Source organism: Nostoc sp., assembly GCF_036917355.1.
GTDB lineage: Bacteria > Cyanobacteriota > Cyanobacteriia > Cyanobacteriales > Nostocaceae > Nostoc.
This window is the reverse complement of record NZ_JBALDP010000015.1, coordinates 57,672-115,342: the sequence shown is the minus strand read 5'-3', so window position 1 is coordinate 115,342 and position 57,671 is coordinate 57,672. Positions and strand designations below refer to the sequence as shown.

Below are 57,671 nucleotides of genomic sequence, written 5' to 3'. Positions count from 1 at the left end.
GGTATCCACACGCGCTTTCCTTGGGACATCTGCAAAAACAATGGCCTGCCCAGTGGCATAATCTGATTTATCAGGGAAAGGCGCTCGATCTAGTTCGTCGTCCAACAGGAGGTAGAGCTGTTCTCCACCAAGGAGACTTAAGCTACACCCTGATTACCTCAGCTAGTAGTGGAAAAAGCTGGGGTACTTATGAAAAAATCTGTAACTTTTTAATCCAAGGCTGGCAAATCTTAGATATTGAGTTAAATTATGGTTCTGCTGGACGGGGTTACATTCATAATCCCAGTTGTTTCAACACAGCAACAGCAGCTGACTTAGTTACTACCGATGGAAGTAAATTTATTGGTAGTGCCCAACGCAAGGGAAGAAATACCATTCTTCAACACGGCTCGATGATTTTGTCTACAGACAAAGTTTTATTTCAGGAAATCTTTGAACAACCTGCTCCGTGGAATACCTCACTTTGCAATACACAGGAAGAGGATGGCTGGATTGCAAAAATTGTAGATACATTGACAGAGACGGCAAAACAGTACTTTGGCATAGAACTAATTACCCAACCATTTACCGATCTCGAATGGCAAGATATCCTCAAATTGCGATCGCTTTATGAAGTGCGTTAATGTAGCTCACCGCAGGTATCGCCTATTCCAAAACTTCAGGTTCTGTAATAAATACGTAGAAAACCAAAGTTTGTTGTAAGTAAAATCGCTGTACGGTGTAGTTTTGCAGTGTAAATAAAAAGTTGACATTTTAATTTACATCATTTAATGTAAACATATTAAAGTGTAATTTATATTATACATAGTCATGTACTTTGAGGACGTGCGTGAGTGGCAGGGAACTGCGGAGGCTCTGACAAAAGAGCTAAAACGCCAGATTAAACAACTTGAACTGTCTATAGAATCACCTGCCCTGCGTACCATTCGGTCGTGGAGAGCGAAACAACTTTTATCACAACCCAAAGGACAAGAATTTGCATTTCGGCAGATTTTGGAGGGTTTGGCAACTGCTCTCTTATTGAAGAAGGGTTGGACACTTGCGGCGATCGCTCAAGTTTTACCTTCCTTTGGTGAAGATGCTTTAGAGAGGCAAATTATTGCAGAGGCTCAAGGACACGATCCAACATGGCTACCTACAGTTTCAGCAACTTCTTTGCCTCTACCTACAGGACACCGCCCAGTGAGGGATTTGGCTGAAGATGCTGTGATGTTACTTGCTCAGGGAATTCTTCGCCAATACGATCGAGTTCTCCCAGGTCGAGAAATTGTGCGCCAAGAGGATAGTACGCTGCCACCAGAACTCTATCAAGCAATGTGCAAATTAGGTCGTCTATATATTGAAGAAGGATTAAGCGATCGCGCTGCCTGTGTGCATACTGTTTTAGATAATGCTCGATACTCTCTTGGTTGCGATCGCTGGCAGTTAGGGGTTTTTAACCAATCAGACTTTCGCTTTTCTAGCGTTACCTTAATCGATCCAGATTTACGAGTACCTACTTCAGATTGTGCAGAGATTGCCAATTTGAGCGGGGGTTTTGGCGAAGATAATGTGATTGAGCATCGGTTATATACTCAATTATGTGAAGCAACTGAACGATTGGGTGGTCGTCGTCAACACAAAGCTTACACCGCGCTACGACAGTTATTTGGTAGGTACTCTCTGATAGGAGAACGGCAACTATTAGATTACTTGGTTGAAAATGACTTGACCCCTTTACAGCGAATGATCGTTGAAAATTTCTTCAACTTAGTGCCAGATATCTGGCTAGTTGATGGACTAGCACATCGCTGCGCCCGCTGTGGCACACTGATGCGATCGCATCCCAACAAAAAACTTTTTTCACAAGGGCGGTGTCCAATTCGCCAGTGCATTGGGCACAACTCACCAAAAGTATCTGAAAAACTAGATCCCAAAGACATTTTACTAATTGCCGAGCCACGAATTCTTACTTACTGGACAGGCCCAGCAATTGACGAATTAGCCATTTTTGATACAGCTAGACAAAATAAGCTCAATGCTGAACTTTACCCGGAGTCTGATTTATGCGATGTGGCGATTAACGAACGGGCAATTGGAATTGATGCCAAGTCTTATACAAGTCCGGTAACTCTGGCTTTGCGTCTTAATCGTAGTATTGGCGGACTGATTCACTATCGCCGCCGGATTCTTGCTGTGAGCGATCGCTTAATCGAAGACAACCCAAACTACATTTCTACCCTCATCTCCACACTAGATAAAAAGGGCGATCCCGCCAGTTTAGAAATTATGTCGGTTTCCTCTGTAATTGATTTTTTAAAGAAGATGCCTTATGCGAACCAAACCTGATTTTTGGAAAGGTGCAGACCGAATTTGCTGGTTTTGCGTCTTGATGAAGGAGTTTATTAATACTGATTCACTAGAGTACGCGCCACTAGTGATGTCAGGCATGGCCAGCATTTTGAATGCACCTGCATTAGAGCCTGCCCGTCAAGCCATTTTCAATATGCGTCAGATGTCGCTGACTTTTGTTACACAGCAATCAGTTAAACACGCAATTGCTCTCTATAACAATCATCATTACTGCAACCACACTAAAGGGACGTATGAGATTGATATCGAAACACTTCAATTTAAAAGAACAGACCCTTTAGAAGATTCTTTAATTACACAAGCGCGTCAAATTCTTAGTACCCCTCTGCCATACGACTCCTATGGTTTTACATTTGCCGATCCTCGTCAGCCGATGGCGGTTGCGTTAGGTGAAGAGTCAACAGCAGTAAGGATGCCGATCGCTCCGATTACCGCCCCGATTGCTGCACGTCGTACACATTCCCTTAACCGCCAACCAAGAGGAAAAATTCGCATTCCCCTAAGTGAACTGCGCGATCTGGCTATTGAGATGGACGAGCGTGAAAAGCAAGATCCTGAGCGACGAGCAGGTAGTTGGGCAGATCGTTTTAAACGCTTTGACCTCATGGTATCGGAGGCTGGAAAGGGGCTGCGGAAAGAAGAAGATGTTCTGGAATTAGAAGATATCAAGCACTTAATTGGTTTGCCAGGGTCAGGTAAAACAACCATCCTTGTGTTGATAGCTATGTGGCTGGGACTAAATGACTATAAAGCCATGTTTGTGTTTCCCTCCATTGAAGTTGCTAGACAGTACATGGCTGAACTAGCATTTCATCAAGTTAAGGTGGGAATGCTTGTCGGACAAAGTGATGAAACTCGCCGTCGTCATGCAGACAATATTGCTGAAGCGATCGCAACACGAGGTAATGGTGGCTTTGCTTACACCTTAGAACAGGCAGAAGTTTTTGGGATGAACTGCGTCTTACCAGCCTTTTCAACTGCTGATATGTCCCTGTGGGGCTTTGGTTACGCACCTTGCAACGAGATATTGCAAGGCGGAGGGAAACAGGGAAAGATGAAGAAATGCCTGTGTCCTTTATGGACAATGTGCGGTCGAAACAAAGCACCGCGAGATTTGCTGGATGCTAATATTTGGGTTGGTCATGTGCGATCGCTCGATACTCAAATATCACCTCATGCGATTCAGGAACAAGTACGATATTTTGAATTAATTGCTCGTACCTTCGATGTAGTTGTTTGCGACGAAGGTGATATGGTGCAGACAGTGTTAGATGGTTATGGGGCAGCAACCTTAAGTATTTCAGGCTCAGAGCGATCCATTCATCGGGTAATTTTAGAACAAATCCATAACCGCTTTGCTGGCAGCGAGAGCCATCGATTATTCGATCGAGATGTAGAACTCTACAGCCGTGACTCGGCAGAATTTGGTAGCTATAATACTTCCTTAATTACCACCCTTCAGAATATGTCTAAGTCGCGGGTGGGGGAACGCTACGAAAATCAATTGCTGACTGTATTACGAATTGTTAGCGAATTATTGAATACTTTAAAGAAATCCTCTCAGCAGAATGACCTTGATGAACAAGAAGCCCAACTAGGCTTTAGTAAAAGTCGGGCACTGACTGAATTTTGGGAAGCGGCAGCATATAACGCCTTCTACGATCGCACAGGTGTTGAGAACCCTCAAGACTTTAAAGCAGATTTGTGGCCTCGGATTTTAGGCTATAACCGTGAAACCCTTGAAAAGCAATGGAAAACTCTCATTAGTCATTTCCGCCGTTACCTGGCTGAAAATCTGATTAAGCGACGGGATGCGATCGTTGAAGAAATTGCTGAATTATTTCTCAAGCTCTGTTTTCCAGATCATTTATCAACAATAGAAGCAGAAGATTTAGCTAAATTACTTATAACTGTTACTTTCGTAATTGTGGGCTACCAGCGAATTGTACCAGGAACTAGAACGATGGTTGCAGAAGGATTCATTCGTGAACCAATTGTGGAATCAACTGCATCACCAGAACTCCGAAAATTTATTCCAGAAAGCATTTTAGGTTCATTTTCTGGAGTGCGATACAGTTTTTCCAAAGCACAAACAACACGTACCGCCGCCAGAAATGTGCAATTGTCCTACATTACATTTGTTGGTGCGCCCCGAATGTTAATGCACCGTTTTCATCGGTTGTTAGAGGCAGATGATGGACATCCAAGCCCAGCCGTTTTAATTACCTCGGCAACTTCATTTTTAGAAGCTAGTCCCGCCTACCACATTAACGCTGGCCCGCATTATTTACTAAAACCGCGTCAGTCAGAAAATAAAGCAGAGCAGAGCGTTTATCGTTTCAAATGGTTTCCAGATAGTGAACGTGGTGATGAACCCCTCAAATATAGCGGTGCTGGCGACCTTCAAAAGCGTAATCTTCTGCGAATGGTGAATGCTCTTGTAGGAGGAAGTAAACCTGAAATTTACAAGTCTATGGATAGATTTGATGTAAAGTCTGGTATTCGTCGCAAAGCCGCTTTAGTTGTCAATAGTTATGAACAGGCTCGTTCTATCAAGAAATATATCAATGACTATCATCCTGAAGTTGGTAGACATACAAAAGCAATTGTTCAATCCCTCAGAGATGGAGAACAACCGGCAGATTTTATTACCTCTGCTCAGTGTGAGGCATTAGGAGATGATGAAAACTGTGATATTTTAATTTTTCCCATGTTGGCAATTGGTCGAGGTGTGAACATCGTTTTCACCAAAGGAGAAAGAAAGCTAGATGCGGCAATTGGCTCGATTTACTTCCTGACTCGTCCTCATCCTACCAAGGATGATATGCAGCTTTTGTATAGCTTGGCAGGACGGGCAACACAAGAATTTGATAGTCGAGTTTTTAGTGAAACAGAAGATTTAAATGCGATCGCAACAGCTTGGCAGCAATCTAGAAAAGACCTTTGGAAAACTGCCAATAGATTGTTACGTGAACCCTTAATGGCTAGCCGTTTAGGCCCTGAACTTTTCAAATCGTTTACAGCTAATCAAATGGTTGCGATTTTGCAAACAATTGGGCGAGGTATGCGGAATGGATGCCCGGTATCAGTTTACTTTGTGGATGCAGCTTGGGCTAAAAAATCAGCAGAAGGTAAACCCGACTCTGGGCGAGACAGTATGCTGGTTCAGATGCGAATCATTTTAGAAGAATGTGTCAACCATGAAGACCCCGTAATTCGGGAAATTTATCAAGAACTTTATGGCGCATTTCTAAAACCTTTACAGCACATTCAAGGAGTAATTTATCCCGATGAACTAAATTCTTTAGAAGAATCTACGGATGAAGATGAAGTTTTTGATGAGTTTTCAACACTATTGGAGATGTAAAAATGATTAATAATTTTGATGATGAAATTGAATTGGAAGAAGATTTATTGTCAGAAGAGGAAGACGAAGAAACTGAAGGTAGTTTAGTTTCGGATAAGTTTTACATTCAGCAAGGTGCAATTAAATTAATTAAAGAATTTCCTTTAGCTTTCACCGTACCAGATAATCTTGCTCCAATCATAGTAGAAGGTTTTAATCTTACGTGGACAAAAGCAGGTTTGCAATGTCTTGACGAGATTCAACAAGGAGCTAATGTCAAAAATCTTCCTTATGGCTCATTGCGAAATTTCCTACAAGTAGTATTGAAAGATGCAACACGAATTGAACCAGAGGTAGGTCTTAGCAAATATGCCTTGAATTATGCTAAAGGCGATCGTATGCTAGAACCTTTTGTTTACCTTACTGGTGGCGATGAAGAAGAAATAAATAAAGTGCTTCGCCCAATTATTAATGATTGGTTCACAAATTCTCTCAAACCATTTGCTGAAAAGGAGGATATATCAATAAAGATTATTGACCGCTTGGAAGAAAAGAAATTATTGTAATTACAATCGTCCGTAAACAAAAGGGTCGTGTTCGCGTTACCTTACGTCAACCAGAAGATAATCCTGATGATCTAGCGGCTCTTGTGGAGTCACTGCGCTATGGCTTTGGTCACTACAGCGATTGGACAGGTTTGCCTGCTCCCCTATTTTTTGAGCGTGTTGTACGGGACTACATCAGTGATTTTGCGATCGCAGATGAGGACATTGAATCAGAGCAAGATTAAATATCCTGCCAGTGTAGAAAGAGGCTACTAATTTATTTACAATCAAACTCGCACAAAGATGACTGTTAGAATGCATCCCGACGCATTGGCATTGCAAGGAAACGCATTAACAATGCGGCCGATGTATTATACCAATTGGAAAAAAGAATGCGACAAATAGACCATTTGTAGAGACGCGATTCATCGCGTCTTTACCCAAGGATGTGTTGTGTTGCAATCATTAATTGAATTGGTATTAGCATTGCAAAGGGATGCATTGGCATTGCAAGGTATTGCCAAATTTAATTCGCTACGAATTAATGAAATGCTGCACTTAACAAGCCAAGGTTAAGACTGCAACCTAAAACTTGAGTTTATTGAGCTTAGTGAAACCCCAGAACAAGCCCGAAAGCTGGCAAAAATAGTGTGATTGACATAGAGATATCAAGCAGCAATTGGGAAAGGAAACTACTACCTTGAATTGGGTATAACCCGTATGCTCTATGGCTTCAAGTCACTTTTCTAGATTTTACAATATAAGTAAGACTTAAAAATAACGCTTCAATTATATGAAAATACTCTCATCAGAACTAGTCCATTTGGGATTTGGCAAATATGTGCGTTCTGACCAAGTAACAGCAGTTATACCAATAGAAGAGGAGCGAGGCCCAGGGCGACGAACCTTTGTTCACGTTCAAGGGCAAAGCGATCCAATTATCGCCTCTCGCGCTGAAGATACCATCATACGTGATTTGGTACAGGAACCACGCGAAGTTACCCAAGCCCGTCAACAGCAGGAAATTCTTCAAGATTTATTGGTTAATTTAGCTAATGTTAATTCAACTGTGCGTCGAATTAACCGTGATGAAGGCAGTTTGGATCTTGATTTGTTAGAACGACGAATTAAACAAGTCCTGGAAAATTAATTGCAAAAGTCAGCAAACTAAATAACGGAGAAAGATATTGCTGAATACCATTACAGACCAAGTTTCAGTATCAGAGACACAAACAAGATCGCCAAGGTTGTGGATACCTGAACGGGTACTGTTTACACCTGCTGCCCTAGATGAAGTTTGGGGGCAGCAGATTCTTGCGCGCGTGCAGTCACTCAACTTACCAATAGAAGAATTATCACAAAACCGCCTGAAGGGACTGCGCGGTGAATCTGAGCGAGATACTTACAATATCGCCAAGCGTACCTTAGCGGTGGTTACTGCACCACCTAGTTCTTTTAAACTAAGTCCCATCCCACCTTCTGCGGATTGGCAATTTCACCTTGCCGAAGGTTGTCCGGCTCACTGTCAATACTGCTACCTAGCGGGTAGCTTGTCAGGGCCACCTGTCATCCGCGCTTTTGCCAACTTACCGCAGATATTAGAGAACTTAGCTAACTACGAGCAACAGGGGAAAACCACGAGTTTTGAAGTTAGTTGTTATACAGATCCATTGGGTATTGAGCATTTAACTGGAAGCCTTGCTGAATGTATCCGTTACTTTGGCACTCGTAGCAATGCACATCTACGTTGGGTATCGAAGTTTGATGCTGTGGATGGATTACTCGACTTACCACACAATCGGCATACTCGCTGTCGGATGAGTGTTAATGCCGCACCGATTTCTGGTAAGTTTGAAGGTGGCACGGCATCCGTAGCATCCAGACTTAATGCATTGCGACGGTTGGCGTTACCACAAGAGCGTGGCGGTGGCGGTTATCCAGTAGGCTTGGTTATCGCGCCAATTATGCCGATAGACGATTGGCAGATGCACTATAGTCGTTTGTTTGAGCAGATAAACGAAGCACTGGATTTTGATTGTAACCTTACCTTTGAGTTAATCTCGCATCGGTTCACACCTGGGTCAAAAGAAGTGTTACAAACTTGGTATCCGCAATCCAAATTAGAGATGGATGAGGCAAAACGCAGTGTCAAGCGTAATAAGTTTGGCGGGACGAAGTACGTTTATGAGAAGGACACAATGAAGGCGTTGCGTAAATTTTTTGAGAGTGAGATTAGTAGGCGCTTTCCAAATGCTGACATTCTTTATTGGACTTAGAAAAATACTTTGCTCATATAGAGTTTCAGCAAATTAATTATTTGGTAAGGGAGCGATTGATATATTATGCGATCGCTTTCTTTTCCGGTTGCTCAGGTACTTAGGCTAAAGCCGTAATATCATATCCAGTTAAAGACTTATCATTAAGACCGCAGAGGGGCAGAGGTGCAGAGGGGAGGAGTTTTTGGCTTTCTGCATAGATTTGGAAATTATAACTAATTAGCCAAAAATTCAAGACTAAAGTCCTTACTACGAACTTTTTTACCCCTCGCCTGGGTTTGGCTATGACCACTCAAAGCGAGATAATTTGGGCAGAGGACAGGCGACGTTATAAATTAATAGTGTATCTGCAATACCGGACTTGTTCTGGGTTAGTCTCAATAGCAAAGGTTTGGAGATGTTTACTTTATCAGAAACTTCTATCCTGGCGGCAATCCTACTGGTAGCTTTAGGCATTTTGGGCTGGGGCTTTTATCGCGCCAGACCTTTTGGTAAGCTGGGAATCTTAGCCTGGTTACAGTCGGTGGTGTTGATGACTCCCTGGCTCCTGTTTTTTGGATTGTTTGCCGCAGGGATTTACATCAATATAGCGGGTATATTGTTCTTGGTGGTGACATCCGCCGGATTGTACGTTTATTTGGGCAGACAGTTACGCGCAGCTGGGCAAGATGCCATCCTCAAACAACGCGCAACCGAAAGACTCGCTGCTGCTTCCTCACTTGCAGCAAATTCCCCACAATTAGCAGTCGCAGAACTGAAAGCGGAGATCCCGCCAATACCGGAAGATGACTTGAATACAATTAAAGGCATTTTTGGTATCGATACATTTTTTGCCACAGAAACCATCGCCTACCAAGATGGAGCCATTTTCAAAGGCAATTTGCGGGGAGAACCAGAAGAGACTCACAACCGTCTAACTGCAAGTTTACGGCAACGCCTTGGCGATAAATATCGTCTGTTTTTAGTGGAAAATACAGACGGTAGACCCGTGATGATTGTCCTACCGAGCCGCAACGATCCCCGGCCGATGTTGTTATCGCAAAAAGCTTTTGCAGGTATTCTGTTAATAGCGACCATTGCCACAAGTTTAGAAGCTGCGGGATTACTGCTGAATTTTGATTTTTTTGGCAATCCAGGGCGGTTTCAAGAAGCTTTGCCCATAGGCGCTGGAATATTTTCGATTTTAGTAGCTCACGAAATTGGTCATTGGTTACTTGCACAGCGTCACCAAATTCGCCTTAGCTGGCCCTTTTTTCTACCCGCAGTGCAAATTGGCTCCTTTGGTGCAATTACCCGCTTTGAGTCTTTGTTGCCCAACCGCAAGGTATTATTTGATATTGCCTTGGCAGGGCCAGCCGCAGGTGGTATTGTCTCTTTGTTAATGTTGGTGACGGGCTTGCTGCTTTCCCACCCAGGTAGTTTATTTCAATTGCCCAATCAGTTTTTCCAAGGGTCGATTTTGGTGGGAAGTTTGGCGCGAGTTGTCCTTGGTTCGGCATTGCAGTCACCCTTGGTAAGCGTTCATCCCCTAGTAGTTATTGGTTGGCTGGGGTTAGTAATTACCGCTTTGAACTTAATGCCCGCAGGACAACTAGATGGTGGGCGGATTGTGCAGGCGATTTATGGACGCAAAACCGCAGGACGAGCAACGATCGCAACTTTAATTTTACTGGCGCTCGTGTCTCTCGGTAATATGATTGCCATGTACTGGGCGATCGTAATTTTCTTTTTGCAACGGGATCAAGAACGCCCCAGTTTGAATGAAGTCACTGAACCCGATGATGCTAGAGCCGCTTTGGGGCTTTTAGCTCTATTCTTGATGATTACCACGCTTCTACCCCTAACTCCCGCCTTGGCTGGGCGTTTGGGAATAGGATAGAGAGTGCTGAGTTAGGAGCTTGAAGAACTCTGCCTATCTCCCTACTCCCCACATTTCTACGGTTTCCAACCTGCTAGCAAATTCGGGTAAGCCGTTGGTGTGGGGAAAATTTTCTGGAAGGCAGTTTGACGCTCTTGAGGCTTTTCTTTACTCATGTTCCAGAGGGTTTCATAGAAAAAGAAAGAGACTCCGGCAAAATTGCGATCGCGTACTTTTTGCACTTGTGTCTGAATCTGCTGCATTGGTATAGATCGGTTTTTTAACCCAGCCAAAATGCCCACACTCACTGGAATATGACTCTTAGCCGCTTTTACTTCTGGATACTCTAATTCGCTGATAAAGACATTCAAATCATCCCGATATATCTGCAAAACTAAGTCTTCAATAATTCCCATCCGTTCCCACTTGTGCCAGTCTGCTAAAAAGAAATCGTAGGAAAAACGTTGAGGATTAGGAGCAACGGAAACTAGGCAATTTTTTTTAGTAGCTTTAATTGCTGTAAATACCCGTTTCATAAACTCGGTAATTTTGTTAGCTCTCCAACGCACCCATTCTGGATCTTTGGAGTCTTTGGAGGGAGCTTTTCCCTGATGTTCTTTTTTATAAAGTGCCACTGTATAAGCATCGTATCCTAATTCTGATGGTAAGCCAAAATGGTCATCAAATTGAATACCATCGATATTGTAGTTTCTAACAATTTCAACGATTAAATCTTGAATAAATTGTTGTACTTCTGGACGAAAAGGATTTAGCCAAACTCGATTATGTGTCCCTTCTTTAACAATCCGAGTCCCATCGCTGCGAGTAGTGAGCCATTGGGGACGATTTTTAGCTAATAGTGAATCTGCTGGTGCCATGAAGCCAAATTCAAACCAGGGAATTACCGTTAACCCTTTTTGATGTCCCACATCGACAATTTCTTTCAGGATATCTCGCCCTTTGAGTCCGGGTGTGGGATCGAGCGATCGCCCGATAACTTTTAGTGCAACTTTGCTAGGATACAATGTATATCCCCAATTCCAAACCGCCGGATATATAGTGTTAAAATTGAGTTCATCAAGGCGTTGCAAAGATCCCTTGAGGCGATCGCGCTCAAATAACACATCACTATCAATATTTGTTAACCACACCCCCCTTAACTCAGATGCTGGCGTTCGGGGCAAATTAATTTGAGCGTTCAAGGGGAACGATAATATCATCGTAGCGATCGCGCTTAAGGTCAGCATAACGATAAACAAAAGAGACTTTCTACTTTGGCGAATATTCCACCAAGAAGAAAACTCAACACACCACTTTACAAACCTTTTCATCATTATTTAAAATGTCTGTGTCATTGAAGGAAACATCGGCATGATAACTAATATTAATGCTTAACCTTTGTTTCCTGCTCTAAAAACAGATTGCCAATATCAAATAAAAGCTGCATAGTACCTCGGTAGCCAACCTTGGTGAACTGACCACTATCTAAACGGTCAAAAATGGGAATTCCTTGACGATAGAGAGGAATTTTTAAGCGTTGAGCGATCGCCACTCCATGAGAGTTGGTAATTAGTAAATCAGACCCAACTGCCAGTTGCTCAAAGTCTTCCAAATCGCCGATAGTAACGCTCTTGATCGGCAGTTTTTCTAACAGAGGAAAGCGTGTTGTTGTCACTGCTGCGTGAATCTCAACTCCTAGCGATCGCAAAAAAGAAACTGTTGACCAAAGCAAATCTGGTTCCAGCGCTAAAGACACTCGCTTGCAACCAAAGTAAAAGTGATTTTCCAACATCACATATTGTAACTGACGGCGTTCACGGCGGTATTTATCCGGTACGCTAACACCACTGATATCCGCCAAAGCTTGTAGAAATTTATCTACTGCTGTTAGTCCCGTCAATTCACCAAATACCTCATAGGGTATATTGAATCTCTGCTCCAAAATTTGCGCTGCGCCCCGCATACTATCACCCAGTGCCAAAGTGAATACAGAACTACCAATTGAGCGCAACTGTGCTGCATTTGTGCCATTAGCTGTAATGGCACTACAAGAATCTTCTATATGACCATCTAGTGAGCCAGAAAGGTCAGGTACAAGAATAGGTACAAGTCCAAAAGAGGTGACAATCTCTTTGATTTCTTGGACATCCCCTGGTGTGAAGGCAGAACTCGCCAAAATAGTGATTTGTGTGGGACAAGGGTCTTGCTTGGAGCCTTTTTGGGGAATTTCCCTAACTATACTCTCAACTGCACCAGCAAAGCCATCCTGTAATGTACCTTTGAAATCCGGTGTAGAGACAAGCACAATTGGTAAATAATCCAGTTCTGGATGACGGTGGCGAATCTCCTTGACAAAGCGTCCCATATCATCACCTCTGGTTTCCACCAGTCCAGTGCTACAAAGACCGATAATTTCTGGTTTGGATCTCTGCACCAAAGTCAAGATTGCTTGTTCAACTCTTTCCTCGCCCCCCAAAATAGTTGCAACTTCTGTCATCGCCGTACTGGAAAGGGGAATCGCCTGACGGAAATGTTGTACTAATACCGCCTTAGTCAAAGCAGTGCAGCCTTGAGAACCGTGTAATAAAGGCATGATTCCCTTCAATCCTAAAAAGGCTAAAACTGCACCCACAGTTTGGCTTTGCTTCAGGGGATTAACTGCAACTGATGTACTCGTAACGCTAATAATCGCCATCAAATTTCCTCCTGTTGAGAATTTCCTGCTGACTCTACTCCTACTTCCCACGGGGCTAGCTGGCATACTTGTTCCCATACAGGATTGTAAAAAGCAGCATACAATTCTCGTGCTACCCCTAAAATTCCTATATAGCCTGCATAAGCATGGTTGCGTTCTTGATTAATATCTAGAAATGGAATCTTAGCTGTAAGAGAAGTGTCTTGATAGCGTTTATCAGCAATTAACATATCAGCTTGATTTGCGTTAATTATCTGTAAAATTTCTTCAGGACTATTTTGTTCTAGAATTATGCCATCTTGCCCCAGCAAACTTTTGACTCTAATTCGATCCTCATCAGTATTATTCTTAGTCAGAATAACAATAACTTCCATCCTCAATTTCTTAGCAGCAAAGATAATCAACCAACTTTTGAAACTTCCAATAGAAAGGATAATGCGCTTACCTTGTAATCGGGTAATATACAGAGCAAGTTTTTCATCTATTGCAGCAGTTTCTTCTACAATTAACTTTTCTGTACGTTCCTGCAAATCAGAGTTACCCAACTTGGTAGCAATATTCCTTAAACATTGGTTGATTGACTCAATACCATAGATAGACTCTTCAATATAGGGAATACCATATTTTTTCTCCATGCTTTTTGCCATGTTAATTAGTGCTTTAGAGGAGAGCAGCACGTTAAGTTTGGCACGATGGGCATAGCAAACTTCTTTATAGATAGCATCACCTGTAATTTTTGCCAAAACTCTGATACCTAATTTCTCCAATAACGGTAGAACATTCCATATTGCACCTGCGATATTATGTTCACCAATTAAGTTGATGTCATAAGGTGTACTAGCCTCTGGTTCGGCTGTTCCAATAACGTGTTCTAGCAACGCTTCACCAGCAACACGGTTGCCCAAATTTTGGTTCCCAATAAATCCAGGGCAATGTACAGGGATAGTAGGTATTCCTGTTTTTTCGGTAGCATCTTTGCAAACTCCCTCGATATCATCTCCAATCAGGGCTGTAATGCAAGTCGAGTAAACAAATACCGCCGTCGGTTTGTAGCGTCTTGCTAATTCTAAAATGCCTTTGTACAGTTTTTTGGCTCCACCGAAGATGATATCGTTCTCATCGATGTCGCTGGTAAAACGTATTTTGTACAGCATTGAACCAGAAGAGAGACTGCTGTAACTTCCCCAAATACTGGCAGCACAGCCACTTGGCCCGTGAACTACATGAGCAGCATCGGTGATTGGTACTAAGGTAATCATCGCACTATCAAAAGCACAACTCCCTTGAGTAGTTCCAGGTTGTGGTAATTGTGTGGAGGACTTTTTTTTATGCAGTTTCTGCTGTTGACGAGTATCTTCGGAATTTGACTCACTGAATGAATCGTTGATTTTTTCTGGGGTAGGATTCATTTGTTTGGTGACAATAGGTAGAAGTTATTAGATATTAAGTGAATTCCAAAAGGCTTTGATATGATTTTCATCGATTAACCGTGTATCTAAAGCATGGAATAAAAGGGAATGAGAAAAATAGTTTCCCATCCCCTAAAACATAAACACCAACTACGTTAGAGAAGGAGAAAACAAAAACACGAAATAGACTATTAAAGTATTAATTTTGCCGTGTACACCTTGGTAGATTAGTGTTAACACAGTGATTCAAATGCAGAGAGTTAAGATTGGCTATTCCACTACCTCCATTTTAAAGGATTGGTCAGAGAGTGGGCCAAAATAGCCCACCTAATATTTACTCTGTATTTAGCACCGGGGTCTGAATAAGAACCTTACTTTTTCTCGCTACCAGAAACTATTTCTACATTGCCTTTTTTCAGTGCTTCTAGTACTTCACCTTCAGCATCTTCTTGCTTCTTAGCAGCATCTGCTTGGCTAATTAGTTTCGCAGCATTTTCTTCACTTTCAAGAATACCGAATTCAATCAACAAATCTTCTAACTCATCCATTTCGATGGGTGTGGGAACGGCGAGATTTGTATTATTGATAATCTTGTCTGCTAGTGTGCGATATTCATTAGCTTGGTTGCTATCGGGTGCGTACTCGTTTACAGTCATCCGACGCAATTCGGCGTGTTGCACGATATTGTCACGGGGGACGAAGTGAATCATCTGAGTACTTAATCTCGCTGCAAGGGTACTAATCAGTTCATCTTCTCGGTCAGTTTTCCGGCTGTTACAAATCAGTCCACCCAAACGTACACCACCAGTGTGAGCATATTTGAGAACCCCACGAGCAATGTTGTTAGCTGCAAACATCGCCATCATTTCACCGGAGGTAACGATGTAGATTTCTTGGGCTTTACCTTCACGAATTGGCATCGCGAAACCACCACACACAACGTCGCCCAATACGTCGTAAGATACGAAATCTACATCTGAATAAGCGCCGTTTTCTTCAAGGAAGTTAATGGCGGTGATGATACCCCGACCGGCGCAACCTACACCAGGTTCTGGCCCGCCTGATTCTACGCATCTGATATTGCGGAAACCCGTGATTACCACCTCTTCAAGTTCAATATCTTCCACAGCGCCCCGTTCAGCAGCTAAATGCAGCACGGTAGTTTGAGCTTTACAGTGTAAAATCAAACGAGTGGAGTCAGCTTTCGGGTCACATCCGACAATCAAGATGCGTTTACCCACTTCTGCCATCGCAGCAAGGGTGTTTTGGGAAGTGGTAGATTTACCAATACCACCTTTACCGTAAAAAGCAATCTGTCTAATTCTTTCGTCGGACATGATAATTTATCCTGCAATTGTTTGTTTGTTGGGTGTGTCGGTTTATGAGGCGTTGGCACAAAGTGCCTACCGGAGGTACTCGCTCTGTAAAATTACAGCAGTGATCTTATGTAGAACGTCATTGGAGGTGCTCGTTCTACAGCAGAAAGAGTCCGAATAAAGAACATACTCAAGTTTTGGTCAGTTTTCGTTGACTTAGAGTCATTACTCAAGGAATATTGCAAGTATTACCATCCGCTCACTTAAATGATTTCTCTAGCGGTAGCAATACCAATGGGAAAAAAGAAACCCACAAATAGACCATTTGTAGAGACGCGATTCATCGCGTCTACAGATTCCAAGCCGGAAACTCAAATTGAAATCCGAATTCCGAATTGAGCATCATCAGTTGTTGTAATTAGAAAGAAGGTTGCTCATACCTCAAGAGTGGTTGCAGCAGGAATTTCAATCTACGCCAAGTATTCCTTTAAGCACACAACCAACCATTGCAATCCACTCTAAACAGTCGCTACAACTTCCCCAATTTTGCTGATATCGTAACCGCCGAGAATTTCAAATTGTGAGTGAACCATTCGATGTCCCAAAGTACTGAGCAACTGCTGTACAGGTGCAACTTCTAGATATTCCTTGAGAATCACCAAATCATATCGTGACTGATGTAAAGGGATAAATCCCAGCCCAAAGGCGGTAGCTATAGATGCCGTGCTAATAGCTGCATCGGCAACTCCTCCTACTACAGCTTGGGCAACATCTTGGTGGCTTTTGAATATATTATCAAACCCCTGAACAGCATCGAATGGTATCTGCTCTTTTTGGAGTGTTTGTTCCAAAAGCATCCGACTACCAGAACCGATTTCGCGGTTAACAATAGTCGCTCCCCCTGCCACTAAGTCGCTAACTGTTCTAATTCCCATTGGGTTCCCAGACTTCAACAAAAGTCCCTCCTCCCAGACACCAAGGGTAATCAGAACTGCTTCCCTTCCAGCCAGAACATCTCGAACAAAGGGAGTATTATACTCACCAGTTTCAGGATCGTACAGATGCATCCCCGCGATGTGCGCCTCACCTCTGCATAAACTGTGCAATGCAGCCATGCTATTGGCGAAGTTATATTGGACTCGCAGTTGAGGATGCCAGCGTTCGGTGGCTCTTGCCCATAGTGAAATCACAGGGGCACAACCAGCAATCACAACGGTGTTGTGGAGTGTTTCGAGATTATCGTCTAAAAGACGGACTCGAACTTTATTTGTACCTGTGCAAGTCTCACCCTCACCGTCAGCCGGAATCATATCTTGGCGAAAAGCATCCTTACCAATCAAGGGATAAGCTATCCATTGTCCTCCTACACGAGCCATGCTAACTCGCAATTGCTGACCATTAGGAACGGGTTTGGCAAGGACTGCTTCAATTTCAGGTAAATCCCGCTCTAACCAGAATAGATCCTCAACTTGACAGCCAAGCGCTTTGGCCAAGCGAAGTGTTATGGCTACTGAGGGAGCATATAGTCCCGACTCTACACCACTAATTGTCTGACGAGTCACATTAGCGATGTTAGCCAAATCTTGTTGGCTCATGCCTAAGCGAGTTCTAATCGACTTCAAGTTATTACGGAGGTCACTATCCTGCTTCATTGGCTTTGTCTCTTAGTTTCAAAAAGCCGTAGCGGATTTAAATATTGCATCTGCCAAGGCGAAAGTCTGGTCTTTGAGTTTATATCATTTCTCTTTGAAGACTTTTTGTGCTTTCGCTGTCTTGATTCCCCATATAAAAAGACTATCACAGAAATAGCCAATTTGCTTGCGAAGCGCAAATTATTTTTGCGGGTGGTTGTTTTTTACCTGCTATTTTGGCTCAAAAGCGCCAAATTCCGATAAACAGAGCATTTATTTTGCAGTAAATTTTTACCAACTAAATTGGTGGATAGTAGCGTCTAATACAGTTTTAGAGATTAGTTTCAGCTTTGATGCTTGATAGGCGAGTAATACCAACAGTAGAAAACATACCAAACAATTTCGCTTTTTGGGGTAAATTTGCCCTGACGAAAAATTACCTATTTGACTAAAGTGAATATGCACATAGCATCAGCAAATAATTGCTGTTTTAAGTTTTTGCACAATCAATTAGGTATTTACCAAAGTATGCAACAGATGGCAACAAAGCAATGGAGAGAGTAATGATTACCGAAGAAGATTTAGCCCAGCAATTTAACGTAATTATTGAACACACTCACCCACGTGTATGGAAACTGTTAAGCCAATGTTATGTGAAGATAATCACTCCTCATCCTCACTTAACAAGAGTGAATATAAAAATATGCATCCGCCATACAAAATACATTGCTATTTATTGCCCTGACAGACTAATGAGTGCTGTAGTAGAACAAAAAAACCTACTCAAAGAAGTAGCAGAATACTTAGGGCTAGTTGAAGTTGTTTGCTTGAATGCCAATAACTTAATGCGCGATCCCCTCTCAAACCTCAAGCAAGTTTATCCCCAGTTGTGGTTAGAATTACTGTGGATTATCACTCAAAAACAATAATCTAGTAAACCTGATTTTTCTGCAATATTCAATCTGCAAAAAATCAAAAGTACCAATCTTCACCGCAGCTTCGTTACTTTTGAAGCTTGCTAAAAACTTATGAATCAACCATGCCTACATCCAGATGATTTGCCTTCACCTCAAACAATTAAGCTGAGTGAAATACTATTTCGACAGCTTGAAGAAGCAACTAAAAAAAGCTTTTTCCTAGCCTGCGATCGCATGACACGGATTTTGTTATCGAGTTGTCATTGGTATTTCCAAATCAATAGTGGCGTTTTGACGTTGATCCTAATTTGTAATAACATGGAAAGTTATCGCAATATCATGAAAACTGTTCCCCAATTTGCCGATCGCTTAAAACAGTTTGCCAATAGAGCTAAAATTACTGTCAGTTCTCCAATTGACAAAGGTATACCGTGGGTACTCAGCATCGATAATATCTTACCTGAAGGGGACTTACCCAGTACCTGATAGATAAACCAAAAAAATCGCGATCGCCCTTCCGCAGAAATATTGGCGATCGCGCCGAAATCCCAAACCACGGCAAGGTATTTAAGTGTTTTATATATGCTTATTTACCTGATTGGAAGGATAGGGAAAGGAACTTACGAGCGTTTGTGAAAATACTTGTGGGGAATGGGGTTGCGGGTAAAGGTATGGAGTTTTCCCTTACCCTTTAACCTTTTCCCTTTCCCCAACATCTTGGCATTTGTTACTTTTGCAAGATGTCTATTCATTGGTATCTAATCCTTGCAGTTCCGGTTGGGAGATGTTGGGGAAATATTTGGGGTAAAACTGAGGTAATGTAAAAGGGTCAAGATGTTTACAAAGCAGCCGTGTTAAACAAAAATTATGTCGTCCGATCGAAGTAGATTTTATCCCAAGACGACAATGGTCTTCTAAATAAGCATTAGCTTCTATAATTGCTATTTGACACACGGGTGTAGATCCGTTTAACGGATTTTGCGCTCCTTTATACCCTATATTGTCAAGTTAGGCGCTTATATCTCGCATATAGATAACTTTTACCCTCACGACTGGAGAGCAAAATCTTGGGCATAGAATTACGCAGTTTCGTATTTCTCGACAACCTGCAACCTCAACATGCAGCATATATGGGAACAGTAGCCCAAGGCTTCTTACCATTACCAGGAGATACATCACTGTGGATTGAAATCTCTCCTGGTATCGAAATTAATAAGATTACGGATATAGCCCTGAAATCTGCCTCTGTTCGTCCGGGAGTACAGGTAGTTGAACGACTATACGGACTATTGGAAGTTCATTCTAGCTCCCAAGGCGAAACCAGAGCTGCTGGTCAAGCAATTTTGGCGTTCCTGGGAGTCAAAAGAGAGGAATGTCTGAAACCGCGTGTTATTTCTAGTCAGATTATCCGCAACATCGATGCTTATCAAACACAACTGATTAATCGCACGCGCCGAGGACAGCTACTACTAGCAGGTCAAACGCTGTATGTATTAGAAGTGGAGCCTGCTGCTTACGCCGCACTAGCTGCCAATGAAGCGGAAAAAGCAGCGAGGATTAACATTCTAGAAGTTCAAGCTGTAGGTAGTTTTGGACGGCTTTACTTAGGTGGACAAGAACAGGATATTCTAGCAGGAGCAGCGGGAGCATTAACAGCTATTGAAAGTGTCGCTGGTCGGGTAAATTCTCTGGGTGGGCGTCAGGAGTAAAGGAGAGAAAATGGCAAATCGAGAGCATCTAACTTTACTCAAAGCAGGTGCGGTTAAATGGATTGAGTGGAGAAAGAAAAATCCCCAGATTGAACCAGACCTGAGCGCCGCGAATTTGCAAGGCGATAACCTCAGAGGCGCAAACCTCCAGGGGGTAAACTTGAGAAGAGTCAATTTGGATAACGCTTTACTTGTGCGAGCAAACCTCAGTGGTGCTGACCTCAGTAGTGCCAACCTCTACAAAGCCTTCCTGAATGAAGCTAACCTGAGTGCGGCTAACTTCAGTGTTGCTAACTTGAGTGGCGCTATACTTACGCAGGCAGATTTGAGTTATGCCAATTTAATTGGAGCTGACTTGAGTCAGGTGGATCTTAGAGGTGCTGCGATCGCATACGCTAATCTAATTGGCACTGACTTAAAAGGTGCTAACTTAAGAGATGCCGATTTAGGTGCAGCAAAGTTGATGCGGGCTAACCTCTCTTTTGCCAACCTCATTGAAGCTAACTTGATTGCGGCTGACCTCAGCGAGGCGAGTTTGTACGAAGCAGAAGTTTTAGGGGCTTATCTTTACAAAGCTGACCTATACAAAGCTAATCTGACCAAGGCTCACCTAAGTGGTGCATACTTATTGCGGGCTAACCTAAGTGAAGCTGATTTGAGTCAAGCTGACTTGAGTTGGACTAACCTGAGAGACGCGAATTTGGCAGGGGCAAATCTCAGAGGAACTAACCTTAGAGGAGCCGACATTCGGGGAGCTAACCTCAGTGGTGTAAATCTTCAAGAAACAATTATGCCTAACCCTTCAACAAAATATTAGTTTACAAGAACAAGGAATTGACGTTTAGATTCATTTTTTGGGGTATCTCTTCCCACAAAAAGTATATAAAATTTATGTAAAGCTTAGTTTTTAGGCTTAATTAAGTAACAGCAAATTCAGTATACTGCCTGACATCGACTGGTTGGAAGGCGAGAACAATTTGATTTTTAGGAATACCAGCGTTAACAAGTTCGTTTGCTATACCGTATTCTATACCGTCTCTTTGAATCCAGATTTTATCGTTGATAATGTCAATATGGACTAAACAACCATGCACCCGTTGATTATTTTCCCAGCCTAGTGTTAGTAGTAGGTAATGATTGGCGGTTTGGTCTATAATTAGCTGTCTTTCTAGTTCTCCGTAAGCGTAGGGGAGTTGGGCGTATTCGTTTAATATTTTTTGAATGATTTGGCGATAATTATCTAAGGTATCCATTGCAGTATCACCTCTCGTTTTGAGTCGAAGACAAGTAAACAAAGGCGTTAATTTTCTAATAAAATTTTACCAATTAGAAAATAAATATAAATAATTTATTCAATTCATTTAGCTTTACAAGCTTACTTCCTTCCATTCTTTAATCAAAACTGTCTTAACTCCAGCAGATGAAACTATAAATAAAAAATTATTTTTAAAATCAATTTTATCTTTGAGAGGTAAAATATAATCTTCGTTGCTACAATCTACTATGTTAACAGATCCATTAATATCAACTATAACAGCAGGAAATAAATTTTCTTTCTCTCTCAAATAAAGCATTCTTTCATGTATCCATATCCAATCTATGTTTTTATAGTCAGAAAAATTACTAGAAATTTGATTGTCGTGGGTAACTGGAATAATAAGCCTATCGAGCAAATACATTAATTTAGTATGATAAAGATTCAAATGTTTATTGGTGGGAATATTCTCAATTAAGGTAAATATTTTCTCTAGTTTGATTTGATTAATATTCTTTTCTAGATAATTATTGGATAAATCATTCATTATATCCTTAACTTCTTCATCTGGTAAATACAAATCTTTTGAAAAACAAGCTTTTGCTATATTTTTAAGTAAATAAGTAGAGGTGTTGCAAACATTTTCTTCTAAATCTTTTTTTTGTTCATCAGAAAGTATACAAGTAAGATAAGAATCTAATAGAGGATGACATTGTAAACCTAACTGAAGACAAATACTATGTATTTTATTTTTTTCACTCAAGAAATGAGTATACATCCAATCTACAAAAGATTGAATGCTTGATAAAGCATCTTCAAAATTTTCTTTTGTCGTAACCTTAATTGCTGGAGGAGGAACAGTAAGACTATTTGACTCTCCATATCTTATTGCCACTTCTAATAAAGTTGCTTGAATATCTAACATATACCAAGTTATAGAAGCAGGTAGCTGTTTAAGCCTTCCATCTTCATTATGAATAGCTGTATTATATAGTGTTAATAATGTACCTAAAGACACACCAAGATGAAACAACACTTTACAAGTAAAGCCTCTACTGTCTAATTTATTAACTCCCGAAATGCTATCTAAAATTGGTATTCCAATAAATGGATCTTCACAGCTAATTATTCTATTAGAAATTTTAGATAAAATATATTTTTTTACTCCAGGATGAGAAATAAATTCTCTAGCAAAATCACCTAAACTTCCCCAAAGTTCGATGCTTAATGGTAGGGAACGATGACGCATTGTTAGTAATACAGAATTAATTTCGTAAGGTTTTGCTCTTTCGGTATCCCAAGAAGATAATCCCTCTATATCAACTCTATAATACTGCTTCAAGTATGTAATACCTTTTTCCCAAATCTGATCACTGGATAAATAAGCAGAGGCAAGTTCTACTGAATTTTCAATCAAATACTCACCTATGGGACTTTGTGAAACATTAATCATTCCTCTATTTTGTGCAAATGGGAGAAAAACATAGGGATTTATGAAACCTACAGTCAGATGAAATTTAGTAGCACCACCAACATTTTCCCATCCATCCCAGCAATCATGCCAAACAAGTACAAAACCATGTGAATTATTTCTATCACCCTCTCTAGCAATGAGGCTGGCTGCATAAAAAACAGCAGATTCTGCATCTGCTAAAATATCTGCATTGCTTTCCTGATACAGAATAATTTGAAAAGTTGATATAGCGTTTGGGGGAAAAGTTATGTTCCCTGTTGAAGTCCATGCAGAAGGTATATGAATTTTTAGTTTTAAATCTTGTTCATCCAATTCTATTTTCAAGCAAAGAATTTGCTTCGATTCCCAGGTGATTAAACCTGAAATGGAATGATTTAGAAGATCGGGATATTCAGTGGATATAATACAAAAATTAACCTCAAAATTTGATAAGAATGGTAACATATTTTTTACTTCTGACTCATAAGCAATTATTTCCGTGATTGTTTCTCTTGCTGCTTGACTACTCCTTTTTATTTCGATAATTATTAATTTACGTTGTTCTTCATTGAATAGAATTAAGTCTGGAAATAACCTTTGGGATCTATCAAGGGAAATACTTTTAGAAGCAGTTGTTATGATACGAATATTTTCCAAGAATTGTAGTACATTTCTAGCAGAAGTTATTGCTTTTTTCGTAGATAAATAATCAATCAAAAATGATGGTAAAGAATCCGGATCATAATAAGATTGATAGCGGTATTCTAATGAATTTATATCCTCATCCTCTATAAGCTCTAAAAATTTATTTTCTTGAATCGCGTTTTCTATAATTTTCTGAATTTCACTTTCTTTCATAAATTTATCATCTAATCATTTTAAACAGTAGATATACAAGTTTTAGCAAAAATAAGGGATAAGCAAAAGGCCTATCCCCAAAAAATCAGCTAATCAATCTGTCGAGTTCTGGAAGTTAAAGAATTGATGTACTCAACTTTGAACTTCAGTCAGGATGAAATCCGAAAAAATTAAACAGATGCAAAACCAGTAAACTGCCGGACATAAGGCGATCTAAAACCTAAAACAATATCTGTTGTCGGCACACCTAATTCTACTAATTGATTAGCTATTCCTTCTTCAGTAAAATCTCGCTGAATCCAAATTTTTTTATCCTTGATACTAATATGAATTGGGCATCCATATACTCTTTCTTCATCATTCCATCCCACATATAATAATAAATAGCGATCGCGTTCTGTATCAAATACAATTTCGGTGTTTTCTAAATCTTCCTGGGGTTGCTCATTTGCATATTTATAGATGATTTTTTTCACTAATTCCTGATAATCTAATTCTTCCATAATACTATCTCCTGTTTCTGAACATGAAAAACAAATAATTTGATTTCATACCGTTCTAATACACTTTGAATAAAAGAATCTAGAAAAAACTCTTGGTAGATATCTTGAGATATTGCTAAATATAATACTCGTTCAGAGTCCTTTTGTTCTAATGCTACCCTGTAGTTTAAAAATTGACCTATAGCTGTATGAAACTCTGAGATTGCTGACACCCCAATAAAACTTTTTACCTCTACTGCTATTTTTTGCTCATCTTTTTCAGCCGAAATTAACTTTTGCGCTCCTAAGTCTATTTTAATTCTAATTTGTTCAGAGAGTTTAAAAAACAAGGGATCATGTGTAATTTTCCAGCCATCTTTTTCTAAGGCTACTTTTACAGTATTATGAAAAATATCTTTTGCTGACATACAAACTTACAATAACACCCTCTATCCCAATACGGTTCAGTTAAGGGCTACTGGCAAAAATTTTGGGTTTTCGAGACGCGATAAATCGCCGTCTCTACAAGTGTTTTGGTCTTATCTGAACTGTATTTATCCTATTATATTCTCTCTCTGTGCCTCTGCATCTCTGCGAGAGAAACACAAAAAAAAGGGATAAGCAAAACGCCTATCCCCAAAAAATCAATTAATCAATGTATCAAGTTCCCGAAGTCCAAGAATTGATGTACTCAATTTGATCTGCTGTCAAACTATCAATCGTAATACCAATAGCTTGCAACTTCAAACGAGCAATTTCTTGATCGACTTCAACAGGGATTGAGTGCAAACCAGGTTGCAACTTACCCTTATTCTTCACCAAGAATTCACAAGCCAAAGCTTGGTTGGCAAAACTCATATCCATTACCGCGCTGGGGTGTCCTTCAGCCGCAGCTAGGTTAATCAAGCGTCCTTGTCCGAGAACGACAACTGATTTACCATTTTTCAACTTGTACTCTTCGGTGAAAGGACGAACTTCTTTGATTTCCTTAGCTTGTGCAGCCAAGTATTTCAAATCAAGTTCCAAATCAAAGTGACCGGAGTTACAAACGATCGCACCGTCTTTCATGACATCGAAGTGTTCGCCGCGAACGACGTGCTTGTTACCAGTCACAGTGATAAATATATCACCTTGGGGTGCTGCTTCAGCCATTGGCAGAACGCGGAAGCCATCCATTACGGCTTCAATTGCCTTGATGGGGTCGATTTCGGTGACGATGACGTTAGCACCCATCCCACGGGCGCGGAGGGCTGTACCTTTACCACACCAGCCATAACCGACGACGACAATGTTTTTACCAGCCAACAAAATATTGGTGGCGCGGATAATGCCATCTAGGGTTGATTGCCCAGTACCATAGCGATTATCAAAGAAGTGCTTGGTGTCGGCGTCGTTGACGTTGACTGCGGGGAAGGTGAGAACGCCTTCTCTAAACATGGCGCGTAACCGCACAATACCAGTGGTGGTTTCTTCGGTGCTACCAATCAAATCAGCGATTTGGTGTTGGCGTTCTTGTACCAAAGTTGCAACCACATCGCTACCGTCATCAACAATAATGTTGGGGCGATGATCTAAAGCTATTTGAACGTGGCGGTTATAAGTTTCGTTATCTTCGCCTTTTTGAGCAAAGACAGGAATTTCATGATCGACGACGAGGCTAGCCGCTACGTCATCTTGCGTTGATAAAGGATTGCTAGCAATTAAAAGCGCATCTGCACCACCGGCTTTCAGAGCGATCGCCAAATGTGCTGTTTCTGTTGTAATGTGCGCACAAGCTACAAGGCGTAAACCAGCGAAGGGCTTTTCGATAGCAAAGCGATCGCGGATTTGCTTCAAAACTGGCATTTCGCGTCCAGCCCATTCAATGCGCTGTCTTCCCAAGGCAGCTAGGCCGAGGTCTTTAACCTCGTGCTTTAATCGGGGAGAAGTTGCGGTCATCAAAAGTTACCTCAAAAAATAAAAAAAGCTACGTAAAGTTTACGCACTCTACTAGGTTATTCTACTACTGGCGATTTTTGCTTGAAAGAAAGCAAATCACTAGTCAAGAGTCCTCAAAACTAGCTTGACGTTTGATTACCCTTATGTCAACTTCCTCCCCAGCTTCTTCCTTTTTGTTTTATGTTTGGTAAGAGTAATAATCTTTTTAGCCTTACCTGCTGATTTGCAGTACCTTGTCATCTCTCTAAAGATAGAAGACGAACAAAAAAATATGAAAATTTCATCATCTAAAGAGAAAACCTCAACTTTAGATAGGTACATCTACCCAAAGGAATTGCGGAGGATAGTTATCGAAGTAGTCACCAGTAGATTTAATTCAAGGAGGTGTTTGAGTGCGTTTTCAATTTTTGGCGATCGCCAGTTCAATGGCCATAGGCGTTGTATCTGTGCCAAAAGCCACAGCCCAGATTCCTTTGTTACCTCAACTGCAAGCTCCCAGCAGTATTAGTAATGATTCAGATAACAGAGTTGTTTCGGGCTGGATTTATTTAGATGGTCGTCGGTTATTTCAAATAGCGGCAACAAGAACCAACTTTCCTGAGCGTTCAGAAGATATTCAAAAGAAGTTGGAGAAAATTGGCCAAAATTACTTTCAATCACCAGCAAACACACCAGTCAAGGTAGATGTTCGCAAAATAAACGAATTACCAGTAATTTATGTCAACGGTCAATATCTGATGACCGTTACTTCTGAAGATGCGGGACTGCGACAGGTAGATGTATCAACATCGGCAAATCAAGTCAAAGAATCGTTAGAAGAAGACTTGCAACAAGCCAAGCAAGAAAGGCAAATTCAATCTTTAATCGACCAAGGTAAAATTGCTGGCGGTGTCGGACTAGCAATGATTATCATGAGTTGGGGGGTATATAGCTGGCAGCGGCGTTCCCAAAAGGATTTAGAAAACTCCATTGCCTCCCAACCCCAAAGGGAACTCTTCAACTACCCAAAACCAGCAGATCAAGCAATTACAACACAACTAAATCAACGACAACAGCAACATCTCCAAGAAGCCAAAAGACGATTGTTTCAGCTCAGTCAAGCCGGAATTTGGGGAGGCGGAACCTTCTTTATTTTGGGTTTATTTCCCTATACACGAGGTTTTCAAGTAGCAATTCTCACAGCTGCCCAATTTCCTTTGCGATTAGCTGTCGTATGCCTGGCAACCTATGTAGCAATTCGTTTGACCTACGCCCTGATTGACCGCTTCGCCTCCACTCTGATTAGCAGTGGTGCTTTCCTCACTCCAGAAAGTTCTGCACGGCTGCAACTGCGAGTTTCCACATTTTCTGGTGTCACTAAAAGTATCACTACTGCTATCTGGGTGGGAGTAGGTTTCTTGATCGCGCTAGTATCCTTGGGGATAGATATTGTTCCCTTACTAGCGGGTGCTAGTTTAGTTGGTGTTGCATTGTCTTTGGCATCGCAAAACTTAATTAAAGATGCGATTAACGGTTTTTTGATCATCTTAGAAGACCAGTATGCTTTAGGCGATGTGATTAATGTGGGAAACGTGGGAGGCTTAGTAGAAAATCTGAATCTGCGGATGACCCAACTGCGGGATTCTGAAGGACGCTTGATCACAATTCCCAATAGTGAAATTAAAGTTGTTGCCAATCTTTCTAGTCGTTGGTCGCGAGCCGATTTAACAATTCCCATCGCCTACCAAGCCAACACAGAAGAGGCTTTGAACTTGATTGCAACTATTGCCGATAAGATGAATCAAGAAATGCAATGGCAGAGTCAAATTTTGGAACCGCCGCAAGTTTTGGGAATAGATCAATTTGGCGATCGCGGTTTGATTATTCGTGTCTGGATTAAAACACAGCCCCTCAAACAATGGGATGTCGCACGGGAACTTCGCCGCCGCCTAAAAGTTGCCCTCGACGAAGCTGGAATTTCTATCTCTGTACCTCAACAAGCAATTTGGGTCAATGACGATCAATTGTTAAATTTTCCAAGCAATGGCAAAGATAATTAGAAATTTGGATTCATTACCGCATTTTTCAGTTGATTAGACCAAATTCTAACTCTCCCCTTATCAAGCTACGTTGTATACACAAATCCTAAAAACCTAGCTTGATAAAGCTTGACTCGTTCCCATGTTTTGCATGGGAACGGTTAATTATAAGCTTTGTCGGCTCTGCCTCTAATGATACATTTGAATACATTGAGTCATCAGCATAAATATATGCATTCCCATACGGAGTATAGGAAAAAGAAAATATCTAACATTAAGCCTTAATAAATCCTTATATTAATAAAAAGCTACTACGTTCCTAACCAGTCTGAAACTTTTCCTTTATTCCTTGATTTATGTTTGTCAATACCTTCATCAGACGGCCAGTGCTGACGACGGTCTGCACGTTCATCATCTTGCTGCTGGGAAGCATCTGTATACCGATTCTTCCCATTTCTCAGCTACCAGACCTTGCCCCAGTGCAAATTACTGTTAGCTCCAACAATATTGGTGCGGATGCTCAAACAACAGAAAATACTGTCACCAACATTATTGAGCGACAAATTAATGGTGTTAAAGATGTATCTTATATATCTTCTAATACGGGTAATGATGGTTCGAGCAATATAACTGTCTCTTTCCCGACTAATGTCAATAGCGATATTGCTCAAGTAAACGTTCAGAATAAAGAAGCACTGGCTTCACCTCAATTGCCAGATACTGTCCAACGAACAGGTGTGACTGTTGAAACAGCATCAAGCAGTTTGCTGCTTGTCTATGGGTTTTACTCAGAAAATAATGAGTATGACAACATTTTTATCAGTAACTATGTCGATCTGTATATTTTCGATCAGATCAAACGGCTCCCTGGTGTAGGAAGTGCCAGGGTTTTTGGGGAACGCAAATATGCCATGCGTCTCTGGCTCGATCCCAACAAGCTTGCCCAACATAAGCTAACTCCGCAAGATGTGACAGCTGCCCTGCAACAACAAAATATTCAGGTGGGTGCAGGGGCGATTGGTAAGGAACCAGCACCAGATAATCAAAGCTTTGAATTTGCTTTACGGGCAACCAGTCGATTTAAAGATGCGGCTGAATTTGAGGATATGGTGCTAAAGGTAAGTCCAGGTGGCACTAGTAGCAATACTAATAGCACCAGCAATAGCACCAGTAATAGCAGCATTTTAGTTAAAGTCAGAGATGTCGGTCGAGTTGAACTAGGAGCAGAGAACTATCTCGCTGATGCTAAATTCACCATCCCAGGAAATGCGCCCAAGGCAGCCGTGGGTTTGGGGATATATCAACTTCCCGGTAGTAATGCCCTCAAGGTTGCTCATGCTGTTGAAGAACAGATCAAAATATTAGAGAAAAATTTTCCACCTGGACTAAAAGCACAGTTGGCATTTGATACCACTCCGTTTGTAGAAATTTCTTTAGAAGAAGTTCTGCACACTCTGGTTGAGGCAATTGTCCTAGTGGTTTTGGTAATTTTTGTCTTTTTACAAGACTGGCGTACCACGATCATTCCGACTGTAGCGATCCCCGTTTCCTTGATTGGGACGTGTGCGGCTCTGTTGGTTTTAGGATTTCAAATTAATACACTAACCTTGTTTGGTTTCGTACTCGCGATCGGGATCGTTGTGGATGATGCCATTATTGTGGTGGAGGCAGTTGCAGTCAAACTAGAGGAGGGTATGAGGCCCTTTGAGGCGGCTGTCGAAGCCATGAAGGAGTTAACTGGGGCAATTATTGCCACTTCACTTGTACTCATGGCAGTATTCATTCCCGTTGCCTTTATTCCGGGTACTACTGGGATTGTCTACAAACAATTTGCCTTAACCGTTGCTTGCTCCATTGGCATCTCAACCTTCAATGCCTTAACCTTCTCTCCGAGTATGGCAGCCATCCTCATGCGCCCTGCTCAGACTCCACGGGGCCCTTTGGGGTGGTTTTTTACCCAGTTTAATCGGGGATTTAGCTGGTTCACGCGGCGATATGTCGGGTTTGTTAGCTACCTTACCCATGTCAAGCCGATTGTAATTGGGGTTTTTGTCACTGGTTTATTAGCAACAGTTTTGATGTACAGAGCAGTACCTACGGGATTTATTCCAGAGGAAGATCAGGGTTACTTCTTTGTCATTGTCCAGGGGCCTGATGGGGTTTCTTTGAAATATACCGAATCTGTGATGAACAAGGTAGTCAAAGAAGTCACATCGGCTCCCGAAGTTAGAGCTAGTTTTATGATCAGTGGCTTTGGTTTCGATGGTAATGCTTCCAATTTAGGTATTGCCTTTGCTAACCTGAAACCCTGGAAAGAGAGAACTGAAGAATCTCAATCTGTTTATGGCATACTTCAGAGACTGAACAAAAAGCTCTCTACAATTACAGAAGCCAGAGCGATCGCAGTGAATGCTCCTCCAGTGAGAGGATTAAGTACTACAGGTGGTTTTGAGTTTATCATTCAAGACAAAACCGGCAGTGCGCCGATTGAAACCCTAATTGAGACTGCTCAAAAATTGATTGGGGCGGCACGTAAAAGCCCTGTTCTCCAAGGAGTCTTCACTCAGTTCACCGCAGACACTCCCCAATTTGACATTCAGGTAAATCGCAACCAAGCCAAAGCTCTCAATGTCGAAATTAACGACATCTTTGGGGCGTTGCAAACTTATCTGGGGTCGCAATATGTAAATAACTTCGTGCAGGGACAGCGACAGTATCGGGTCTATGTTCAAGCAGACGGGGTATTCCGTTCTAATCCAGAGGATATTGGCAAGCTGTATGTTCGCTCTGCCAGTGGGGCAATGATTCCGTTGAGCAGTTTGGTGAAAATTACTCCCTTTGTGGGGCCGAAAACCATCGCCCATTACAACTTGTACAGGTCAATCAAAGTACAGGGCGCTCCGGCTCCCGGTGCTAGTTCTGGACAGGCGATTAAAGCAATGGAGCAACTAGCAGCAGAGAACTTACCTCAAGGTTTTGGTTATGAGTGGACAGGCACTTATCTCCAAGAGAAAACATCGGGGGGAGCTACGGGCTTGATTTTTGGTTTAGCGATTGTGATTGTCTTTCTGGTGCTGGCAGCTCAGTATGAAAGCTACATTGACCCAATTATTATTTTGCTGACAGTTCCCCTAGCAGTTTTGGGGGCAATGACAGCGATTTGGCTGCGTTCCAATATTTTCATGGCAGGTAGCCTCTTCCCGAAAGTGGTGGATGATATCTATTGCCAGGTAGGTTTGGTAACTTTGATTGGTCTAGCTGCCAAGAACGCGATTCTAGTCGTGGAATTTGCCAATCAACTGCATGAGCAGGGCATGAGCTACACGCGGGCGGCAGTGAAAGCGGGGCAAGAACGCTTGCGACCAATCTTAATGACATCCTTTGCAGCGTTGTTAGGATTTTTGCCCTTGGTAATTTCTCAAGGGGCTGGAGCCAGCAGCCGTTGGTCTTTAGGAACAGCCCTGTTTGGGGGGCTGATGCTTTCGACGTTCTTGAGTTTGTTCTTAGTGCCAATTTTGTATATTTTGGTTAAGAGCTTGGCTCAGGCTATATTACCTCGGAAGCGAGGAGGTTCAAATCCTCCAGATTCTCCAGGAGCTTCGGGAACTAGACATGAAGCTCTACCTGCTGGCTCAAATCTGCCAGAGACGCAATTTAGGTCTCAGGAGGATGGGATAATCTAAGTTTTGCTCTTAAGTCTCCTAGCAAAGTGCAGAGTAACTCTTTCAAAAGAGGCAGGGGGGCAGAGGAGCAGGGGGGTATATAGACAAGTCAAATTACCCCCCTTAATCCCCCCGATGCATTGGGGGGAGACCGGAAATCTAGTTCCCTTCCAAATACATAGGGGGAGGGCTAGGGTGGGGTAAAACTGAGGCGAAAAACCAGGTGAGTAAACTATTTCAGACTTGTGTATACACCGTAGAGCAGGGAACAGAGGGGACAAAACAAATAGAAAAGGGATTAACCCACCCGTTGCGCTAGCTTCCCGTAGAGTACGAGAACCACTTATAAGAAGTGGATGGACTCAGCCCCATGTTCCGCTGTGATTCACGGCAGCAAATAAGAGGTCTTTTTCCCCTGCCCCCTTGCCTCTCTGCTCCCTTGCCCCTCTGCCTCTTCTCAACTATGCAGCCTAAAGGCGTATCAGCTTATCTACAACATCCTCTAACTCTGATACCATTTTCTGTAATTTCCTGCTTGCTAAAAAAATTAGTCGAATAGAATTAAGTACTTAGATAAGGAAGAGTGAAATGGGACTTAGCGACGGACTTTTGAACCCGACCAAAAAAGCTATGGTCATAGAGGACTGTTGCAATATGATCGAAGGACAGCTTGCATCCAAGTCAGGCATGAGCGGCATCGCTTTGAAAACTGCATTCGCCGCGCTGAAAGGGGTTAAGCCAGGGTATATTCCCTATGTGGTTGAGCAGATTTTGCCGCAATGCTTTACAGCTCTCGATCCCATCTGGAGTCAAGGCGTAGAGAAAGGCAACCCAGTTGAATATCTGAGTGTGAATCGCTCTGATACAGCAGACGCGCTACTGGGTGTTACCGATGCGAGAGTCAAGAACTCAAACCGCCAAATAGTGCGAGGAACCTATGAAAAACTTCGCGGTTCGGCCAAAAAACACGTAGAAGAAGCAGTGCCAGATTTAGCCAAGGTAATCAATAATTACACTAAGGCTTGAGCCAGAAGAGAAGAATCACAATCAACCAACGTATGCCGCCGTTCGATGCGTCGGTGGCTGGCATACGGGGCAGATATTAAATTGGCGAAAGTGCTTAGAGGCAAGGCGTCTTGTCGCCAGATATCGCCTCAAAACTTTACCAACTCCAAATCAAGTTCCGCCTGTTGGATGGCTCCTTCTTTTTACTGTTCTCCAAGATTGACTAAGGCTTTTTGAGTAGTATAATATTGCACAGCTTCGTTAATGAATCGACTGCGATCGCTTATCCTTTTAGTACTCTTTATAGTATTTAAATTTGCGCCCAGAATAGAAAAGTCATAGTGCTGTAGCAAATCTTCTGGACGATCGTAAATTGCGATCGCTTGAGATGGTTTGTTCATGGCTAAAGCCACCGCAGCGCAAAGCGATCGCCTGAGATAATTCTAGAAGGTGCGTCGTTAATATAATCCTTCTGGTGGGGAAATATCAGATCCGACAGCTACACCAGTATTAGTAGATTTAATCCCTGGTTTAAGAGTAGGGGATTGTTGTTTTACCGATTGTAAAACAGAAGAAGAGTTATCTTGCTCAGTTGATATATTGGTATTTGCTTGTTGCTGGGACATCAAAGCTAATCCTCCCATTGCACCAGCAAGAAGAGCTGTATAACCTACATATAAATGCGTCGGACGAATTTCCAATCCCATTCCTTTTTTAGATTGGTACGAAAGAGGCTGAGTTACTGGTATAGCTGCTTGTACTGGTAAAGAAGCAGCTAAAGCAACACCATTAAGTCCTAAAGCATCTCCATAACGTCGTATAAATCCACGTACAAAAATGTCATCTGGTAATTCTTTCGAGTTACCGTTTTCTAATGCCTCTATCAGCTCGGTTCGGATATGAGTGGAAAGCTGGATGTGATCCAAAGAAAGCCCTTTGGACTGACGGTTTTTTTGGAGTTGTTGCCCGATTTGACGTAGGCACACCATGCGTTGTTGATCTGCTTGCAAGGCAAGTTCTGCTTGAGAAACTCTCTGATGATTCAGAAATTGTAGTGGTTTTTTCCACAGCGAATTTTCTCCTGCATTTTTAGAGGATTGCTCTGTTTGGGTGCAATGCTCCTGCTGTATCTCTGATGAAGAATTGACTGTTTCTATAGCTTGCTTCGTATCTGTAGCTGTTTCAACTTTTTGAGCTTGTTGGGCAAATTGTCGAAATGCTAAACCGATCGCTTCTCTACCTACGGCTTTTAATAAATCTTGGGCCCGATCTGTTTCTTCACCTATTAACTTCTGTACAATCGCTAAAGCACGTCGATAAACTTGGCTACGATGCAGTTGTACTTCTATTTCTCCTAAAAGCGATCGCAACTCATCTTGAGAAATTTCAATATTCGGATTGCCCAGAATTTGCAAATAGTGTATGGGAGTAGTAACCATTGTGAAAGCCTTTTATATTAACTCAATCAAAGAAAATTACAATCATATCTTCACTATTTTTCCTAACTTCACTTTCATTTTCCGGATGCTATTTGTATAATTTAAATTTTTTAATTCATCATTAACACTGGAACAAACCAATAATAAACGCAGTCGCGATTGGAAAAATGATACTCGCATCTCTGTGATAAGAAACCTTGAGTGCGTATCATTTGCAAATATTCGCCGAGTGGAGATGCCATCTACGCTTCTCTGGAGTTGAGCCAGGAAAATGATTGACTCGTCGCAGCACATAGCTTCCGTGAAATCGCTGAGGAGTTCCATTGTTGGTGACAGTAATAACAGTAACCGAAATATCAATGTAGACTGAGCCTGCCCCTGGATCTAGTCTAATTGAATGCGATCGCGGGAACTAAGTACTGTAACAATCATGTAGCGCCTTAAGACCGTATGGTATGCTCCTTTGTAAATAATTACTGTTAGCATTAGCCATGAACCCTGAAGCAGTTGAGCGCAGCTTTCTCACACCTCTAACTTTTATTCAACGTAATGCTAAAGTCTATAGTCAGAAAGTTTCTATTATATATAATCAAAAACGCTTCACTTACAGGGATTTTGCAGAGCGGATAAATTGTCTAGCCTCAGCACTGCATCATGCTGGACTTGAAAAAGGCGATCGCGTCGCTTTTTTTTGTTTCAATACTCCACCCATGCTGGAAGCCCATTCATTTTGCTGGGGCGACAGTAAGAGCGATCGTTAAATTTTTATCTATGCTCACAATATTATTTATCTTCCCATTTCTTATTTAATTCAAATAAACAAATATATAGCTTACTCCCCCTTTGGAGACGTTGTTCTTCAACCCATATTCCAAAAACTCTACAAACTCTTTTAACAATAATCTGAAAGTAGTCATATATAATATCTTCATCAATTAAATCGTTTTTAATACCAACTGCTATTTCTTCTAGAAAATTAAGAATAGTAACTATATCTTCTCCCAGCTCGAGGTCTTTATTTAGCTCTTCATTAATAATTGTTGATTGCTTATCTTCAGCTACTCCTTTGATTAGATTTCTAACTTTACGAAGTGATTTTCTAACCACGGCAAATTGAGGACTAGTCCAAGCCGAAATGTACATCATTGATTTATCTTGTTTTTTATATTTAGCATTCTCTCGAAAACTTTCACCCACATAAAAAGCGCTAGTAATACCTCCACTTACCCCAACTGTAGTAAGAATAAACTTAAGAATCTCTCTGTCAATATCAATATTTTTATTAAAAATAAATAAAACTGTAATCAATACTGAGAAAAATAGTGCTGCACTACCAACTGTTATGGAAACTATCAGATTAAATCCAAAAAACTCTCCAGGTTTCTTTTTTCGGTTTGCCATTATATTTTTTATTAAAATTTGACGTTAAAAACTATCTTAATTTTAATTAAATAAACCTGACTATCCAAGCTGGTTAGTCAATCAACCTTTTTCTTGGTTTTAGTCAGGTTCATAAATACTAAACTAATCTAGGTTTAAAACCCAGGATCGCCAGCAAATGTTAGCATTTTCTCCTCCTTTAAAAAACTACAACAGCACAAACTGAAGGTAAGCAATTTTTTTACCTTCTTTGTTTCGATAGATTTAGTTTGTAAATTTATTGTAACATATCTTAGCATTATTTTATGTCACACATACTACAGTTAACTAGCTCATATCATTATCCTCATCAACTTACAATTTAATAACATCAGCTAACAGTTAGATTTTGCACGACTTGAAAATTTTCATCAAAATTTAATACTTACCATACCTCATCGCAGCTACAGCGATCACATTCACCTTACCCAATTTCAAGCCAAATTCGATCAGGTAAGTAGACTTAACCACGAGAATATCAATAAAAAGATCCGTGGGTCTTAATCTAGCAATCGCGTGGGAGTAAGCTTCCCCGCTCTAAAGAGACGGGGCTTTCAGTAGCCCTGAGCTATTAGTGTGAGGTTTTAGGTGAAAAATTTTTCAAGATTCAGTTTCCAAGGGATCGTCTCTGCCAAAAACTAGCACTGGTAAAATTCAAAAGTATCTGTTACGAGAAAAAGAATGGATAGGTTATGAAAAGAGGATTTATGGCAGTTAGTTGCGATTTCAGTTTCAATCACTGATATAAAAAAGTACTATGTCAGTATAATAATATAGTTATTCCACGTTTTTACCTACATAGGGTTTCAGTCGAGTGAAGTGCTTAGATAGCCAGGGTCTGCAAAGGCGACTTTATAAAGAATTTTTAAGAAATTAACATTTTTCAGAAAACGAAAGACCTAATGCTGAAGTAATCCCCAAAAGTTCAGAATCATAGATTTTGTAGTTTACATACACCCTAGTGTCTGAAAACCTTACATGGCAAAGTCTCTGATGTAATTCATCCATGTCGAAACCTAATTATTAGTTTTTCAATTTTTTGGAAGAGAGGAAAATGAAGAAATTCACCTGTTTGATGATTGTCGGGACTGTATTGTCGATTAGCGCGCCAGCCTTTGCTGAAAGTCGTGCGGTTAATATCAGTATTGGCAGTATTGGTGGTCCCTTAGATAATGCCGCTTTGCGAACAGTTCGCCAGGTTATCGGGTTTGCAGTCGGCACTAGCACCGTCGATAAATTCATTGTATATAGTCCCAGAACCGGATCTATTCCCATCGAAGGAGGTTTATCTGCTTGTGCTGAAGCTGGCTTCGGCATAAGCAATACAACATTTAATGCTTTTATCCAGCAGTTGCGTTCAATTAATCCCAAACCAGGGACTTTCTACAATCTAGAACTTACCGCAAGCTGCAAACTGAAATAAGACGTTTGTACTTAAGCACGGTAGATGGGCTTCGTACCTCAGCCCATCCATCAAGTTATACTCTACGCCATAAACGCAAAACTCCATATTTTTAAATTGGAGATGTAACATCAATGTTGATTTTAATCAGTGTCAAGAAGCGGCTAGATTAGTTGTATCAGACTCTGGACTGAATAGTGCAGATACTTCCAGTATGAAACAAAAAAGAATGTAAAATTAGAGCGCATTTTTGGGAGCGGAGAAAAAAATATGTCTAATGTGAGCATTGCAAAAGGTAGCTGCCTGTGTGGAGTAGTAAACCTATCTACAACCCGTATTAGTAATCAGGTCGGAGCATGTCATTGTAGTATGTGTCGCAATTGGGGTGGAGGACCTTTGTTAGTAGTTGAGTGTAAAAGTGATGTTAGCTTCTCTGGTGAAGAAAATATCGGAATTTATCAATCTTCAGAATGGGCAGAGCGTGGATTCTGTAAGAAGTGTGGTAGCCATCTCTTTTACAGATTGAAACAAAGTAACCAGTATTTCATACCCGTTGGACTATTCGATATCTGTGAAGGTCTTGTTTTCGATCATCAGGTATTCATTGATGAAAAGCCCAAATATTACTGTTTTGCCAATGAAACCAAGAACCTAACAGGGGCAGAGGTATTTGCACAGTTTGCACCTCCATCAGAGCGGTAAATAGTGGCTGGTGTACTATCAACTAGCGTAGGCGTAGCCCGCCGCAGGCATCGCATTGTGCCAGTTGCGTAAGTCCTGAAAAAATATTGTGTAAAAGCTAAAAAACTGTCGCTGGGAGTAGATTGATATATTGGAACCTTTATGAAAGTCAGGTTAAAATCGCTAGCAAAGTGTAAATCTGAAGTGAAACTATGAAAACTGCTGAAAAATTAGCTGCCGGTTGGCTACTGACACTCGGATTCATGTTTGTAACTCTATCAGCAACAGCGGCCTTAGAAAAATTTGCTACACGTAAAGCCATCATAATACCCACGGGTGAGTATGAGTTTAATGCACCGAATGCTACTTATGAAGATAATAATGCTGCTGCTGGTGGTCTAATTTTTGGTGTCCCTACCCTAACACTGGGCACGTGGTTAGCATTGGGATTGTACCGTCAAAGTCGGCAGGAGAAAAAGGCGATTAATCAACAAGTTAGCGATCGCCTGCAATCGATTTTTTATGAGATGCTACAAGAAAATAATGGGCGCGTAACTGTTTTAGGCTTTGCCATCCAGTCACAACTACCCGCAGCCCACGCCAGACAATATTTAGATGAAAAAGCTAAAGAATTCAATGCAAACTTTAAGGTGAACGAAGAAGGGGCTGTATCATATCATTTTGATGTTTAATTGTCATTAGTCATTTGTCCTTTGTCCTTCGTCTTTTGTCATTTGTTATTTGTTATTCACTAATGACTACTTTACCAACTTACAGCTAGGTCTAATGACGCAGATTTTTTTGAGCGTAGCTGCCATTTTAGGCGGTTTGTCGGTTGCTGCTGGTGCTTTTGCTTCCCATGCCTTGCGGGAAAAGATTAGTGAGCGATCGCTAGAAATTTTTGAAACTGGCGCTCGTTACCAAATGTATCATGCTCTTGCACTTTTTCTAGTAGCCATACTAATTAGTCGTACCGAGTCCCCTCAACCCACACTCGTAGCCAGTGGATGGCTATTTATCATTGGTATTGCTATTTTCTCAGGTAGCTTGTACGCCCTTAGCTTAACCGGTATTAAATCCTTGGGAGCGATCGCACCACTAGGCGGCACAGCCTTTCTTGCAGGTTGGGGTGCTTTAGCTTTTGCTGCTTGGAATTTGAAGTTGTAAAAAAAGTTAGGAGTTAAGAGTTTTTAACTCTTAACTCCATTTTTTATAAGCTCATTCACCTCATTTTTACAAAAGCTTATAATTTATAGCTCATTGCTCTCAGGCGTATTAACAAATTATCCAAATCTGCATTAGCTGAAGGTGTTTCAGGTAATGGGCTAGATTGATATGCCTCCTGTAACTTATTACGCAGACGTTCATATTCTCTTTGATGAAAATCTACATTAATATCTGACAAAACAGACTTTTCTGTGCCCGCTATTTTTTGGGCGATCAAATCAGAAATATATGGTAAATTAAAAACCTCATTTAGCTTAATTAAATTAGACTCAATTACTCCTGCTTGCATCAGATAGATCCCAGTTAATAGAACTCGGTAAACATAAAGCAACGGCTTAATTCGATGCGCATTTTCTTTATCAAAAAGTTTCCATTGTGTTGCGGCAAAACCAATATAATGGTAGCTATGGTGACGGGTAATACAATTTTTAGCAATAATTTTTAATTCCTCATGCTCAGGTGAGGTTATTAATATTAAAGGAGAATACAATTGTTCTAATACATAACCATTCTTTTTAAGTAGCATCAAAAAGAATTTTTTTACATCATGAGTTACTAAATCAATCTCTAAAGATTCGCGAACTTCTGAAACTTCAATAGTTTCATTTCTAGTCTGTAATCCCACTACTTCTTGAACTGGTAAAATATGCACACCACGCAAGTCATAATCAGAATCGGCTGAGGGAAAGCCATATAAGTGGGAACCACTGATGATGGTGAATAAAAACGGGTAAGGCTGTTGCCCAATAATTGTGTTAATAGAAGTTGGAATATTCATAATGTGCCGTTTACTTGCTTACCTCGGTTCGCCTATTTCTTTAGAACATCTTCTATATAAACCAGAACACTCACTTATAGTCCAGAGTTCTCAACCCCGCGAAACGATCTCTGAGGTGGTAAATGCAGATGGCTTTGGTGTGGGTTGGTATCATAGTCAAAAAGATACCGATCCTTTTATCTACAAAAATACCCTACCTATTTGGAATGATATAAATCTACCCAGTCTCAGCCGTTACGTCGAATCAAAGTGTGTACTTGCTTATGTCCGTAGTGCTACACCAGGACAAGCCGTAGATTTTGCTAACTGTCAGCCTTTTAACCATCAACAACAGCTATTTATTCACAATGGACGAATCGAAAATTTCCGCAAAACATTACACAGAAAAATCCGCAGCACTTTAACCCAAGAATTTTACGAAAAAATTAATGGCAATACTGACTCAGAACACATTTTTGCATTGTTACTTTCGCAAAGTCAAATTAACAAACATCGACCTCCAGAGTATGCCTTACGCACCACATTATTAACGCTTTTAGAGATGGCAAAACGCTATCAAGTAGAAGCCTCGCTCAATTTAATCTTTAGTGACGGACATCGTTTAATAGCTTCTCGTTTTGCTACCACTTCACCGCCTCCATCTCTTTACTGGATACGGGACGATCCGACTTTCCCACAATCCGTAATTATTGCCTCTGAACCTCTATTTCTAGGTAATTGGATTGCTTGCCCAGAAAATAGCATCATTAGTGTGGGAGCAGACTGTGAGATCCAAATTGAGCAAATCTAGTGTGAAAGAGGCTATTTCTTAAGCTTTCGATAAATGTCGCTTGAAAACTTTTGCACTATTCCAGGATATGACGAAGCCACATTCTCTAGTCAATCTCATTCTGACTCGATCTGCTATTTGCTGGTACTTGGGGTATATTGCCTAGATCGAATCTTTATCGCTGCAAGAATATAGCACTTAGGCACTTACTTGCTACTATTTTAATGGGAAAATGCGGAAAAATAGCTTGAAAGCTTGAGCTATATTGCTCAAGCATGATTTTATTAACTATGGCTATGTGTTTCACTGATTGGGGTAAAGGTCTGCTATCAAAGTAACCTATTACGCCAAGCAAACGGAGGTTTCATGTCGATATCTAAAGCTCTTAACAGTAAGGTTACTTCTCAAAGCAGCGTTGAAAAACGCTTGCAGATAGAGCGTTTGATAGGAGCAACTCAAATAGTTGCACCTAGTGCTGAGAGTGATGTAGTGAAAGGATTAACTCAAACACCTAAATCTCTACCCCCTTGTTACTTTTATGATGACCGTGGTTCCGATCTGTTTGAGCAAATCTGTGATTTACCAGAATATTATCTTACACGTACAGAAACAACGATTTTACAGCAGTATGCTGGTGAAATTGCCAAGATAACTGGTGTTTGTGAATTGGTAGAACTTGGCAGTGGTAGTTCTAGTAAAACCCGCATTTTACTAGATGCCTACCAGCAAATAGGCTATCCTCTGCACTACCTACCAATTGATGTATGTGCAGGTATGTTGGAAAGTAGTGCCAAGCAGTTATTAGAAGATTATCCCTTACTCCAAGTTTATGCACTAGCGGGAACCTATGAATTAGCCCTTGCAAAACTCCTACCGACGCAATTACCCAGTCGGATGATTTGTTTTATTGGTAGCAGCTTAGGCAATCTTACTCCTGATGAGTGTGATGTGTTCTTCTCTCAAATTACCAATGCTCTACAAGTAGGTGAGTATTTTTTATTGGGGATAGATTTACGAAAGCCAAAACAGATTTTGGAACCAGCTTATAACGATAGCCAGGGAGTAACAGCTGCATTTAACCTCAATATGCTGGAACATTTAAATCAGCGATTTGAGGGTAACTTTGACACCACCCAGTTTGAACACTGGGCATTTTACAATGAAAGCGAGCATCAAATAGAAATGCATTTACGCAGCTTGCGATCGCAAATTGTAGAATTACGCGCTCTTAATCTTAAGCTTAATTTTGCACTAGATGAGACTATCCTCACCGAAATTTCCCGCAAATTTGACCTTAATATCATCAAACACCAACTAACCGCACAAGGTTTATTACCTCTTCATGTGTGGACAGATCCAAATCAATGGTTTGGCTTACTACTCTGTCAGCTACAAGCATAAAGCAAATCAGAGTACGTCTCATATATATAGTGGTTCTCAGTTGAGTCCAATATATATCTAACAAAAACAGCCCTTGTCTACAAGCGTTGGGGAGTAATACTCAAAGCCTCTCTTCTTTTAGAAGAGAGGTCAAAGTATATAGGATTCCTATTTGATTTTTGAACAAGACTCTGTCCCCTATTCCCTGTCCCCTGTCTACGCAACTAAATTCAGGAATCAAACCGGATTTCTATATTAGACTTCTTGCACAAATGCAAAATTTACCTACCCATATGATATTCTCGCACCCCAAAAAGAGAGAACAATTAGAATCGCTCTTGCTGGGGTAGTATTTTCACTAGATTATGTACATTTTACATAACGTATGAATGAATGCTCCCATCCGATCGAGCCAAGCAAATAAACTAAATGTTTAGCTGCTAATTATTGCTGCATCGAAGGTGTGGGAAAAATTCTGCTGAATATAGGAACCCGTGGACGAGGCTTATTTGCTGTTATATTGCCATTAGTAGCAGAAGAGTTATTAGTTGCCTCAGAAAGAAGAGGTGGTTTGCTATTAGTAGAATTGGCAAAATCAGTTAATTTTGTAGCCGAAGGTAAACTTGAAGGTATGGAAGTAACATTATCAGGATTTTGACTGTTGGTTTTTACCGGAGTTTGAGCCTGACATGGAGTAATGAGCAAAGTTGAACTTGTTCCTAATACCAGTATGAGCAAATGAGAAATATATTGTTGCATGGAGATTGGTAAAATGGGTTGATAAATATTCAAAGCTTAAAGAAGTTGTGTTTGTTCTCAGTTAGAAATAAAACTGCAATTTTCCAATAGAAATCATGACGCTGTTGCCCAAGAAAACTGGAACACAGCGATTTCTAAATGAATAGACTATTGATGCTTAGTACATTAATTCGCTAACAACAATCTAACCTCCCTCAATCAAGGGGAAGCTAAACTCTCTTTTGTAAAAGAAAAAGAGCGGTTATTTTAAGACTACTAAATCTGCCTCAAAGAGAGTTAGAAATAGATACACCGGGAATAATTGACATTTTTTTAATCAACTAAGCCAGCACAACTATTAATATTCTAGTGATATTTAACTTGTTAATAAAAGAGGAATGTTACTGAACTTTTTGACAAAACTGATTTATATAAAATCAACTCTAACTCGCATATTTAACTAATTAAAGCAAAAAGTATATGAATTTTTAATAAAACCTAAGTTTGATAAGGTAGTTTTCGTTAAGAAATACGTGTATATTTCAGCAATGTACACTAAGTTTGACTATATTAAGTAAATATTGAGAATATAAACCCACAGATGATTTAGGTTTGCTCGATATGAGTTTAGCTGTAGACATCCTTAAACTACAACCCATTCCTATTAGATAAGACAGATAACAATTAATTAAAATGAGATTTTTTTGATTTATGTAAATCGATTACTCAACTAGAAGAGTTAGCTGAGGCGCTGTTAGATTTCAACAGTCAAAGCGATTTAGTAAATTACTTAGTAAATATCTTTTTAGCTCAACCTAATCTGGGAGATTAAGCGACACCTACTCAAGAGGAAAGGGGGCAGGAATTAGAGGGATATTCCTGCATCTTTCTCCCCTTCTCCTTGCTCCCACTATCTCTTGAATTATCAAAAAGCGTTACAGCTTCGTCCCACACTCAGCACAGAAGTTGTGGGTAGGAGCATTTTTGGCATTGCAATGGCTACAATACACTGGCTCGGATGCTGCTTTCGGCGCTTGCTTCTGCAAACCGACCATTTGAGCGTTGCTCTTACCAGGGGCTACCATTGGATAGCAGTTTTCGTCTCTGGTGACGTGGACATTTAAAATTACTGGGCCATTGTGTGCTAGCATTTCGGCGATCGCATCTTTTAATTGACTGCGATCGCTGATTATCATGCCCTTAATGCCATAAGCTTTTGCCAATAACTCTACGTCTGGCATCCCTACTTCCATGTCTGAACATGAGTAACGTTCACCATAGAAGGCTTGCTGCCACTGGCGCACCATCCCTTGCCAGCCGTTGTTGATAATTATTGTCTTGACATTTATTCCATACTGTGAGATTGTTCCTAGTTCCTGTAAACACATTTGGAAACTAGCATCACCGCTGATACAGATGACTTCTTCATCAGGAAACGCCACTTTCGCACCCATTGCTGCAGGTAAGCCAAAACCCATAGTTCCTAAACCAGCGCTAGAAATCCAGCGCCTTGGGCCGTTCTTCAGGAATTGTGCTGCCCACATTTGATGTTGTCCGACATCTGTGGTGTAGAAAGCGTTGGGTGCTTGGCTGTTGACTTCTACAATTACTTCTTGGGGTGAAATGCTGTCGGTATGCTGCGGCACGATGAGAGGATACTCTTCGCGCCAACGGTTAACTAAATTTAACCATTCTTGGTTTTGATTAGGTGTAGCCTTAACGCCCGTTTCTTTACAGCGACGCAATAAGTCTACTAACACATTCCGCACATCGCCGACGATGGGCACTTCAGGAATGCGGTTTTTGCCGACTTCTGCAGGATCGATGTCGATGTGAATTACTTTAGCGCGGGAGGCGAATTCGTCTAATTTACCTGTAACGCGATCGTCAAATCTAGCGCCAACGCAAATCAGCAAATCACAATCACTAACCGCAAAGTTAGCATAAGCTGTACCGTGCATCCCCAACATTCCCAAAGCTAGGGGATGATGTTCGTCAAATGCACCGATCCCCATTAAGGTTGTGGTGACAGGGATATTGAATAATTCAGCTAGTTGTTTGATTTCTTCATGGGCACCAGCTGCGATCGCACCACCACCCACATACAATAGCGGACGGCGACTTTCAGTAATCAACTGGATCGCGGCATTAATCTGCCGGGGATTTCCCTTTACAGTGGGACGATAACCGCGTAGCTTTACTGAACCTGGTTTTATAGGTACGTAGTCAAATTCTTCTAAAGCTACATCTTTGGGGACATCAATCAAAACTGGCCCTGGACGGCCAGTGCTAGCGATGTGGAAGGCTTCGGCGACAATTCGCGCCATATCTTTGGGATCGCGCACTACATAGGAGTGCTTGACGATTGGGAGGGTAATCCCGTAAATATCAGTTTCCTGAAACGCATCTGTACCAATCGACGGACGTGCTACCTGTCCTGTAACCACAATCATCGGGATTGAATCCATGTAGGCGGTGGCGATGCCTGTCACCAAGTTAGTTGCTCCTGGGCCAGAAGTACCAAAGCATACTCCTACTTTGCCTGTAGCACGGGCATAACCATCAGCAGCGTGGGCTGCGCCTTGCTCGTGTCTCACGAGAATGTGCTTCATAGCACCAGTTGCTTCCACCTTATACAGGTCGTCGTAAATTGGTAGAATTGCCCCACCAGGATAACCAAAAATATAATCAACGCCGTGGCGATGAAGGCTGTCAAGCAGAGCAAAACCGCCAGATGCACGTTTGGGCACGACTGGTGGACTAGAAGCACGAGACTGTTTGTGATTCTCGGTTTGTGGGAGACTAATTGGGGAAAGCGATCGCACGGTCAAACCTCAGACTATAGCTAAAGTTAATGCTGAATTCTGTAGTTAAGATTTCATTTTAATTGAAAACTTCAATTAAAATCTTATTAATTTTTATATTAAATATAAAGCTAGATTATTAGCTTACATTAGTTAAATTACGTCTTGCAAGACATTGCGGGTATTTTTCCAAGCCCAAACACCAACAACCACGACAACAATACTCATTGCTACCAGCACAATTCGCAAGCCCAGAGCATCAGTTAATGGCCCAGTAATCGCCAGAGGTAATGCCAGAGCTATGTTGACGGCATGATTTTGAAAGCCAAATACTTTACCGTGCATGGTAGGTGGTGTTTGCTGTTGAATTAAAGTTTGCATAGGGACACCAATTAAGGCAGCACCTACACCCAAAAATGCACAAAGTCCTAGCGCCAACAATAAGTTATGCGTAAAAGTGAACACCCCTAAAACTAGTGCCATCATCAAAAATCCAATTAAAGGTAGAGGCTTGTGATGCAATTTATCACCCCAATGACCTAAAATTGCAGCACCAAAGACCATACCTACCCCTGCTGCTGCCAAGAAAAAGCCAAACTGTTTTTCTTTTAGACCAAACTCCTCGGCTAATCGAATCGTCAGCACAGTTAAGGCTGCAAATACACAATATAAGGTTGTCAGTTGCAGCATCGCATTCAAGATCAAAGGGTTTTTCTTGAGATAGCGCAGGCTCTCGGTGAATTCAGCCCAAGGGTGATTTGATGTCTGGTGTTCTCGGTGGGGTTTATGTTCTTTAAACTTGATTGGCTGCATAATTGCAGCTGATAATATGTATAGTCCACCAACTACAAGCTCTTGACCGTATTCTTCTCCCATCCAGCTTTTCGCCAAACTCAAAATCGGCTCTCCTATTGCAAAGCCAACAATTAATGCTCCCATCATCGTGCTGCTAAAGAGCGCATTGGCTGCCAACAAATTTTCTCGCTTCACCAACAAGGGAATAGCTGCTTGTTCCGCTGGTGCAAAAAACTGCGTCACCGTGGAAATGGCAAAAGTCAGGATTAACAAAATCAGGAATTGTCGTGGCAATAAGGGAAGACAAAGCGTCAATATTCCCCGCACAATATCTGAGCCGACCATAATCAGCTTTTTTGGGAAGCGGTCAACAAAGATACCACCAGCAGAGCCGAATAAAATTGCTGGTATTGTAAACGAAAGCATTAAGGTTGAGTACATTGAGTTTTGTGCTAACCCAGGAAGCGGTGAGTAGTTCTCCAACAGAGCAATCATCAAAACGAAGAACACCTTATCTGCTAACTGGGATACCAATTGCCCAATCCACAGGAGCATAAAACCACGGTTCTTTAGTAGTGCGCCAAAGCCGTTATTAACAGCAGCCGGTTCAGTTGGAAACATTAGATACTTTTTTTAGGTAGATGGGGATAGGGTATGGGGATAGGGTATAGGGCATAGGGGATAGGGTATAGTTTTTCTTGGCTATTTTTTGTCACCTGTAACCTGTTCCCTTGATCACTCCTCACTCCTAACTCCTGTTTACTTACTCCATAGTCCGGATTAATTTGCTTCATAGTGCTTTAACAGCATAAGCAAAAATTCAGCTGCTGTCAGACGACCTTTGGGTGGAATAATCTTAATGGATGAATCTACCCAACAGCCTTGTACAGTTTGGGGAGATTTCCAAATGGATAAATGATCCACTGCTGGCTCTGCATAAAAGTTATTTTGCCCACTACCTAGCAAAGATGAACTCCAATGAGTGAAGTAATCATGACTCATCCGATGAATCGGGAAATTACCCTGTAATGGGACTCCCCATCCATCTATAGCAATAAACGCTTTGACACGACCACCCAACAGTTGCCACAAATGTGCTGCCCCTATTGCCCCAACTACGCCAGCACTAAAGCTAATGAATATAATTGGTGATTCTAGATAGTCGGTCAAGCGATACCTGCGGTGAGCTACGCTAACGCGCAAAAACTGCAAAATGTGCAAGGCTGATAAAACCAAAACATCTTTACCCGGATAAACCAGTATCTTTGGGGGATTGTGTGCGATCGCGCCATTAGAAACTAAATCTAACAATCCGACTCTAAAGCTTTCAGTTAACTCTGGCTCATGAATTCCAGGGCAAATAATTATATTCATTCGTAACACTATCTTTGATTTTTTAACTCTTTCGATGTACAGAGCTTTTTCAAAAAATAAAGTAATATTTTTATATATTACCTTATTTTTACTGAGTAAATTATAGCCTCTTCATATATTTTTCCTAATTAATACTATTTTAAAATCTCTTATTTTGCATTAAATATAATATTAGATTATTTTAATGAATCAAATGTTTTTCTTCGTAATCAGTTTTATTTTTTTTGATTTTAATTATTTTTGCATTTCAATATAATAGTTTGATCCAAAAAAAGAATCAAGTTAGTAATGCCTTTTCTACTATTGATGTGATTCTGCACAAAAGAAACGATTTGATACCTAGACTTGTCACCTTAGCTCAAATATATATGCAATTTGAGCAAAAAACATTGATAGAAATTAGCAGGCTCAGAAGTAGAGCAACTTTAAAAAATTTAAGTGACAATAGCCGAGTTGCCCTAGAAGACCAAATTTCGATAATGTTAAGCAAAATTATAGTAATAGTTGAAGCATATCCCGAATTAAAAACAAACGAACATTTTGTGCAATTACAATATTCATTGAGTGAAGTAGAAGAACAACTTTCCGCCGCAAGAAGATTTTATAATTCTGCCATAACTGAATATAATAATGCCGTAGAAATGTTTCCGACAAATATTATAGCTTCGTGGATGAAATATCAATTAAAATTACAGTTTCAAGCTAATCTACAAGCAAGAAACAATGTAAATATTGAAATTAACCATAAATAAGTTTAAAAAATATGTCAAAAACTAATTCTCCAAAAAATCAGGAATTATTAAACGGAATAGCTAAACTATTAGAATATAAAAATCACAATTTAGCACTTCAGGAATTAGAAAAGTTTTTCCAAAATCATACAGAATCTAATACAAAAGAATATTTTTATGCACGAGTATTGCTTTTAGACGCATACCTCTACAATGGACGCTTTGATAAAGCAATTAACCTATGCCAAGAATTGAGCAACAGTAAACATCAAACGACTCAGATATTAGCACAATACTATCTTGCCGAAATATTTCCAGAAGCTAAACCTACAGAACAAAAATCATTACTAAATTCAACTAAAAGTTCACTCACACTTGTACAAGAAACTGAACTTATAAACACTGGTATAAAGCTATTACTAAAAAATGCTATAAAAAAGCAATCCAAGCATTAAATATTTTTTTCAAGCTGCTTCTCCAGCTACAAAACAATATTTGCTAGCACATAAATGGCTGATAAAAGCATATCAAGAAAATGGGGAAATTAATCAAGCGATCGCTCTTTGTCAGCAACTCCTGATTAATGAACACGAACCAACGAGAAAATGGGCAAGGCAACTTTTATTTACAGAATTTACAGACCTATTTACAGATAATACTATTGATGTGTCTGCGACTCTACCAAACCCCACTGCATCAGAAGTTAAGCTACAACAACCAAGTGAAACCTTGCCAGAAGAACCCGAACCAGCTATTGAAAAATTTATACCAAAAACATTAAAGGAATTCAAAGTATTTTGTAAGACAAATTTATTAACTGAATTAAAAGTATTTGAATCCCTTAGAAAGCAAGTTTTAATATTTGTTATTACAGCTAATCTACTTTTTTTATATCTTATAATTGCACTACTTAAGTTTTTTCCAGTTGTATCTTCTTTTTTGAAAAATTCCATCATATACTTTCAAATTGGCTCTAGTATAATATCTATATCATTTTTATTTTTATTTATATTTTTCTTATTCTATTATTTATTAGCTTTTTTCTTACTTTTTGGAATTTAGATATATTTTTATATCGCAGCATTTGAAACATTTTCTACAGGTTTTAAACATAAAATATTTGAACAAATTATGTATTTAAGAATGTTTTATGTGGTAAAGCTATAGAATCCAAAAGAATTGAATCTGAAGTCTTAAAAAATGAAGTCACTCTTACAAGTTTAATATTTAAAGGATTGTTTTTTAAAGCTAAGTTTCACAAAAGTCTGCAAACTGTTACAATTGTTCAACCAAAAATTATTAACGCTAATATTCATGCTCTTAACCATGCTAAGAAACAAGTAATTAAATTAGAAGATCCAGAATTTGCTAAATTTTTCACTGTTTATGGTGATGACCAAATAGAAGCACGTTATGTCTTATCTACTAATCTGATGGATAAAATAGTTAACTTTCGTAAGAAAACCAATAGAAATATTTATATTTCCTTTGTTGAGGACATGATATATATAGCCATTGAAGAAGCGGTAGAAAATAATATATTTGACCCTAATCTATATAAAAGTGTGTTAAGCTTTGCGCCTTTAAGAGAATATTTTGAAACTCTCAACTTGATGTTGGGAATTGTTGAAGACTTAAATCTTGATAGACGCATTTGGCAAAAAGCTGCACCAAATTAATTTTACTGAAAACACGGCTTTTGGTATCTTAAGCACTTTTGCTATTCCAGCAACATAGCAGATGCCGCATTGGTTCCAATACGGTTCGGTTAGGGTTTTTTGATGAAAATTCTAAATCACAAAGACGCGATAAATCGCTGTCTCTACAATAACCAATATCTTCGTCTTGACGGCGATTCATCACGTCTCTTAGCTTAACCGAACCGTATTGGCATTGGTTCAATTTTCCATACCCAATGCCCCACGTAAGTTTTGTATGTCTTTTGATGTATTATCTTGATTTCCCCACCTATCCTATCCCCCTGGATGGGATAATAAGTTACAAGTAGGGAAAATGTGCAAACTATTCCCTAAGTTTATATTTCTCTGCACTCTGGTTATATTGAGGAACTAATTGTGGTTGCCACGCCGGAAAAAGTACAACACACCCACGAGCATCTATCAGGTAAAGACCGTGTAGCCGTACTGCTTATGGGCTACGGCGAAGTCGAAAGCTACGAAGATTTCGCCAACTATAACGAACAGGCTTTAAATCTACTGACAGCAAAATTCGCACCAGTACCGACCTGGATTTATCCGCCTCTGGCAAAGCTTTTAGCGCTATTTGACCGCCATGAGTGGGGACACACACACCACGATTTTATCTCCCCACACAACGCCATCTTTGAACAGCAGCGTGCTGGGATTGAGAAGAATTTACAAGAAAAATGGGGCGATAAGGTTCAAGTTTTCAAGGCTTTTAACTTCTGTGCCCCTTTCCTACCCAATCAAGTCTTGGCAGAAATCAAAAACCAAGGCTTCGATAAGCTACTAATCTACCCACTGCTAGTTGTTGATTCTATCTTTACCAGTGGGATTGCGATCGAGCAAGTTAACAATGCTCTCGTTGAGTTAACTGATGGTGAGGAACACTGGGTTAAAGCACAGCGTTACATTCCTTCTTTCTTCAACGAACCAGCTTATATCGATTTGATGGCTCATCTGGTTGAAGAGAAAATTGCTGAATTAGCAGGAGCTTATCTCCCTTCTCAAATCGGCATTGTGCTAATGAATCACGGCTGTCCCCACAAAGCCAAAGGCTTTACTTCTGGGATTGCTGAAAGTGAAGCAATGTACGACTTGGTTCGGGATAAATTGATTAACCGCTATCCGTTAATCTCGGTGGGTTGGCTGAATCATGACACACCCCTAATTGATTGGACACAGCCAAATGCAGAGCAAGCTGCAAATAACCTGATTCAATTGGGTGCGAAAGTGGTAATTTTTATGCCAATTGGCTTTGCTACAGAAAACCACGAAACTCTATTGGATGTACACCATATCATCCATGCTTTAGAGAAACAGCATCCTGGCACAAACTATGTGCAAATGGCTTGCGTCAACGACCATCCAGAATTCTTGGTAATGGCGGCGCAATGGGCTGATACTCATATAGCAGAGTTGTTATCAGAACAAAGTGTGGCAGTTAATCCTCAACTCGCAGGGGATCACCATCATCACCACCACCATCATTAAGTTTTGAGTTTACGAGGGTGGGCAAAGTTAGGCCCACCCTACAATTAATTTACGCCTCGCAGCTTGCGAGTGTTATCAACTAAACTTTGAGCAAATTGATCGAATCTTTGAGAGAGCTTTTCATCTACTAGTTTGCCTTCAGGACTGAAAGCACCCCAAGCTTGTCCGATCGCAATTTGTTCAGGGATAGACCAACAATGAACCCATCTGGTAATTAACCGTAGTTCGTTTAGAGCGTTGCTATTAGACTGACCACCCAAAACACTAATAAATCCTGCTACTTTATCAGACAGTTGGTCAAAGCTCATTAAGTCCAGAGCATTTTTCAGGACACCACTAACGCCGCCATGATACTCAGGTGTCGCTAAAATCAACCCATCGGACTGACTAACTGTTTCTTGCAACCTCTGAACATCTGGATACTCTGGATACTCCTTTGCGCCAGTGCAAAATGGTAGCTGCAACTGCCGTAAATCGAGAATTTCTACCTCTGCACCTACAGCTTCAACTCTTTGCGCTGCGACTTGTAAAGCAAGCTGGGTATAAGAGTTAGGTCTTAAACTACCACCGATGCCAATAATTTTCACCATAATTAACCCATAAACTATTAACTAGGTACTATCGATTTCTTAAAAAGCGGAATCGTTATGACTATGCTTATCTTAGCGATTTGTGCCGGAATGTGTCAAATTAATATCTACTGGGGACTGGAGAAGCAGGGGAGCAGAGGAGAAGTTGCAGTAAGTCTTTCCCCTCTGCCTTTTGTGACCAATCCCCAATCTTAACAGCTGCATATTAGATAACCCTCGCTCAACTTTATGTAATAGCCTGAAGAAACTTGGGAATGCTTTTGTGAGGAAGTTAGACTAGATAAGAAAAGTGTAATTTCCAGTTATTACAATTTTTGATAGAAGAATAGGCATAAAACCAGCGCTTAACTTGTGCCAGCAGACAAAGGGTAATTATTATGACAAATTCGGGAAAAAAAGCATTGATAAAAAGGCAGTCTTCAAAGCGCGTTGCTTGGGTTGGTGCAATTGCTGCTAGTTTGATTATGTTGCCAGGAATTTTCGGAAGTACTCCTGTCATGGCACAAAAGGCAGAAACCGCCTCGCTAAATTATGGCGACTTGATCAAGAAAGTGAAGGCGGGAGAAGTCGAGAAAGTAGAGCTTGACGAAACCGAACAGCTAGCAAAGGTTTATCTCAAGGGACAAAAAGATAATACACCACCGCAACAGGTGAGACTTTTAGCGCAAAACAATGAGTTAATCAACATTCTCAAAGATAAGAATGTTGATTTTGGGGAAGTTTCCTCTGCGAACAGTCGAGCTGCTGTTGGGCTGTTGATCAACTTGATGTGGATTTTGCCACTGGTGGCTTTAATGCTATTGTTCCTCCGACGCTCTACTAATGCTTCTAGCCAAGCGATGAATTTCGGTAAATCCAAAGCTCGCTTTCAAATGGAAGCAAAAACTGGAGTGAAATTTGAAGATGTCGCTGGGGTTGAAGAAGCTAAAGAAGAACTTGAAGAAGTTGTGACTTTCCTGAAACAGCCAGAAAGATTTACCGCTGTAGGCGCACGAATTCCTAAAGGTGTGCTGTTAATTGGCCCTCCTGGTACTGGTAAAACTTTACTAGCAAAAGCGATCGCAGGTGAAGCCGGTGTACCATTCTTCAGTATTTCCGGTTCAGAATTTGTAGAAATGTTCGTTGGTGTAGGTGCATCTCGCGTGCGCGACCTCTTCAAGAAAGCCAAAGATAATGCCCCTTGTCTAATATTTATCGATGAAATTGACGCAGTAGGCAGACAACGGGGTGCTGGTATCGGTGGCGGTAATGACGAGCGCGAACAAACCCTCAACCAACTGCTCACCGAAATGGATGGTTTTGAAGGTAACACAGGCATCATTATTATTGCTGCCACTAACCGCCCAGATGTTTTAGATACAGCATTACTCAGACCGGGACGCTTTGACAGACAAGTGATGGTCGATCCACCCGATCTTAAAGGGCGACTGGAAATTTTGAAAGTCCACGCGCGGAATAAGAAAATCGATCCTAGCGTATCATTAGAAGCGATCGCTCGCCGCACCCCTGGTTTTACTGGTGCAGATTTAGCCAATTTACTCAACGAAGCCGCCATTCTCACCGCTAGAAGACGTAAAGAAGCTGTCACCCTTTTAGAAATTGATGCTGCTGTAGACCGAGTTGTTGCAGGTATGGAAGGTACCGCCTTAGTAGACAGCAAGAGCAAGCGCTTGATTGCCTATCATGAAGTTGGACACGCTTTAGTAGGCACATTGCTCAAAGACCACGATCCTGTGCAGAAAGTTACATTGATTCCACGGGGACAAGCACTGGGATTAACTTGGTTTACTCCCAACGAAGAACAGGGGTTAATTTCTCGTTCCCAACTTAAATCGAGGATTACTGCTACTTTGGGTGGTCGCGCTGCCGAGGAAATTGTTTTTGGGAAGCCAGAAGTGACCACAGGTGCAAGCAATGATCTGCAACACGTAACAGGGATGGCACGGCAGATGGTGACACGCTTCGGGATGTCAGAATTAGGCCCGTTGTCCTTGGAAAATCAGAGTGGAGAGGTATTTTTAGGACGCGACTGGATGAATAAATCAGACTATTCTGAGGAAATTGCTGCCAAAATTGATTCACAAGTGCGCGAAATTGTTAGCAATTCCTACATTAAGGCCAAAGAACTGTTGGAAGAAAACCGCGTAGTTTTGGAGCGTTTAGTAGATTTGCTAGCAGAACAGGAAACAATTGAAGGTGATGTATTCCGCAAAATTGTTGGCGATCATGTTCAGGTAGCCGATGAACAATTGGCTGTACCTCATTAAAAATATGAGTGAGAAATAATGTAGAGAAGTAGCACTGCTACGTCTCTACAAGGGTTCTGGATAGCGCATCTTTAATTTCACCAGATGTCTATTAAGGAGTAGGTAAAAGTCAATAGTCTATAAACTTTAGACTACTGAAAATCCAAAGGCTCATATTCCCGACTTCTTAAAAAAGTTGGGAATTTTGTTGTCAAAAAACTCAGAATGCTACCTCAGCCTTCTCAGAAAGTAGCACACATAAAGTCTTGTCACTGTAAAGCTTAAGCTATTGTATTATGTATACCCAAATAATGTACTACAAGTAAACATAAACATCATGAAATATAGATTTTGGGCAAGTTATCTGCTTGCTGCTTTAGCTTTTCTGCCCTTTGAGCCTATAACCATTACTCAGGTTTTGGCAACAGAGTCAGTTTACCAACTGGCACAAGCAAAATCTGCTTACACCCAATATATGCAGCTTGGTTATAACGAAACCAAACGGAGAAACTATAGAAAAGCTTTATTGAATTTTCAGCAAGCAGAACGGCTACGTCCTGGAGATAGATATGCTACTGCTGCAATTAGAAATGTTACAAGTTACATCCAACGCGGTAGAAATCGTATTGCCTTTGTCCCAGGTAGACCTGGTAGGGTAAGGTCAGCAGGAACACGGGGAAGTTGCTTTCAAGCTGGACAATATCTTATTCCACTGACACCAACAGATAAGGAAGCTCAACGAACCACAGTAGAACGTCCCACATTCTTTTTCTACGTTCCTCAAACCTCGACAACAGTGCAAGCACTAGAATTTGTTTTGCGGGATGGTGATAGCATCGACCCATTATATAAGGGAACTTTCAAACCTGTTGGGCAGAATGGTATTGTTAGCGTAAATGTACCTGTCAATCAACCATCTCTACAAATCGGTAAAGAGTACAATTGGACTTTTTCGATGATTTGCGATCCTAATAACCGCGATAAAGACTCTTATGTAGAAGGTACAATTGTGCGATCGCAAGATGAAAACCTATCTCTTCAGCTAAACCAACCAAACACAGACTTGGATCGGGCAGTTTTATTCGCCACAGCCGGGTTTTGGGAAGATGCTCTGAGAACTTTAGCTAATTTACGCCGCCAGCGTCCTAACGATCCTGAAGTTCAAAAATATTGGGAAGATTTGTTAAATTCAGTAGACATTAAAGAAGTTGTAAATAAGCCTTTATTGCCCTGTTGTACTGCTCATAAATAAATTAACAATTACTTAAAAACCCGGTTTTGATAAAGAAGCTGGGTTTTTTACCCTTCAATTTAAGATTAAGCGATCGCAAATACTTATGGCATGGACGGTATCAATTCTCGCTAATTACTGCTGTAAGTCAACCTGGTAGAGAAACAGGAAGTGCGATTGCCTTAGAAGAAAAATTAGTGATCCCGCTTCACAAACTCAATAATTGAGTTAGTTAACTTGTATGACAAAGCTATATTCTTAATGTCTTAGCTTATTAAAGAACCAAGCTAAATCGTCTTATTGCACTCAAAAATAAGCAGTTGTAAATTCTTTATTCACAGACTCAATTAATTGAGTGACCCGTTCTTTGATTTCATCGCGGACTCTCGGAAAAATTTCTGGTTGTTCTGCTGGATCGTCTAACTGCCAGTCTTCAAATACTTCTCGCACAACCCATTCAGGCGGCAAATTCACCCCACAGCCACATAAAGAAATCACTACATCAAAGTCTTGTGCTTGGAAATCACTGAGGGGTTTGGAGTGTTGATCGGTAATGTCGATACCAATTTCTTTCATAGTTGCGATCGCTTCTGATCTGACCTGACTTGCTTCTAAACCAGAGCTAATCACTTCAATTTTTCCCTTACCAAGAGTTTTAGCAAAGCCTTCCGCTATTTGGGAACGGGCAGAATTCTTTTTGCAGACAAACATCACACGTTTCATGGTTCAAATCCTCCGAATAATTTGATTAAATTTAAAAGATTCTCGATTCAGATGGCAAAAAATAACGTTTTTCTAACCAGAAAGCCACATTAACCAGACCAATCAATACAGGCACTTCCACCAGAGGCCCGACGACGGCGGCAAAAGCAACACCCGAATTAATGCCAAATACTGCGATCGCCACTGCGATCGCTAATTCAAAATTATTTCCTGCCGATGTAAACGCAACACTTGCGGCTCTAGAATAGTCTGTTTTAACGCGCCAAGCCATGTAAAAGCTAACCAAAAACATGATGATGAAGTAGACGATCAATGGAATTGCAATCTTCACCACATCGAAGGGGATCTGAACAATCAAATTCCCTTTCAAGCTGAACATAACGACGATTGTAAATAATAAAGCAATCAGTGCGATCGGACTGATTTTAGGTACAAATTCCTCGTGATACCACTGCTTACTTTTCACTTTTACTAAAAAGTAACGAGTGAAAAATCCAGCTAAAAAGGGAATACCGAGATAGATAAACACACTTTTGGCAATCTCAGCAATGCTGACATTAACAACACTGCCTTGTAAGCCAAACAGTGGCGGCAGTACAGTGATGAAGAACCAGGCATAAGGACTATAAAAGATGACTTGAAAGATACTATTAAAAGCAACCAATCCAGCCGTGTACTCTGTATTGCCTCGTGCCAAGTCACTCCACACAACTACCATTGCAATACACCGGGCTAATCCAATCAGAATCAATCCCGTCATGTATTCTGGATAACCATGTAAGAAGATAGCTGCCAGAGCAAACATCAAAATTGGCCCAATAATCCAATTCTGAATTAGTGAAACACCAAGAATTTTTCCGTTGCGAAATACATCCCCTAATTCTTCATACCGCACCTTAGCTAAAGGCGGATACATCATCAGAATTAACCCGATGGCGATCGGTATATTGGTTGCTCCCACCTGAAACTGGTTGATAATGGCTTCTACTCCAGGAAAGAAATAGCCTAGACCAACACCGATAGCCATTGCTAAAAAAATCCACAAGGTTAGGAAACGGTCAATAAAGGAGAGGCGTTTTGCAGTTTTTTTGTTCATTACAATTAACCCCATACATGAATGCAGGGGCTTCGAGCAGAAATTTCAGATTATTCAATCCAACATCCAAAATTGAAAATCTAAAATTCGTGAGTTATATCAAGAGTATATCTCCATCATTTCAAAAAAAATTGATTTGTCAATGGCTATAAAACTAAAATTAAACAAAATATTACAAAAAAAATTGATGTATTTTTAAGGTTCGCAGGGGGGACGAATAGGTAATATGGGGCTAAAACGGCGGAATTCTGCTAAATACTGCTCTAAGACAGCAAACTGCGGTAGATTGAGGCTGTAGTAAATCCAGCGTCCTTCTTGACGAGCGCGAA

At 40.8% G+C, this 57,671-nt stretch carries 56 protein-coding genes (2 of these 56 cut by a window edge); 34 read left to right on the top strand and 22 right to left on the bottom strand.

What is annotated here, in order from left to right; genetic code table 11:
• From V7K53_RS04440 to V7K53_RS04400, 9 genes are all read left to right on the top strand, one after another.
• Positions 1-623 carry the 3' portion of a lipoate--protein ligase family protein gene (locus V7K53_RS04440; RefSeq protein WP_335196426.1) on the top strand. Its footprint begins 148 nt before the window's first position, so the window shows 623 of its 771 coding nt (coding positions 149-771); the start codon falls outside the window, past its left edge; it ends in the stop codon at positions 621-623.
• A gap of 187 nt (positions 624-810) precedes the next feature.
• Positions 811-2,328, top strand: coding sequence for a restriction endonuclease-related protein (locus tag V7K53_RS04435; protein ID WP_335196425.1), 1,518 nt, complete (start codon positions 811-813; stop codon positions 2,326-2,328).
• On the top strand, positions 2,312-5,719 hold the full coding sequence (locus V7K53_RS04430) for a hypothetical protein (RefSeq protein ID WP_335196423.1): 3,408 nt from the start codon (positions 2,312-2,314) through the stop codon (positions 5,717-5,719). The genes V7K53_RS04435 and V7K53_RS04430 overlap by 17 nt, the downstream gene beginning before the upstream one ends.
• Before the next feature lie 2 nt (positions 5,720-5,721).
• Positions 5,722-6,264 (top strand): hypothetical protein, encoded by a 543-nt coding sequence (locus V7K53_RS04425; RefSeq protein WP_335196422.1) that lies wholly within the window; start codon positions 5,722-5,724, stop codon positions 6,262-6,264.
• Positions 6,255-6,488 (top strand): RNaseH domain-containing protein, encoded by a 234-nt coding sequence (locus V7K53_RS04420; RefSeq protein WP_335196444.1) that lies wholly within the window; start codon positions 6,255-6,257, stop codon positions 6,486-6,488. The genes V7K53_RS04425 and V7K53_RS04420 overlap by 10 nt, the downstream gene beginning before the upstream one ends.
• Positions 6,489-6,696: 208 nt before the next feature.
• Positions 6,697-6,819, top strand: coding sequence for a hypothetical protein (locus V7K53_RS04415; RefSeq protein ID WP_335196421.1), 123 nt, complete (start codon positions 6,697-6,699; stop codon positions 6,817-6,819).
• Positions 6,820-7,036: 217 nt separating this feature from the next.
• A complete protein-coding gene (locus V7K53_RS04410) occupies positions 7,037-7,393 on the top strand; it encodes a hypothetical protein (RefSeq protein ID WP_100897934.1) in 357 nt (118 codons plus the stop codon).
• 103 nt (positions 7,394-7,496) lie between these two features.
• Positions 7,497-8,519 (top strand): spore photoproduct lyase family protein, encoded by a 1,023-nt coding sequence (locus tag V7K53_RS04405; protein ID WP_335196443.1) that lies wholly within the window; start codon positions 7,497-7,499, stop codon positions 8,517-8,519.
• Between the two features lie 397 nt (positions 8,520-8,916).
• Positions 8,917-10,398, top strand: coding sequence for a site-2 protease family protein (locus V7K53_RS04400; RefSeq protein WP_335196420.1), 1,482 nt, complete (start codon positions 8,917-8,919; stop codon positions 10,396-10,398).
• A gap of 56 nt (positions 10,399-10,454) precedes the next feature.
• Here the strand turns inward: V7K53_RS04400 and V7K53_RS04395 are convergent, their stop codons facing one another.
• The 5 genes from V7K53_RS04395 to V7K53_RS04375 form a co-directional block, all read right to left on the bottom strand.
• Positions 10,455-11,708 carry a glycoside hydrolase family 10 protein gene (locus tag V7K53_RS04395; protein ID WP_335196442.1) on the bottom strand — a complete coding sequence of 418 codons (1,254 nt, stop codon included), beginning with the start codon at positions 11,706-11,708 and terminating at the stop codon, positions 10,455-10,457.
• 53 nt (positions 11,709-11,761) lie between these two features.
• A complete protein-coding gene (gene nifN, locus V7K53_RS04390) occupies positions 11,762-13,072 on the bottom strand; it encodes a nitrogenase iron-molybdenum cofactor biosynthesis protein NifN (RefSeq protein ID WP_335196419.1) in 1,311 nt (436 codons plus the stop codon).
• Positions 13,072-14,481 (bottom strand): nitrogenase iron-molybdenum cofactor biosynthesis protein NifE, encoded by a 1,410-nt coding sequence (nifE, locus tag V7K53_RS04385; RefSeq protein ID WP_335196418.1) that lies wholly within the window; start codon positions 14,479-14,481, stop codon positions 13,072-13,074. Before nifE ends, nifN begins: the two co-directional genes overlap by 1 nt.
• Before the next feature lie 371 nt (positions 14,482-14,852).
• A complete protein-coding gene (gene nifH, locus V7K53_RS04380; protein ID WP_335196417.1) occupies positions 14,853-15,818 on the bottom strand; it encodes a nitrogenase iron protein in 966 nt (321 codons plus the stop codon).
• Positions 15,819-16,315: 497 nt separating this feature from the next.
• Positions 16,316-17,449 (bottom strand): substrate-binding domain-containing protein, encoded by a 1,134-nt coding sequence (locus V7K53_RS04375; RefSeq protein WP_335196416.1) that lies wholly within the window; start codon positions 17,447-17,449, stop codon positions 16,316-16,318.
• Between the two features lie 542 nt (positions 17,450-17,991).
• On the opposite strand from V7K53_RS04375, the gene V7K53_RS04370 reads away from it, so the two are divergent.
• Both V7K53_RS04370 and V7K53_RS04365 read left to right on the top strand, forming a co-directional pair.
• A complete protein-coding gene (locus V7K53_RS04370) occupies positions 17,992-18,357 on the top strand; it encodes a hypothetical protein (RefSeq protein ID WP_335196415.1) in 366 nt (121 codons plus the stop codon).
• Positions 18,358-18,456: 99 nt separating this feature from the next.
• On the top strand, positions 18,457-18,831 hold the full coding sequence (locus V7K53_RS04365) for a hypothetical protein (RefSeq protein ID WP_335196414.1): 375 nt from the start codon (positions 18,457-18,459) through the stop codon (positions 18,829-18,831).
• 258 nt (positions 18,832-19,089) lie between these two features.
• Here the strand turns inward: V7K53_RS04365 and V7K53_RS04360 are convergent, their stop codons facing one another.
• Positions 19,090-19,299 carry a hypothetical protein gene (locus V7K53_RS04360; RefSeq protein ID WP_335196413.1) on the bottom strand — a complete coding sequence of 70 codons (210 nt, stop codon included), beginning with the start codon at positions 19,297-19,299 and terminating at the stop codon, positions 19,090-19,092.
• A gap of 113 nt (positions 19,300-19,412) precedes the next feature.
• On the opposite strand from V7K53_RS04360, the gene V7K53_RS04355 reads away from it, so the two are divergent.
• Together V7K53_RS04355 and V7K53_RS04350 are read left to right on the top strand one after the other, a co-directional pair.
• Entirely contained in the window at positions 19,413-20,054 is a 642-nt protein-coding gene (locus tag V7K53_RS04355) for a hypothetical protein (protein ID WP_069068805.1), read from the top strand.
• A 10-nt stretch (positions 20,055-20,064) separates the two neighbouring features.
• Positions 20,065-20,871: a pentapeptide repeat-containing protein gene (locus tag V7K53_RS04350; protein WP_335196412.1), complete on the top strand. Its 807-nt coding sequence runs from the start codon at positions 20,065-20,067 to the stop codon at positions 20,869-20,871.
• Between the two features lie 100 nt (positions 20,872-20,971).
• Here V7K53_RS04350 and V7K53_RS04345 read toward each other — a convergent pair whose 3' ends face one another.
• From V7K53_RS04345 to ahcY, 5 genes are all read right to left on the bottom strand, one after another.
• Positions 20,972-21,307 (bottom strand): XisI protein, encoded by a 336-nt coding sequence (locus V7K53_RS04345; protein ID WP_335196411.1) that lies wholly within the window; start codon positions 21,305-21,307, stop codon positions 20,972-20,974.
• Positions 21,308-21,421: 114 nt separating this feature from the next.
• Positions 21,422-23,620 carry a hypothetical protein gene (locus V7K53_RS04340; protein ID WP_335196410.1) on the bottom strand — a complete coding sequence of 733 codons (2,199 nt, stop codon included), beginning with the start codon at positions 23,618-23,620 and terminating at the stop codon, positions 21,422-21,424.
• Between the two features lie 170 nt (positions 23,621-23,790).
• Positions 23,791-24,123, bottom strand: coding sequence for a XisI protein (locus V7K53_RS04335; protein WP_335196409.1), 333 nt, complete (start codon positions 24,121-24,123; stop codon positions 23,791-23,793).
• Positions 24,111-24,530 (bottom strand): XisH family protein, encoded by a 420-nt coding sequence (locus V7K53_RS04330; protein ID WP_335196408.1) that lies wholly within the window; start codon positions 24,528-24,530, stop codon positions 24,111-24,113. Before V7K53_RS04330 ends, V7K53_RS04335 begins: the two co-directional genes overlap by 13 nt.
• Positions 24,531-24,762: 232 nt before the next feature.
• Complete coding sequence (ahcY, locus tag V7K53_RS04325; RefSeq protein ID WP_335196407.1) at positions 24,763-26,040, bottom strand: adenosylhomocysteinase; 1,278 nt, start codon at positions 26,038-26,040, stop codon at positions 24,763-24,765.
• Positions 26,041-26,432: 392 nt separating this feature from the next.
• Here ahcY and V7K53_RS04320 point away from each other — a divergent pair, with 392 nt between their 5' ends.
• The 3 genes from V7K53_RS04320 (at position 26,433) to V7K53_RS04310 (ending at position 32,746) form a co-directional block, all read left to right on the top strand.
• Positions 26,433-28,079: a mechanosensitive ion channel family protein gene (locus V7K53_RS04320; RefSeq protein WP_335196406.1), complete on the top strand. Its 1,647-nt coding sequence runs from the start codon at positions 26,433-26,435 to the stop codon at positions 28,077-28,079.
• Positions 28,080-28,414: 335 nt separating this feature from the next.
• The gene (locus V7K53_RS04315) at positions 28,415-31,741 is read left to right on the top strand and encodes an efflux RND transporter permease subunit (RefSeq protein WP_335196405.1); all 3,327 of its coding nucleotides are present in this window, start codon (positions 28,415-28,417) and stop codon (positions 31,739-31,741) included.
• A gap of 567 nt (positions 31,742-32,308) precedes the next feature.
• On the top strand, positions 32,309-32,746 hold the full coding sequence (locus V7K53_RS04310; RefSeq protein WP_335196404.1) for a DUF6918 family protein: 438 nt from the start codon (positions 32,309-32,311) through the stop codon (positions 32,744-32,746).
• Between the two features lie 182 nt (positions 32,747-32,928).
• On the opposite strand, the gene V7K53_RS04305 is transcribed toward V7K53_RS04310, so the two are convergent.
• A complete protein-coding gene (locus V7K53_RS04305; RefSeq protein WP_335191700.1) occupies positions 32,929-33,126 on the bottom strand; it encodes a hypothetical protein in 198 nt (65 codons plus the stop codon).
• A gap of 57 nt (positions 33,127-33,183) precedes the next feature.
• On the bottom strand, positions 33,184-34,164 hold the full coding sequence (locus V7K53_RS04300; protein ID WP_335191698.1) for a helix-turn-helix domain-containing protein: 981 nt from the start codon (positions 34,162-34,164) through the stop codon (positions 33,184-33,186).
• 491 nt (positions 34,165-34,655) lie between these two features.
• Between V7K53_RS04300 and V7K53_RS04295 the strand changes: the two genes are divergently transcribed.
• On the top strand, positions 34,656-34,925 hold the full coding sequence (locus tag V7K53_RS04295) for an AMP-binding protein (RefSeq protein WP_335191696.1): 270 nt from the start codon (positions 34,656-34,658) through the stop codon (positions 34,923-34,925).
• 22 nt (positions 34,926-34,947) lie between these two features.
• Here the strand turns inward: V7K53_RS04295 and V7K53_RS04290 are convergent, their stop codons facing one another.
• Positions 34,948-35,565 (bottom strand): DUF4760 domain-containing protein, encoded by a 618-nt coding sequence (locus tag V7K53_RS04290; RefSeq protein ID WP_335196403.1) that lies wholly within the window; start codon positions 35,563-35,565, stop codon positions 34,948-34,950.
• A 1,072-nt stretch (positions 35,566-36,637) separates the two neighbouring features.
• Here V7K53_RS04290 and V7K53_RS04285 point away from each other — a divergent pair.
• The 4 genes from V7K53_RS04285 to V7K53_RS04270 all read left to right on the top strand — a co-directional run bounded on the left by V7K53_RS04285 (position 36,638) and on the right by V7K53_RS04270 (position 38,833).
• Positions 36,638-37,006, top strand: a complete 369-nt coding sequence (locus tag V7K53_RS04285; protein WP_322637697.1) for a hypothetical protein — start codon at positions 36,638-36,640, stop codon at positions 37,004-37,006.
• A gap of 249 nt (positions 37,007-37,255) precedes the next feature.
• The gene (locus V7K53_RS04280; RefSeq protein WP_335196402.1) at positions 37,256-37,687 is read left to right on the top strand and encodes a GFA family protein; all 432 of its coding nucleotides are present in this window, start codon (positions 37,256-37,258) and stop codon (positions 37,685-37,687) included.
• Positions 37,688-37,878: 191 nt separating this feature from the next.
• Positions 37,879-38,358, top strand: a complete 480-nt coding sequence (locus V7K53_RS04275; protein WP_334839882.1) for a hypothetical protein — start codon at positions 37,879-37,881, stop codon at positions 38,356-38,358.
• A 94-nt stretch (positions 38,359-38,452) separates the two neighbouring features.
• Positions 38,453-38,833 carry a DUF423 domain-containing protein gene (locus V7K53_RS04270; RefSeq protein WP_292732078.1) on the top strand — a complete coding sequence of 127 codons (381 nt, stop codon included), beginning with the start codon at positions 38,453-38,455 and terminating at the stop codon, positions 38,831-38,833.
• A gap of 76 nt (positions 38,834-38,909) precedes the next feature.
• Here the strand turns inward: V7K53_RS04270 and V7K53_RS04265 are convergent, their stop codons facing one another.
• Positions 38,910-39,671 carry a nucleotidyltransferase domain-containing protein gene (locus V7K53_RS04265; protein WP_335196401.1) on the bottom strand — a complete coding sequence of 254 codons (762 nt, stop codon included), beginning with the start codon at positions 39,669-39,671 and terminating at the stop codon, positions 38,910-38,912.
• 1 nt (position 39,672) lies between these two features.
• Between V7K53_RS04265 and egtC the strand changes: the two genes are divergently transcribed.
• The 4 genes from egtC (at position 39,673) to V7K53_RS33990 (ending at position 43,390) form a co-directional block, all read left to right on the top strand.
• Entirely contained in the window at positions 39,673-40,461 is a 789-nt protein-coding gene (gene egtC / locus V7K53_RS04260) for an ergothioneine biosynthesis protein EgtC (protein ID WP_335196400.1), read from the top strand.
• 345 nt (positions 40,462-40,806) lie between these two features.
• Complete coding sequence (gene egtD, locus V7K53_RS04255; RefSeq protein ID WP_335196399.1) at positions 40,807-41,841, top strand: L-histidine N(alpha)-methyltransferase; 1,035 nt, start codon at positions 40,807-40,809, stop codon at positions 41,839-41,841.
• A 442-nt stretch (positions 41,842-42,283) separates the two neighbouring features.
• The gene (locus V7K53_RS04250) at positions 42,284-42,478 is read left to right on the top strand and encodes a hypothetical protein (protein WP_335196398.1); all 195 of its coding nucleotides are present in this window, start codon (positions 42,284-42,286) and stop codon (positions 42,476-42,478) included.
• Between the two features lie 801 nt (positions 42,479-43,279).
• On the top strand, positions 43,280-43,390 hold the full coding sequence (locus V7K53_RS33990) for a DUF4351 domain-containing protein (protein WP_442940467.1): 111 nt from the start codon (positions 43,280-43,282) through the stop codon (positions 43,388-43,390).
• A gap of 103 nt (positions 43,391-43,493) precedes the next feature.
• Here the strand turns inward: V7K53_RS33990 and ilvB are convergent, their stop codons facing one another.
• The 3 genes from ilvB to V7K53_RS04235 form a co-directional block, all read right to left on the bottom strand.
• The gene (gene ilvB / locus V7K53_RS04245; protein ID WP_335196397.1) at positions 43,494-45,389 is read right to left on the bottom strand and encodes a biosynthetic-type acetolactate synthase large subunit; all 1,896 of its coding nucleotides are present in this window, start codon (positions 45,387-45,389) and stop codon (positions 43,494-43,496) included.
• A gap of 126 nt (positions 45,390-45,515) precedes the next feature.
• Complete coding sequence (locus V7K53_RS04240) at positions 45,516-46,778, bottom strand: MFS transporter (RefSeq protein WP_335196396.1); 1,263 nt, start codon at positions 46,776-46,778, stop codon at positions 45,516-45,518.
• 159 nt (positions 46,779-46,937) lie between these two features.
• Positions 46,938-47,531 (bottom strand): hypothetical protein, encoded by a 594-nt coding sequence (locus V7K53_RS04235; protein ID WP_335196395.1) that lies wholly within the window; start codon positions 47,529-47,531, stop codon positions 46,938-46,940.
• 224 nt (positions 47,532-47,755) lie between these two features.
• Between V7K53_RS04235 and V7K53_RS04230 the strand changes: the two genes are divergently transcribed.
• From V7K53_RS04230 to V7K53_RS04210, 5 genes are all read left to right on the top strand, one after another.
• A complete protein-coding gene (locus V7K53_RS04230; RefSeq protein ID WP_335196394.1) occupies positions 47,756-48,283 on the top strand; it encodes a LemA family protein in 528 nt (175 codons plus the stop codon).
• An 11-nt stretch (positions 48,284-48,294) separates the two neighbouring features.
• On the top strand, positions 48,295-48,717 hold the full coding sequence (locus tag V7K53_RS04225) for a hypothetical protein (RefSeq protein ID WP_335196393.1): 423 nt from the start codon (positions 48,295-48,297) through the stop codon (positions 48,715-48,717).
• Between the two features lie 40 nt (positions 48,718-48,757).
• A complete protein-coding gene (locus V7K53_RS04220; RefSeq protein WP_335196392.1) occupies positions 48,758-49,324 on the top strand; it encodes a hypothetical protein in 567 nt (188 codons plus the stop codon).
• 173 nt (positions 49,325-49,497) lie between these two features.
• Positions 49,498-49,941 (top strand): DUF3137 domain-containing protein, encoded by a 444-nt coding sequence (locus V7K53_RS04215; RefSeq protein ID WP_335196391.1) that lies wholly within the window; start codon positions 49,498-49,500, stop codon positions 49,939-49,941.
• 396 nt (positions 49,942-50,337) lie between these two features.
• Positions 50,338-51,456, top strand: a complete 1,119-nt coding sequence (locus tag V7K53_RS04210; protein WP_335196390.1) for a ferrochelatase — start codon at positions 50,338-50,340, stop codon at positions 51,454-51,456.
• A gap of 44 nt (positions 51,457-51,500) precedes the next feature.
• Here V7K53_RS04210 and V7K53_RS04205 read toward each other — a convergent pair whose 3' ends face one another.
• Positions 51,501-52,046, bottom strand: a complete 546-nt coding sequence (locus V7K53_RS04205) for an NADPH-dependent FMN reductase (protein WP_335196389.1) — start codon at positions 52,044-52,046, stop codon at positions 51,501-51,503.
• 57 nt (positions 52,047-52,103) lie between these two features.
• Here V7K53_RS04205 and V7K53_RS04200 point away from each other — a divergent pair, with 57 nt between their 5' ends.
• From V7K53_RS04200 to V7K53_RS04185, 4 genes are all read left to right on the top strand, one after another.
• Complete coding sequence (locus V7K53_RS04200) at positions 52,104-52,241, top strand: hypothetical protein (RefSeq protein ID WP_335196388.1); 138 nt, start codon at positions 52,104-52,106, stop codon at positions 52,239-52,241.
• A 182-nt stretch (positions 52,242-52,423) separates the two neighbouring features.
• Complete coding sequence (gene ftsH, locus V7K53_RS04195) at positions 52,424-54,313, top strand: ATP-dependent zinc metalloprotease FtsH (RefSeq protein ID WP_335196387.1); 1,890 nt, start codon at positions 52,424-52,426, stop codon at positions 54,311-54,313.
• A gap of 316 nt (positions 54,314-54,629) precedes the next feature.
• Positions 54,630-55,544 (top strand): DUF928 domain-containing protein, encoded by a 915-nt coding sequence (locus V7K53_RS04190; RefSeq protein WP_335196386.1) that lies wholly within the window; start codon positions 54,630-54,632, stop codon positions 55,542-55,544.
• 26 nt (positions 55,545-55,570) lie between these two features.
• Positions 55,571-55,750 (top strand): hypothetical protein, encoded by a 180-nt coding sequence (locus V7K53_RS04185; protein ID WP_335196385.1) that lies wholly within the window; start codon positions 55,571-55,573, stop codon positions 55,748-55,750.
• A gap of 79 nt (positions 55,751-55,829) precedes the next feature.
• Here the strand turns inward: V7K53_RS04185 and arsC are convergent, their stop codons facing one another.
• From arsC to V7K53_RS04170, 3 genes are all read right to left on the bottom strand, one after another.
• Complete coding sequence (gene arsC, locus V7K53_RS04180) at positions 55,830-56,246, bottom strand: arsenate reductase, glutathione/glutaredoxin type (protein ID WP_335196384.1); 417 nt, start codon at positions 56,244-56,246, stop codon at positions 55,830-55,832.
• 31 nt (positions 56,247-56,277) lie between these two features.
• Positions 56,278-57,342, bottom strand: coding sequence for an ACR3 family arsenite efflux transporter (gene arsB, locus V7K53_RS04175; protein ID WP_335196383.1), 1,065 nt, complete (start codon positions 57,340-57,342; stop codon positions 56,278-56,280).
• Between the two features lie 195 nt (positions 57,343-57,537).
• A protein-coding gene (locus V7K53_RS04170) for an ArsR/SmtB family transcription factor (RefSeq protein WP_335196382.1) crosses the window boundary here: on the bottom strand, positions 57,538-57,671 show its 3' end. The gene runs 193 nt beyond the window's last position; only the last 134 of its 327 coding nucleotides appear in the window; its start codon lies off the right edge, out of view; its stop codon occupies positions 57,538-57,540.

What these genes read in the sequence shown, in the direction of transcription:
- nifN (WP_335196419.1), bottom strand. Translation starts at nt 13,072, where the DNA reads ATGGCGATTATTAGCGTTACGAGTACATCAGTTGCAGTTAATCCCCTG.
- V7K53_RS04270 (WP_292732078.1), top strand. Translation starts at nt 38,453, where the DNA reads ATGACGCAGATTTTTTTGAGCGTAGCTGCCATTTTAGGCGGTTTGTCG.
- V7K53_RS04350 (WP_335196412.1), top strand. Translation starts at nt 20,065, where the DNA reads ATGGCAAATCGAGAGCATCTAACTTTACTCAAAGCAGGTGCGGTTAAA.
- nifH (WP_335196417.1), bottom strand. Translation starts at nt 15,818, where the DNA reads ATGTCCGACGAAAGAATTAGACAGATTGCTTTTTACGGTAAAGGTGGT.
- V7K53_RS04330 (WP_335196408.1), bottom strand. Translation starts at nt 24,530, where the DNA reads ATGTCAGCAAAAGATATTTTTCATAATACTGTAAAAGTAGCCTTAGAA.
- V7K53_RS04305 (WP_335191700.1), bottom strand. Translation starts at nt 33,126, where the DNA reads ATGAACAAACCATCTCAAGCGATCGCAATTTACGATCGTCCAGAAGAT.
- ftsH (WP_335196387.1), top strand. Translation starts at nt 52,424, where the DNA reads ATGACAAATTCGGGAAAAAAAGCATTGATAAAAAGGCAGTCTTCAAAG.
- V7K53_RS04375 (WP_335196416.1), bottom strand. Translation starts at nt 17,449, where the DNA reads ATGAAGCAGGATAGTGACCTCCGTAATAACTTGAAGTCGATTAGAACT.
- V7K53_RS04310 (WP_335196404.1), top strand. Translation starts at nt 32,309, where the DNA reads ATGGGACTTAGCGACGGACTTTTGAACCCGACCAAAAAAGCTATGGTC.
- V7K53_RS04225 (WP_335196393.1), top strand. Translation starts at nt 48,295, where the DNA reads ATGTCAAAAACTAATTCTCCAAAAAATCAGGAATTATTAAACGGAATA.
- egtD (WP_335196399.1), top strand. Translation starts at nt 40,807, where the DNA reads ATGTCGATATCTAAAGCTCTTAACAGTAAGGTTACTTCTCAAAGCAGC.
- V7K53_RS04200 (WP_335196388.1), top strand. Translation starts at nt 52,104, where the DNA reads ATGACTATGCTTATCTTAGCGATTTGTGCCGGAATGTGTCAAATTAAT.
- V7K53_RS04435 (WP_335196425.1), top strand. Translation starts at nt 811, where the DNA reads ATGTACTTTGAGGACGTGCGTGAGTGGCAGGGAACTGCGGAGGCTCTG.
- V7K53_RS04300 (WP_335191698.1), bottom strand. Translation starts at nt 34,164, where the DNA reads ATGGTTACTACTCCCATACACTATTTGCAAATTCTGGGCAATCCGAAT.
- V7K53_RS04335 (WP_335196409.1), bottom strand. Translation starts at nt 24,123, where the DNA reads ATGGAAGAATTAGATTATCAGGAATTAGTGAAAAAAATCATCTATAAA.
- V7K53_RS04265 (WP_335196401.1), bottom strand. Translation starts at nt 39,671, where the DNA reads ATGAATATTCCAACTTCTATTAACACAATTATTGGGCAACAGCCTTAC.
- V7K53_RS04295 (WP_335191696.1), top strand. Translation starts at nt 34,656, where the DNA reads ATGAACCCTGAAGCAGTTGAGCGCAGCTTTCTCACACCTCTAACTTTT.
- V7K53_RS04425 (WP_335196422.1), top strand. Translation starts at nt 5,722, where the DNA reads ATGATTAATAATTTTGATGATGAAATTGAATTGGAAGAAGATTTATTG.
- V7K53_RS04365 (WP_335196414.1), top strand. Translation starts at nt 18,457, where the DNA reads ATGAATCAACCATGCCTACATCCAGATGATTTGCCTTCACCTCAAACA.
- V7K53_RS04410 (WP_100897934.1), top strand. Translation starts at nt 7,037, where the DNA reads ATGAAAATACTCTCATCAGAACTAGTCCATTTGGGATTTGGCAAATAT.
- V7K53_RS04290 (WP_335196403.1), bottom strand. Translation starts at nt 35,565, where the DNA reads ATGGCAAACCGAAAAAAGAAACCTGGAGAGTTTTTTGGATTTAATCTG.
- V7K53_RS04400 (WP_335196420.1), top strand. Translation starts at nt 8,917, where the DNA reads ATGTTTACTTTATCAGAAACTTCTATCCTGGCGGCAATCCTACTGGTA.
- egtC (WP_335196400.1), top strand. Translation starts at nt 39,673, where the DNA reads ATGTGCCGTTTACTTGCTTACCTCGGTTCGCCTATTTCTTTAGAACAT.
- V7K53_RS04280 (WP_335196402.1), top strand. Translation starts at nt 37,256, where the DNA reads ATGTCTAATGTGAGCATTGCAAAAGGTAGCTGCCTGTGTGGAGTAGTA.
- V7K53_RS04275 (WP_334839882.1), top strand. Translation starts at nt 37,879, where the DNA reads ATGAAAACTGCTGAAAAATTAGCTGCCGGTTGGCTACTGACACTCGGA.
- V7K53_RS04430 (WP_335196423.1), top strand. Translation starts at nt 2,312, where the DNA reads ATGCGAACCAAACCTGATTTTTGGAAAGGTGCAGACCGAATTTGCTGG.
- V7K53_RS04235 (WP_335196395.1), bottom strand. Translation starts at nt 47,531, where the DNA reads ATGAATATAATTATTTGCCCTGGAATTCATGAGCCAGAGTTAACTGAA.
- V7K53_RS04370 (WP_335196415.1), top strand. Translation starts at nt 17,992, where the DNA reads ATGATTACCGAAGAAGATTTAGCCCAGCAATTTAACGTAATTATTGAA.
- V7K53_RS04345 (WP_335196411.1), bottom strand. Translation starts at nt 21,307, where the DNA reads ATGGATACCTTAGATAATTATCGCCAAATCATTCAAAAAATATTAAAC.
- ahcY (WP_335196407.1), bottom strand. Translation starts at nt 26,040, where the DNA reads ATGACCGCAACTTCTCCCCGATTAAAGCACGAGGTTAAAGACCTCGGC.
- V7K53_RS04205 (WP_335196389.1), bottom strand. Translation starts at nt 52,046, where the DNA reads ATGGTGAAAATTATTGGCATCGGTGGTAGTTTAAGACCTAACTCTTAT.
- V7K53_RS04395 (WP_335196442.1), bottom strand. Translation starts at nt 11,708, where the DNA reads ATGAAAAGGTTTGTAAAGTGGTGTGTTGAGTTTTCTTCTTGGTGGAAT.
- arsC (WP_335196384.1), bottom strand. Translation starts at nt 56,246, where the DNA reads ATGAAACGTGTGATGTTTGTCTGCAAAAAGAATTCTGCCCGTTCCCAA.
- V7K53_RS04315 (WP_335196405.1), top strand. Translation starts at nt 28,415, where the DNA reads ATGTTTGTCAATACCTTCATCAGACGGCCAGTGCTGACGACGGTCTGC.
- arsB (WP_335196383.1), bottom strand. Translation starts at nt 57,342, where the DNA reads ATGAACAAAAAAACTGCAAAACGCCTCTCCTTTATTGACCGTTTCCTA.
- V7K53_RS04240 (WP_335196396.1), bottom strand. Translation starts at nt 46,778, where the DNA reads ATGTTTCCAACTGAACCGGCTGCTGTTAATAACGGCTTTGGCGCACTA.
- V7K53_RS04285 (WP_322637697.1), top strand. Translation starts at nt 36,638, where the DNA reads ATGAAGAAATTCACCTGTTTGATGATTGTCGGGACTGTATTGTCGATT.
- V7K53_RS04190 (WP_335196386.1), top strand. Translation starts at nt 54,630, where the DNA reads ATGAAATATAGATTTTGGGCAAGTTATCTGCTTGCTGCTTTAGCTTTT.
- V7K53_RS04340 (WP_335196410.1), bottom strand. Translation starts at nt 23,620, where the DNA reads ATGAAAGAAAGTGAAATTCAGAAAATTATAGAAAACGCGATTCAAGAA.
- nifE (WP_335196418.1), bottom strand. Translation starts at nt 14,481, where the DNA reads ATGAATCCTACCCCAGAAAAAATCAACGATTCATTCAGTGAGTCAAAT.